The organism is Nocardiopsis algeriensis (assembly GCF_014203695.1).
In the GTDB taxonomy this organism is placed as follows: Bacteria; Actinomycetota; Actinomycetes; order Streptosporangiales; family Streptosporangiaceae; genus Nocardiopsis; species Nocardiopsis algeriensis.
In genome coordinates this window covers 1-57671 of the sequence record NZ_JACHJO010000006.1, presented here as the reverse complement: position 1 = coordinate 57671, position 57671 = coordinate 1, and the positions used below count along the sequence as shown (strand labels likewise).

Annotated in this window: 44 protein-coding genes and 1 tRNA gene (1 of these 45 running past the window's edge); 18 read left to right on the top strand and 27 right to left on the bottom strand. The window is 72.2% G+C overall.

The window, feature by feature from the left end:
• Both FHS13_RS10765 and FHS13_RS10760 read left to right on the top strand, forming a co-directional pair.
• A protein-coding gene (locus FHS13_RS10765) for a class II fumarate hydratase (protein ID WP_184291106.1) crosses the window boundary here: on the top strand, nt 1-1341 show its 3' portion. Its footprint begins 48 nt before the window's first position; the window shows 1341 of its 1389 coding nt (coding positions 49-1389); its start codon lies beyond the left edge, outside the window; it ends in the stop codon at nt 1339-1341.
• Between the two features lie 187 nt (nt 1342-1528).
• Nucleotides 1529-3499: a serine/threonine-protein kinase gene (locus FHS13_RS10760; RefSeq protein ID WP_184291104.1), complete on the top strand. Its 1971-nt coding sequence runs from the start codon at nt 1529-1531 to the stop codon at nt 3497-3499.
• Nucleotides 3500-3576: 77 nt separating this feature from the next.
• Here FHS13_RS10760 and FHS13_RS10755 read toward each other — a convergent pair whose 3' ends face one another.
• Nucleotides 3577-4224, bottom strand: a complete 648-nt coding sequence (locus FHS13_RS10755; protein WP_184291597.1) for an aggregation-promoting factor C-terminal-like domain-containing protein — start codon at nt 4222-4224, stop codon at nt 3577-3579.
• A 343-nt stretch (nt 4225-4567) separates the two neighbouring features.
• Here FHS13_RS10755 and FHS13_RS10750 point away from each other — a divergent pair, with 343 nt between their 5' ends.
• The gene (locus FHS13_RS10750; RefSeq protein ID WP_184291102.1) at nt 4568-8629 is read left to right on the top strand and encodes an SCO7613 C-terminal domain-containing membrane protein; all 4062 of its coding nucleotides are present in this window, start codon (nt 4568-4570) and stop codon (nt 8627-8629) included.
• A gap of 45 nt (nt 8630-8674) precedes the next feature.
• Here the strand turns inward: FHS13_RS10750 and phoH2 are convergent, their stop codons facing one another.
• The 3 genes from phoH2 to FHS13_RS10735 form a co-directional block, all read right to left on the bottom strand.
• The gene (gene phoH2 / locus FHS13_RS10745; RefSeq protein WP_184291100.1) at nt 8675-10054 is read right to left on the bottom strand and encodes an RNA 5'-3' helicase PhoH2; all 1380 of its coding nucleotides are present in this window, start codon (nt 10052-10054) and stop codon (nt 8675-8677) included.
• Between the two features lie 267 nt (nt 10055-10321).
• Complete coding sequence (locus FHS13_RS10740) at nt 10322-11083, bottom strand: isoprenyl transferase (RefSeq protein WP_184291098.1); 762 nt, start codon at nt 11081-11083, stop codon at nt 10322-10324.
• Nucleotides 11084-11174: 91 nt separating this feature from the next.
• A complete protein-coding gene (locus FHS13_RS10735) occupies nt 11175-11771 on the bottom strand; it encodes an RNA polymerase sigma factor (protein WP_221442727.1) in 597 nt (198 codons plus the stop codon).
• 357 nt (nt 11772-12128) lie between these two features.
• Here FHS13_RS10735 and FHS13_RS10730 point away from each other — a divergent pair, with 357 nt between their 5' ends.
• Complete coding sequence (locus tag FHS13_RS10730; protein ID WP_184291096.1) at nt 12129-13496, top strand: serine/threonine-protein kinase; 1368 nt, start codon at nt 12129-12131, stop codon at nt 13494-13496.
• A 319-nt stretch (nt 13497-13815) separates the two neighbouring features.
• Here the strand turns inward: FHS13_RS10730 and FHS13_RS10725 are convergent, their stop codons facing one another.
• The 3 genes from FHS13_RS10725 to mca all read right to left on the bottom strand — a co-directional run bounded on the left by FHS13_RS10725 (nt 13816) and on the right by mca (nt 17056).
• Nucleotides 13816-15846, bottom strand: coding sequence for a thioredoxin domain-containing protein (locus tag FHS13_RS10725; protein WP_184291094.1), 2031 nt, complete (start codon nt 15844-15846; stop codon nt 13816-13818).
• 75 nt (nt 15847-15921) lie between these two features.
• On the bottom strand, nt 15922-16173 hold the full coding sequence (locus FHS13_RS10720; RefSeq protein ID WP_184291660.1) for a hypothetical protein: 252 nt from the start codon (nt 16171-16173) through the stop codon (nt 15922-15924).
• Nucleotides 16174-16177: 4 nt separating this feature from the next.
• Complete coding sequence (mca, locus tag FHS13_RS10715; RefSeq protein ID WP_184291092.1) at nt 16178-17056, bottom strand: mycothiol conjugate amidase Mca; 879 nt, start codon at nt 17054-17056, stop codon at nt 16178-16180.
• Between the two features lie 151 nt (nt 17057-17207).
• Here mca and FHS13_RS10710 point away from each other — a divergent pair, with 151 nt between their 5' ends.
• The 3 genes from FHS13_RS10710 to FHS13_RS10700 all read left to right on the top strand — a co-directional run bounded on the left by FHS13_RS10710 (nt 17208) and on the right by FHS13_RS10700 (nt 19050).
• On the top strand, nt 17208-17675 hold the full coding sequence (locus FHS13_RS10710) for a DUF4307 domain-containing protein (RefSeq protein WP_184291090.1): 468 nt from the start codon (nt 17208-17210) through the stop codon (nt 17673-17675).
• 144 nt (nt 17676-17819) lie between these two features.
• The gene (gene greA, locus FHS13_RS10705; protein ID WP_184291088.1) at nt 17820-18320 is read left to right on the top strand and encodes a transcription elongation factor GreA; all 501 of its coding nucleotides are present in this window, start codon (nt 17820-17822) and stop codon (nt 18318-18320) included.
• 151 nt (nt 18321-18471) lie between these two features.
• Complete coding sequence (locus tag FHS13_RS10700; protein WP_184291086.1) at nt 18472-19050, top strand: RDD family protein; 579 nt, start codon at nt 18472-18474, stop codon at nt 19048-19050.
• A 116-nt stretch (nt 19051-19166) separates the two neighbouring features.
• Here FHS13_RS10700 and FHS13_RS10695 read toward each other — a convergent pair whose 3' ends face one another.
• The gene (locus FHS13_RS10695; protein WP_246405155.1) at nt 19167-20459 is read right to left on the bottom strand and encodes a hypothetical protein; all 1293 of its coding nucleotides are present in this window, start codon (nt 20457-20459) and stop codon (nt 19167-19169) included.
• An 86-nt stretch (nt 20460-20545) separates the two neighbouring features.
• Nucleotides 20546-21700 carry an FIST signal transduction protein gene (locus FHS13_RS10690; RefSeq protein WP_184291085.1) on the bottom strand — a complete coding sequence of 385 codons (1155 nt, stop codon included), beginning with the start codon at nt 21698-21700 and terminating at the stop codon, nt 20546-20548.
• Nucleotides 21701-21800: 100 nt separating this feature from the next.
• Between FHS13_RS10690 and FHS13_RS10685 the strand changes: the two genes are divergently transcribed.
• Both FHS13_RS10685 and FHS13_RS10680 read left to right on the top strand, forming a co-directional pair.
• Complete coding sequence (locus tag FHS13_RS10685; protein ID WP_184291083.1) at nt 21801-23216, top strand: sigma 54-interacting transcriptional regulator; 1416 nt, start codon at nt 21801-21803, stop codon at nt 23214-23216.
• 67 nt (nt 23217-23283) lie between these two features.
• Entirely contained in the window at nt 23284-24327 is a 1044-nt protein-coding gene (locus tag FHS13_RS10680; protein ID WP_184291591.1) for a VWA domain-containing protein, read from the top strand.
• A gap of 449 nt (nt 24328-24776) precedes the next feature.
• Here FHS13_RS10680 and FHS13_RS10675 read toward each other — a convergent pair whose 3' ends face one another.
• From FHS13_RS10675 to FHS13_RS10665, 3 genes are all read right to left on the bottom strand, one after another.
• Nucleotides 24777-25922 carry a cystathionine gamma-synthase gene (locus tag FHS13_RS10675; RefSeq protein WP_184291081.1) on the bottom strand — a complete coding sequence of 382 codons (1146 nt, stop codon included), beginning with the start codon at nt 25920-25922 and terminating at the stop codon, nt 24777-24779.
• A 78-nt stretch (nt 25923-26000) separates the two neighbouring features.
• Nucleotides 26001-26741, bottom strand: a complete 741-nt coding sequence (locus tag FHS13_RS10670; protein ID WP_184291079.1) for an acyltransferase — start codon at nt 26739-26741, stop codon at nt 26001-26003.
• A gap of 155 nt (nt 26742-26896) precedes the next feature.
• Nucleotides 26897-28273, bottom strand: coding sequence for a cystathionine beta-synthase (locus FHS13_RS10665; RefSeq protein WP_184291077.1), 1377 nt, complete (start codon nt 28271-28273; stop codon nt 26897-26899).
• A 315-nt stretch (nt 28274-28588) separates the two neighbouring features.
• Between FHS13_RS10665 and FHS13_RS10660 the strand changes: the two genes are divergently transcribed.
• The 3 genes from FHS13_RS10660 (at nt 28589) to FHS13_RS10650 (ending at nt 31552) form a co-directional block, all read left to right on the top strand.
• On the top strand, nt 28589-29587 hold the full coding sequence (locus tag FHS13_RS10660; protein WP_184291075.1) for a GDSL-type esterase/lipase family protein: 999 nt from the start codon (nt 28589-28591) through the stop codon (nt 29585-29587).
• Nucleotides 29588-29737: 150 nt separating this feature from the next.
• Nucleotides 29738-30958 (top strand): acetyl-CoA C-acetyltransferase, encoded by a 1221-nt coding sequence (locus tag FHS13_RS10655; RefSeq protein WP_184291073.1) that lies wholly within the window; start codon nt 29738-29740, stop codon nt 30956-30958.
• A gap of 339 nt (nt 30959-31297) precedes the next feature.
• Entirely contained in the window at nt 31298-31552 is a 255-nt protein-coding gene (locus FHS13_RS10650) for a DUF4287 domain-containing protein (protein ID WP_184291069.1), read from the top strand.
• 76 nt (nt 31553-31628) lie between these two features.
• Here FHS13_RS10650 and FHS13_RS10645 read toward each other — a convergent pair whose 3' ends face one another.
• The 3 genes from FHS13_RS10645 to pruA all read right to left on the bottom strand — a co-directional run bounded on the left by FHS13_RS10645 (nt 31629) and on the right by pruA (nt 35492).
• Nucleotides 31629-32576 carry a Bax inhibitor-1/YccA family membrane protein gene (locus tag FHS13_RS10645; RefSeq protein ID WP_184291067.1) on the bottom strand — a complete coding sequence of 316 codons (948 nt, stop codon included), beginning with the start codon at nt 32574-32576 and terminating at the stop codon, nt 31629-31631.
• Between the two features lie 218 nt (nt 32577-32794).
• Nucleotides 32795-33721, bottom strand: a complete 927-nt coding sequence (locus FHS13_RS10640; protein ID WP_184291065.1) for a proline dehydrogenase family protein — start codon at nt 33719-33721, stop codon at nt 32795-32797.
• Nucleotides 33722-33860: 139 nt separating this feature from the next.
• Entirely contained in the window at nt 33861-35492 is a 1632-nt protein-coding gene (gene pruA / locus FHS13_RS10635; protein WP_184291063.1) for an L-glutamate gamma-semialdehyde dehydrogenase, read from the bottom strand.
• A gap of 211 nt (nt 35493-35703) precedes the next feature.
• Between pruA and FHS13_RS10630 the strand changes: the two genes are divergently transcribed.
• Complete coding sequence (locus tag FHS13_RS10630) at nt 35704-37452, top strand: PucR family transcriptional regulator (RefSeq protein WP_184291061.1); 1749 nt, start codon at nt 35704-35706, stop codon at nt 37450-37452.
• Nucleotides 37453-37469: 17 nt separating this feature from the next.
• Here the strand turns inward: FHS13_RS10630 and FHS13_RS10625 are convergent.
• The 8 genes from FHS13_RS10625 to cysC form a co-directional block, all read right to left on the bottom strand.
• A tRNA-Leu gene (locus tag FHS13_RS10625) sits at nt 37470-37546 on the bottom strand.
• Between the two features lie 141 nt (nt 37547-37687).
• Nucleotides 37688-39067: an NAD(P)/FAD-dependent oxidoreductase gene (locus FHS13_RS10620; protein ID WP_184291059.1), complete on the bottom strand. Its 1380-nt coding sequence runs from the start codon at nt 39065-39067 to the stop codon at nt 37688-37690.
• A 794-nt stretch (nt 39068-39861) separates the two neighbouring features.
• On the bottom strand, nt 39862-40833 hold the full coding sequence (locus FHS13_RS10615) for a Ppx/GppA phosphatase family protein (RefSeq protein ID WP_184291057.1): 972 nt from the start codon (nt 40831-40833) through the stop codon (nt 39862-39864).
• Entirely contained in the window at nt 40830-41408 is a 579-nt protein-coding gene (locus tag FHS13_RS10610; protein ID WP_184291055.1) for a DUF501 domain-containing protein, read from the bottom strand. Before FHS13_RS10610 ends, FHS13_RS10615 begins: the two co-directional genes overlap by 4 nt.
• 49 nt (nt 41409-41457) lie before the next feature.
• Nucleotides 41458-41790: an FtsB family cell division protein gene (locus FHS13_RS21155; RefSeq protein ID WP_343064997.1), complete on the bottom strand. Its 333-nt coding sequence runs from the start codon at nt 41788-41790 to the stop codon at nt 41458-41460.
• Between the two features lie 195 nt (nt 41791-41985).
• On the bottom strand, nt 41986-43269 hold the full coding sequence (gene eno, locus FHS13_RS10600) for a phosphopyruvate hydratase (RefSeq protein WP_184291051.1): 1284 nt from the start codon (nt 43267-43269) through the stop codon (nt 41986-41988).
• A 106-nt stretch (nt 43270-43375) separates the two neighbouring features.
• Entirely contained in the window at nt 43376-44194 is an 819-nt protein-coding gene (locus FHS13_RS10595) for a nucleoside triphosphate pyrophosphohydrolase (RefSeq protein ID WP_184291049.1), read from the bottom strand.
• Between the two features lie 27 nt (nt 44195-44221).
• A complete protein-coding gene (gene cysC, locus FHS13_RS10590; RefSeq protein ID WP_184291047.1) occupies nt 44222-45799 on the bottom strand; it encodes an adenylyl-sulfate kinase in 1578 nt (525 codons plus the stop codon).
• 305 nt (nt 45800-46104) lie between these two features.
• Here cysC and mfd point away from each other — a divergent pair, with 305 nt between their 5' ends.
• The gene (gene mfd, locus FHS13_RS10585; protein ID WP_184291045.1) at nt 46105-49692 is read left to right on the top strand and encodes a transcription-repair coupling factor; all 3588 of its coding nucleotides are present in this window, start codon (nt 46105-46107) and stop codon (nt 49690-49692) included.
• 85 nt (nt 49693-49777) lie between these two features.
• Here mfd and FHS13_RS10580 read toward each other — a convergent pair whose 3' ends face one another.
• A complete protein-coding gene (locus FHS13_RS10580) occupies nt 49778-51424 on the bottom strand; it encodes a cell division protein PerM (protein WP_184291043.1) in 1647 nt (548 codons plus the stop codon).
• 132 nt (nt 51425-51556) lie between these two features.
• On the opposite strand from FHS13_RS10580, the gene FHS13_RS10575 reads away from it, so the two are divergent.
• A complete protein-coding gene (locus FHS13_RS10575; protein WP_184291041.1) occupies nt 51557-52039 on the top strand; it encodes a DUF1707 SHOCT-like domain-containing protein in 483 nt (160 codons plus the stop codon).
• Between the two features lie 75 nt (nt 52040-52114).
• Here FHS13_RS10575 and sucD read toward each other — a convergent pair whose 3' ends face one another.
• The 3 genes from sucD to icmB form a co-directional block, all read right to left on the bottom strand.
• Nucleotides 52115-52993: a succinate--CoA ligase subunit alpha gene (gene sucD / locus FHS13_RS10570; RefSeq protein ID WP_184291038.1), complete on the bottom strand. Its 879-nt coding sequence runs from the start codon at nt 52991-52993 to the stop codon at nt 52115-52117.
• Nucleotides 52994-53007: 14 nt separating this feature from the next.
• Nucleotides 53008-54189 carry an ADP-forming succinate--CoA ligase subunit beta gene (gene sucC, locus FHS13_RS10565; RefSeq protein ID WP_184291036.1) on the bottom strand — a complete coding sequence of 394 codons (1182 nt, stop codon included), beginning with the start codon at nt 54187-54189 and terminating at the stop codon, nt 53008-53010.
• Between the two features lie 362 nt (nt 54190-54551).
• Nucleotides 54552-54959 (bottom strand): coenzyme B12-dependent isobutyryl CoA mutase small subunit, encoded by a 408-nt coding sequence (gene icmB / locus FHS13_RS10560; protein ID WP_184291034.1) that lies wholly within the window; start codon nt 54957-54959, stop codon nt 54552-54554.
• Between the two features lie 138 nt (nt 54960-55097).
• Between icmB and FHS13_RS10555 the strand changes: the two genes are divergently transcribed.
• From FHS13_RS10555 to FHS13_RS10545, 3 genes are all read left to right on the top strand, one after another.
• Entirely contained in the window at nt 55098-55373 is a 276-nt protein-coding gene (locus FHS13_RS10555) for a hypothetical protein (protein ID WP_184291032.1), read from the top strand.
• Nucleotides 55374-55474: 101 nt separating this feature from the next.
• Nucleotides 55475-56920 carry a DNA-3-methyladenine glycosylase 2 family protein gene (locus FHS13_RS10550; RefSeq protein ID WP_221442723.1) on the top strand — a complete coding sequence of 482 codons (1446 nt, stop codon included), beginning with the start codon at nt 55475-55477 and terminating at the stop codon, nt 56918-56920.
• A complete protein-coding gene (locus tag FHS13_RS10545; RefSeq protein ID WP_184291028.1) occupies nt 56917-57495 on the top strand; it encodes a methylated-DNA--[protein]-cysteine S-methyltransferase in 579 nt (192 codons plus the stop codon). Before FHS13_RS10550 ends, FHS13_RS10545 begins: the two co-directional genes overlap by 4 nt.
• Nucleotides 57496-57671 lie beyond the last annotated feature (176 nt).

Below are 57671 nucleotides of genomic sequence, written 5' to 3'. Positions count from 1 at the left end.
CCGGCCAGGGCCAAGTGGCGGGCCCAGACGCAGCGTGCCGTCGAGAACTTCCCGATCTCCGGCCAGGGCCTCGAAGGCGCCCACATCGCCGCCCTCGGCCAGATCAAGGCCGCCGCGGCCAAGGTGAACGCCGAACTGGGCGTGATCAGCGACGAGTTCGGCAAGGCGATCCGCGAGGCCGCGCTGGAGGTCGCCGAGGGCAAGTGGAACGACGAGTTCCCCATCGACGTCTTCCAGACCGGTTCGGGCACGTCGAGCAACATGAACACCAACGAGGTCGTGGCCACCCTGGCCAAGGAGCGCACCGGCCTGGAGGTGCACCCCAACGACCACGTCAACGCCTCGCAGTCCTCCAACGACGTGTTCCCGTCCTCCATCCACATCGCCGCCACCGCCGCCGTGGTCAACGAGCTGATTCCGGCCCTGCGGCACTTCGAGGGCGCCCTGGCCGCCAAGGCCGAGGAGTTCGCCACCGTCGTCAAGAGCGGTCGCACCCACCTCATGGACGCCACCCCGGTGACGCTCGGCCAGGAGTTCGCCGGCTACGCCGCGCAGGTGCGCTACGGCGTGGAGCGCCTGGAGGCCGTGCTGCCGCGCGTGGGCGAGCTGCCGCTGGGCGGCACGGCCGTGGGCACCGGCATCAACACCCCGGAGGGCTTCTCGGCCAAGGTCATCGCCGAGATCGCCGCCCACACCGGCCTGCCGCTGACCGAGGCCCGCGACCACTTCGAGGCGCAGGGCGCCCGTGACGGCCTGGTCGAGCTCTCGGGCCAGCTGCGGACGATCGCGGTGGGCTTCGCCAAGATCGCCAACGACATCCGCTGGATGGGCTCGGGCCCGACCACCGGCCTGTCCGAGATCTTCCTGCCCGACCTCCAGCCGGGCTCCTCGATCATGCCGGGCAAGGTCAACCCGGTCCTGTGCGAGGCCATGCTCCAGGTGTCGTCGCAGGTCGTCGGCAACGACGCCGCCGTGGCCTTCGGCGGCGCCAGCGGCAACTTCGAGCTCAACGTGCAGCTGCCGCTGATCGCCCGCAACGTCCTGGAGTCGATCCGCCTGCTGGCCAACGTGTCGCGCGTGTTCGCCGACCGCTGCGTCGCCGGCATCGAGGCCAACGTCGAGCAGTGCCGCACCTACGCCGAGTCCTCCCCCTCGATCGTCACCCCGCTCAACCGCTACATCGGCTACGAGGAGGCCGCCAAGGTCGCCAAGCAGTCGCTGAAGGAGAAGAAGACCATCCGCCAGGTGGTCGTCGAGCGCGGCTACATCGAGGACGGCAAGCTCACCGAGGAGCAGCTGGACGCCGCCCTCGACGTCCTGGGGATGACCAACTCCCAGTGACGCCCTCCGAGGTCCGCGGCCTCTGAGGGAGACGGACGGCGACGGCGGGGCGCTCCGTGCGACGGGGTGCCCCGCCACGATCGCGCTTCGATTGCGATGTCCGGTGTCCAGGAACCTTCCAGAACCGGGAGGCGTCGGACATTCTTGACAGAGCAGCGTACAGCGTCGGCGTCCGAGAGGGCAGTACATGTCGAGCAACAGCGACGAGCAGACCGTCGCGAACCGTTACGTCCTGCGCCGTGAACTCGGCCGCGGTGGCATGGGCGTGGTCTGGGAGGCCTTCGACCCGTCGCTGGACCGCGTCGTCGCGATCAAACAGGTGCTTCTCCCCGACCACTTCACCGACTCCGAGCGCGCGGACGCCCACGCCCGCGTGCGGCGCGAGGCCCAGTCGGCCGCCCGCATCTCCCATCCCGCGGTCATCACCATCCACGACGTGTTCGAGTTCGAGGGCGACCCCTGGGTCGTCATGGAACTCGTCGAGGGCGGCTCCCTCCAGGACATGCTCAGCCGGCGCGGCGCCCTGGACCCCGACACGGTGGCCGACATCGCGGAGTCGCTGCTCCAGGCCGTGAAGGCGGCCGACGAGGCGGGGGTCCTGCACCGGGACATCAAGCCGGGCAACATCATGATGTCCACCGACGGCCGCGTCATCCTCACCGACTTCGGCATCGCCACGATGGAGGGCGGGCCGAGCATCACCCGTACCGGCGCGCTGATCGGCTCGCCCGAGTACATGCCTCCCGAACGTCTGGAGGGCGGCCCGGCCGAGCACCGGGGCGACTTGTGGAGCATCGGCGTCACCCTGTTCTCGGCCGTCGAGGGCCTGTCCCCGTTCCGCAGGGAGAGCATCACGGCCGCGATCGCGGCGGTGCTGTCGTCCCCGCTGCCGCCCATGCGGCGGGCCGGATGGCTGGCGCCGGTGATCACCGGGCTGCTGGAGCGCGACCCGGACCGCCGCCTCACCGTGGACCAGGCCCTGACGCTGCTGAGCGAGCTGCGCCCGGGCACGGGAACCGGTCCGCACGCGGCCGGAGCCGTCGGTGCCGGAGCCGGTGGTCCCCAGCCGCCCTCGGGGGCACCGAGCGGCGGATATCCGGCCCCCGGTCCCGGCGCGACCAGCGGGCCTCTCGGACACACGGGCCAGTTCGGCGGTCCCGGCGCCACCAGCGGACCCCTCGGACACACCGGCCAGTTCGGCGGTCCCGGCCCCACCAGCGGACCCCTCGGCGGCCACAGGGCGCCGAGCGGCGGACATCCGGTTCCGGGCCCCACCGGCGGACCCGTCCCCGTGCACGGGGGGCCGAGCGGGCCGACCACTCCCCCGCGTCCCTTCCCACCCGGTTCCGGTCCGAGCCCCTACGCGATGCACAGCGGAGCGGGCCCGGCGGCCCTCCCCTCCCCTGTCCCTCCGCCGGGCAGGAGCGGCGGCGCGGGGGCCAACCGGGTCCTGCTCGGTGTGGGCGGCGCGGCCCTGGCGGTGCTGGTCATCGCCGTGGCCGCGGTCGGCGGCGTGCTGTGGTCCCGGAGCCCCGAGACCGAGGACCTGGGAACGGACCGCCCGGCGGCCGCCCTGCCCGAGTCCGGCGCCCCGGCGGAGCCGGCACCGTCGCACGTCCCCTCCTCCGACGATGACGACGACGATGACGATGACGACGGGGGCCCTCCCTCCTACGACTCCCTGACGACCTACGAGTCGCAGTGGTTCGACGTGGACCACCCCGAGGGGTGGGAGGTCGACGAGAGCCAGATCGACAGCGGCCTGGCGGTGTTCGTCGCGCCCGGCGGCGACCACCAGGTGTGGGTGGCGGGGTGGACCGAGGAGGAGTTCACGGGCACCAGCTACGAGTACCTGGAGGAGACCAAGGGCGGCACCGACGTCGAGGGCGACGTCACCAGCAGCTACTTCCAGCTCGATCTGACGGAGTTCACCGAGGGCTTCTACGAGGACGGCTGGGACGTCGCCCTGGTGGAGGCCAAGCTCACCAACGACACGTGGCCCACCCCCGAGCGCCGCTTCTGGGCGTACGCGATCAACATGGACTACGAGGGCGACCGCGTCTTCTACATGGTGTCGGTGAACGTGCCGCGCGGAGACGCCACCTACTACGACGACCTCCCCGCGGAGGTCATGGACTCCTTCGACCCCCACCTCTGACCACGACGACGGGCGGCCCCCGGCGAGATCTCCTCGCCGGGGGCCGCCCGTCTTCCGCCTGTCGGTACCCGCGCTTGTCAGTACCAGCCGACCGACTGGGAGTGGGCCCAGGCACCGCAGGGGGTGCCGTAGCGGCCCTTGATGTAGTCGATGCCCCACGCGATCTGCGTGGCAGGGTTGGTCTGCCAGTCGCTGCCGTGGGTGGCCATCTTGTCGCCGGGGAGGGACTGGGGAATGCCGTACGCGCCCGAACTGGGGTTCTGGGCGGTGTGGTTCCAGTTGCTCTCCTTCTCCCACAGGGGCTCGAGGCAGTCGTGGAACTCTCCTGCCGACCAGCCCTGCGCAAGGACCATCTCCAGGGCGAGGCCCCGGGGGTCACCCGTGTAGGTGGGGAGCTCCTCCTCTTCCTCCTCCTTCTCCTCCTCGATGTCGCTGCCCGCGGCTTCGGACGTCTGCGTCCTGTTGCCGAGGGCCGCGTCGCGCTCCAGGCGCGCCTGCTCGCGCAGGGTGGTGAGCTCGTCCTCTCCGATCTCCTGCGAGGCTGCGAAGAACTCCTCCTCGGAGGTCTCCACGACCTCCTCGGGGGCGGACTCCTCCGTCTCCGGAACGGCGGCGTTGGCCGCCACGTTCGGGTCGACGCTGTCGTCGGCGAACGCGGACACGGCGAACGTCGCGCCTGCGACGAGGGTGGCCGCGCCGACCGTCGCCGTACTTCGCAGCGACATTCGGTTGAGTAGCACGGTTGCCTTTCAGCGTGGGGGTGATCGTGACGCACTGCCGCCGACCGCACGGCCCGGGCACGTGCGCGGAGGGGACGGTCTCTCGTCACCGGACGTCCGCGGCGGGGCCGCACGGGGGTGGGGGATGCTCTGGGCAGTGATTTTCAGACTGCATCATTGTCATGGAATGTGACGCCAAAACACATGTGTTCTGGATCACACTACAGACGGTGCCGACTCCGCCTCCCTGCGACCTGTACACCGGTACGGAGAGTCAGACGAGGCTTCCGCCACTTTCTGAGTATCCGTACCGATGTACTCAGGGGCGCCCGCAGGCCACCATGGCGCCATGAACGTCCCAGATTCCCCGCCGGCCGCCTCCCCCGGGTGTCCGGACTGCGGCGCTCCCGTCGGACCGCACCCGCGCTCGTGCATGCGGTGCGGGCTCGCCCTCGTGGGCGCGACCGCCCAGCGGCTGTGGCACATCGACTCCGAGATCGCCCGCCTCGACCACCACAGGCTGCGGCTCCTGTCCGAGCGCACCGCCGTCCTGGCCGCCCTCCGCCGCGAGAGCGCGGCCGCCGCCGCACACGCCGTCGCCGCGGCCGCCCCCCTTCCCCCACCCTCCGCTCCTCGCCTCCCCGCCCCCGGCCCCGCCCGGGGAGAGGTGAGCAGGTACTCCGCCCAGAACGTCATCCTCGGCCTGGGCGGCCTGCTCGTCGGGATCTCGGCGCTGGTGTTCGCCATCTGGACCTGGAGCGACATGGGCACCGGAGCCCGCGCCTCGGTCCTCGCCCTGACCACCCTCGCCTTCGCGGCCGCCGCCCTGCCGACGCACCGACGCGGCCTGCGGGCGACCGCCGAGACGTTCGGCAGCCTGTTCGCGGCCCTGCTGTGCATCGACGCCCTGGCGCTGTGGCTGCTCATGTCCGACCGCCTCTCCAGCGGTCCCGGGTACGCGGCGGCCGCGCTGTCGGTCGTCGGCGCGCTGCTGGTGCTCTACCCGCTGGCGGTCCCCCTGGGGTCCCCCCGTGTCCTCGCGGCCCTGCTCGTGCAGCCCGTACCCCTGCTCCTGCTGCTCTCCCTGCCCCTGCCCGACCGGGCCGCCTGGGTTCCGGCGGTGCTCGCCGCGACCGCCCTGGCCGGCGCCGCCGCCGTCCGGCTGCTGGGCCCGCCCCGCCGGGGAGTTCCGCTGCGGACCCTGTACACCGCCGCGGTGACCCTGTGGCTGGTGTCCACCGGGACGGCGATGCTCCTGGTCCTCGCCGTCCAGGACCCCGTGGAACCGCAGCGCTGGTGGGCCCTGGCCTCCGCGCTGCTCGTGTCGGGGGCGACCGGCCTGCTGCTGTCCCGGACCCCTGTGCCCTTCGGCGGCGGCACGGGCCCGGCGGGCGCGCCCGCGGTTCTGGGCCTGCTGTCCTTGGGCGCCGTCGCCCTGGCCGCGGGCCCGGCCCGCCTGCCGGTGCTGCCCCGCCTGCCCACCGCCCTCTGGAGCGGCGACCCCGCCACGACGGCCCTCCCCGCGGTCCAGGTCCTGGGGTTCGGGGACATGCCCCAGATGCTGCTCCACCTGGGCGCGGTCCTGACCGGGGCCGCACTGGCGACCGGGGTGACGGTACTCCTGCGCCGCGACCTGCTGCTGCCCCTGCTCGCCCTGATCCTGCCCCCGGTGCTGCTCGCCCTCCCCCTGCTGCTGGGACTGGCCCACGTGGGAGCCGTCGTGTGGGCGCTGGCGGTGGGCGCCGCGATGCTGTCGGCCTCCGCCCTGACCGGCACGCGCCCGCACGCATGGGTGTGGACCGTGACGGGAACGCTGACGGTCGTCACCGGGCTGATCTGGGCCTTCCCGGTGCGCGTCGTCGGGCTCTCGGCCCTGATCGCGGTGGGCGCGACCACCCTGGGCGTCCTGCTGCTGTACCGACGGGCCGTCCTCCGGGCGCCGCTTTCTCCCGCCCCGGCCCGCCTGCACCCCACGCCTCAGGCACCCCACATGCACCCCGCACCCCCGGCGCGGGAAAAGCTCTCGATGCCCGGCGCACCGCCGCGGCCGGCTCCGATACCCGGGGGCGCCCTGTACTGGGCCGGGCTGGTCCTGTTGTCGGTGTCCCTGTCGTCCGGCTTGCTCCTCCTCCCCACCCTGGTCGCGCTCGGCCCCGACGCCCGGGCACCCTGGTGGCTCCTGGCCGCGTCGGCGCTGCTGGCGGGGGCGAACTGCCTCCTGCTCGGCCGCCTGTCCTCCCCCTCCCCCGCCGCGAGAGGCGCGGACTCCGGATCCCGGGGCACCTTCACCGCGGTCGGCCTGCTCCTGCTCGCCACCGCTCCGCTGCTGATCGGCGGCGGAGGCCTGCCCCCGGCATGGCCCCACGCGCCGTGGCAGGCCCCGCCCTCGGCGATGGCCGACCCCGCGCCCCGTGTCCTGGGCACGGCCGCCCTCGGTGGCGCCGAGGCCCTGGTCACCGCGCTGGGCCTGGTGGCGGCCGGCGTCCTGGCCGTCGTCCTGGCGGCCCTGCTGGACCGGAGCCGGACCCGGATCGCCGCCGTGGTCACCGCTCCGCCGGCCCTGGTCCCGCTGCCCCTCGTCCTCGGCCTGCCCTACGCAGCGGCCGCGGGCTGGACGATGCTGGTCGGCGCCGGCCTGCTGCTGGGGGTGTCGGCCGCGCGCGGCCGAGCCGCCTGGGTCCAGACCGTCGCGGGTCTGCTGACGCTGGGTCTGGGCCTGCTGTGGTCGACGGCCGAACAGCACACCACCCTCTCCGCGCTGGCGCTGACCGCGCTGGCCTCCCTCACCGGGGCGCTCGTGCTGCGCCGCAGCGCGCCGGTCGGTCGCGCGGGCGGGTCGGAGAACCCCCGGGCGGCGGCCCTCACCGCGGTCCTCGTCCCCCTGGGCGCGGTCGCGGTGTCCGCGGTGGTCGCTTGGGGAGCCTCCCTCGTCTCGGGACAGTCGGGGCAGACGGTGTGGTGGCTGCTGGCCCTGGCCGTCCTGCTCGCGGGGGCGACCGGGCCGGTGCTCGGCGACCGCAGGGTGCTCGGCACACCGGTGGCCGCGGTGCTCGGACTGCTCGCACTCGGCTCCGCGCCGCTGATCGCCTCGCTCCCGTCCCTGCCCGCTCTGGCGGCGTTCTCGATGTCCTACCCCGTCGCGGGTGCGGAGCCCGGGGACCTGCTGGAGCCCGCGCACGCCTTCCTCGGTGTGGCCGCCGCCCCGAACGGGGCCGCGGCCGCGGCCCTGGCCGCCGGGATCCTGCTCGCCGGGCTCGGCGCCGTCGCGGCCGTGGCCGCGACAGCGCGGGAGCACACCGCCCGCGCCGCGGCCCTGACCGCACCGCCCACGCTGGTGGCGCTGCCGGTCGTGGCGGGGGCTCCGTTCCTGGCCGCCCTGGTGTGGGCGCTCGCCGTCGGCACCGCTCTGGTGCTGTGGTCGGCGCTGCTGCACGAGAGGCGGGCCGCGTGGCTGCCCGGGCTGACCGGTCTGCTCACCCTCGCGCAGGGGCTGGGGTGGTCGCTGGCCGAGCAGAACGCCACGGTGGGCGCGCTGATGCTGACCGCCGTCGTGGGCGCGGTGGCGGCCGCCCTGGCCCGCACACCGATGGCGGCCGTGGCCGCGACGGCGGTGGCCACGGCGGCGACGGGCGGGTTCGCACTCGCCCTGCCGCTCGCACTCGGCGTGCCGGGGGAGTACGCGGCCCTGATGCCGATCGCCCTGGCCGCCGGGACGGCCGCGGTGGCACCCCGCCTGCGCAGTCCGCTGCTGGAGGCCGCGGAGGTGCCCGCGACGCTGTGGGCGGTCGCCGCCCTGGTCACGGCCGTCCTGGTCGGGACCCGGGCGGAGGTGGTCGCGCTCGCCCTGGCGGCCACCGGGGTGATCGCGCTGGCGACCGCGACCCGGCCCGGGCGCCGCTGGAGCGCCGCGGTCGGCGGGGTGCTGATGCTCGGCGCCCTGTGGACCGCGCTGGCCGCGTGGAACGTGAGGGTTCCCGAGGCCTACACGGTGGTGCCCGCGCTCGCCGCACTGGCGGTGGGGTGGGAGTGGAGCCGCAAGGCGGAGCGGCCCCCGTCGAGCTGGGCGGCATATGCCGGCGGCCTGGCCCTGCTGCTCGTGCCGAGCACGGTGCTGCTGCTGGGAGGCGAGGACATGGCCTGGCGGGCGCCCCTGCTGCTCGCGGCCGCGGCGGGCACCGCGGTGTGGGGCCTGCGCTCCCGGCTCCAGGCGGTGCTGGTGCTCAGCGGGGCGGTGCTGGTCCTGGCGTCGGTGCGCGCCTTCGGCCCGCCGCTGTGGGACCTCACCCGGCTCCTGCCCAACTGGGTGCCGTTCGCGGTCACCGGGGCGCTGCTGCTGCTCGTGGGCGCCCGCTACGAGGCGAATCTGGCCCGGCTGCGCCGCCTGGGCCACCTGCTGGGGCAGATGCGCTGACACGGGGTGTCCGGCGGCTCCCGCGCGGGAGCCGCCGGACACCGGTCAGTTCTCCAGCATCTCCGTGACCAGGGCGGCGATCGGGGACCGCTCGGACCGGCTGAGGGTGACGTGGGCGAACAGCGGGTGCCCCTTGAGCTTCTCGACCACCGCGACGACCCCGTCGTGGCGGCCCACGCGGAGGTTGTCGCGCTGGGCGATGTCGTGCGTGAGCACCACGCGGGAGTTCTCCCCCAGGCGCGACAGCACGGTGAGGAGCACGCCGCGTTCCAGGGACTGGGCCTCGTCCACGATGACGAACGCGTCGTGCAGCGAGCGCCCGCGGATGTGGGTGAGGGGCAGGACCTCCAGCATCCCGCGGTCCAGGACCTCGTCGACGACCGCCTCGGTGGTCACCGCGGACAGGGTGTCGTGCACCGCCTGCCCCCAGGGGGACATCTTCTCGTGCTCGGTACCCGGGAGGTAGCCGAGTTCCTGGCCGCCCACGGCGTAGAGGGGGCGGAACACCATCACCTTGCGGTACCGGCGCTGCTCCAGGACGGCGTCGAGGCCGGCGCACAGTGCCAGGGCCGACTTTCCGGTTCCCGCGCGCCCGCCCAGGGAGACGATGCCGACCTCGGGATCGGTGAGCAGGTCCAGGGCGATCCTCTGCTCGGCGCTGCGCCCGTGCAGGCCGAACACGTCCCGGTCCCCGCGCACCAGCCGGACCGACTTGTCCGGCTGGACCCGGCCCAGGGCCTTGCCCGACTCGGAGACCAGCACCAGTCCCGTGTGGCAGGGGAGGCCGCGAGCCTCCTCGATGTCTGCCGTGCCCCGCTCGAACAGCTCCGAGACCTGGTGGGCGGGCACGTCCAGTTCGGCCATGCCCGTCCAGCCGTGCTCGATCGCCAGCTCGGCCCGGTACTCGTCGGCGGCCAGGCCGATCGAGGAGGCCTTGATCCGCATCGGCAGGTCCTTGCTCACCAGCACGACCTCGGCCTCCTCGGGGAGGCCGTCGCCGCTCGGGTGGGGGAAGGCCTGCAGGTTGCGGGCGACCGTCAGGATCCGGGTGTCGTTGTCACCGAGCCGGAAACCCGCCGGCAGGATCGACGGGTCGCTGTGGTTGAGCTCCACACGCAGCGTTCCGCCCTCGTCGTTGACCGGCACGGGGACGTCCAGGCGGCCGTGGGAGACGCGCAGGTCGTCGAGGAAGCGCAGAGCGTTGCGGGCGAAGTACCCCAGCTCCGGGTGGTGCCGCTTGCTCTCCAGTTCGGTGATCACCACCACGGGGATGACGACCTCGTGCTCGGCGAACCGAGTCATGGCCAGCGGGTCGGCCAGCAGGACGCTGGTGTCGAGCACATAGACGCGCCGTCCCTCTCCCGCACGGGGGTGGGGGGTGTCGGGGGACTGGATGTCACGGCGATCGGTCGAGGAACTAGCCACTCGTTCTCCCCTTGGGCGCCGCGCGGACGCCCTTGTGTCACGGGATCATGGAGGACCGGGACCTGACCCCGCAGGGCCGGGTCCGGCCCTCCTCGTTGAAGTTCCTCTGTGACGGAGGGATTCAAAGAGCCGGGGCCTCCCGAGCGGATGGGCGAGCGCCATCCGCTTCTTCCGAAGCTACGCGTCCCCGGACCCGATTTCCAGATCGTTTTCCCGCCACCCTGTGAACAACCCGTGAAGGAACAGGTCGGAGGGGGTCTCCGGGGGTCAGGAGCCGTAGCGACGGTTGCGCGCGCCGTAGGAGCGCAGTGCGCGCAGGAAGTCCACCCTGCGGAAGGCAGGCCAGAAGACCTCGCAGAAGTAGAACTCCGAATGCACGCTCTGCCACAGCATGAAACCGGACAGACGCTGCTCCCCCGACGTGCGGATGAGCAGGTCGGGGTCGGGCTGGCCGCGCGTGTAGAGATGCCGGGCGATGTCCTCGATGTCCAGGCGCTCGGCAAGCTCCCGGATATCGGTGCCCTTGGCCGCCTCCTCGTGCAGGAGGGACCGAACCGCGTCAGCGATCTCACGTCTTCCTCCATACCCGACCGCGACGTTGACAACCAGGCCGGGGTTCCCGGATGTGGCCGTCTCCGCCTCTTTCAGGGCACGGGCAGTGGAATCGGGCAGTATGTCGAGGGCCCCGACCGGCCGCGTGTTCCACCCCTCCTCGCGGAGGCGGCCGATCGTGTCCTCGATGATGCGCAGCAGGGGGCCCAGTTCGGACTCGTCGCGGGTCATGTTGTCGGTGGACAGCATCCATATGGTGACCACCTGGACGCCGATTTCGTCGCACCAGCGCAGCAGTTCGAAGATCTTGTCCGCACCGGCGCGGTGGCCCTCCTCGGCCGCCTGCTTGCCGCTGTTCTTCGCCCACCGCCGGTTCCCGTCCAGCACGACACCGACGTGGCGGGGGATCTCCTGGCTGCCGAGACGACGCTCCAGGCGCCGCTCGTACAGCCAGTAGAGGGGGTCACGAAGCCCCATGGGCGAAACCTCTCAGAGCTGGGAAAGGACGGCACGCTCCTGACAGGGGTGCCGGCGGGAATGCACTCAAGGGTAGTTCGCCCGAGGGGGGCTAGGAAACGGCCAGGGACTTGCGCACGTGCTTGCGCCCCTGGTGAATACGGGACTTGACGGTGCCGAGGGCGAGGTTGAGCTCGGAGGCGATCTCGTTGTAGTCCATCTGGCAGAGGTCCCGCAGGACCAGGGGCGCCACCAGGTTGGGGCGGTCCTTCTCCAGCTGGTCGAGGGCCTCCAGCAGGTCGATGCGCGAGCCGGCGATGACGCTGGTGGTGCGGGGGTCGCTCTGGTGGGGCATGCGCTCGGCCTCGGTGGGGAACTCCGCGGCGCGGCGCTTCATCGAACGGTAGGTCTGGCGGGCGGAGTTGGACACCACGGTGTACAGCCACGTGGTGAAGAGGGAGTCGCCCTTGAAGCTGTCGATCTTGCGTGCCACGCGCAGCAGCGCGTCCTGGCACGCCTCCTCGGCGTCCTGGCGGTAGGGCAGGAAGCGGGCGCACCGGCGCAGCACCTCGGGCTGGATGCGCCGGAGCAGTCCGTCCAGAGCCACGGCGTCGCCGTCCCTGGCCTTGCGGGCGAGCTCCTCGAGCTCCTCGTCGACGTTGCCTGCCACGCGCCGCCGGGGCGCGGGGGCCTCTACGTTGTCACTCATGACTTGCCTCTCCCTGACTGGCGGCAGACGTCCGGCCGTCCGCCTCGGGCGCTGACGCGCCCACGACTACGAGGATCACATGTCGGTCGGACGCACACGGACCCGTCGCGGCTCCGGTCGACCGCCTCCTCACGGGACCGACCGGCGCCGGTGTCCCCCGAGTTCGTGAAAGTCCGGATTTCGCGCGACCATTCGTGCGGTGCCGGGAAGGTACGGGGGGCTCCACCAAGTTTCTCCTCCCGAGGGCTCTTGCGCCACCCGGAGAGGGGATCATATCCGCCAGAGCCAACATGAAGGTATAGATGGTGTATTAGTGATCAACGACCCCGTATTCACCCCTGACACTCTGAGGCGGAAATGAGCCAACCGGAGGCCTTCGGCCGTTACCGCGTCATCCGGCGCCTGGGTTCCGGCTCCTTCGCCACCGTATGGCTCGCACAGGACGACCTGCTGAACTACCCGGTGGCCATCAAGGTCCTCGCCGAGAACTGGGCCCACCAGATGGACATCCAGCACCGCTTCCTGGAGGAGGCGCGCATCCTGCGCCAGACCGACTCCACGTGGCTGGTCGCGGTGCACGACGTGGACGTCCTGCCCGACGGGCGCCCGTACATGGTGATGACCTACGCCGACCAGGGAAGCGTATCCGACCTGATCAGACGGGGTCCCCTGCCCCTGGAGGAAGCACTGCGGCTCCTGACCGAGATCGGCCAGGGCATCACGGTGCTGCACAACCACGGAACCATCCACCGGGACATCAAGCCCTCCAACGTACTGCTCCAGTCCTCCCCCGTGGGGCAGCGGGTGCTGGTGGCCGACCTGGGGTTCGCCAAGGCCATCGACGAGGCCTCGGGGTTCACCGCCGCCGCGGGGACACCGGGATACATGTCCCCGGAACAGAGCATTCCGGGCGGTGATCTGGATGTTCGCTCCGATGTTTACTCACTGGGAGCAGTCGCTTACGAACTGATTACGGGAAAACCGCCGTCGCGTCCGCCGGTGCGTATCCCGCCTGGCCGAATCCGGCCAGGTTTGCCCAAGGAACTGGACGACCTCATTCTGTCCGCACTTTCGGTGGACCGGGAAAGCCGTCCGGCGGACGCCAAAACCTTCACCGACCGGGTCAGGGCGATCCGTATGGCGCCCAATCTGCCCCAGGCCGAGCCGTGGTGGCAGCGCTACCGCATGCCGTGGCAGCGGGTCGTGTCCGTCATGGCCTCGACCGCCGTGGTGCTGGCCACGCTGACCGCCTCCCTCGGCGCCCCCGGGCTGACCCTGACCACCGTGGGGTACACCGCGCACGGCCTCCACCTGGACGTGCCCTCGATGTGGGCCCGCGAGTTCCACACCGGCCAGGAGGCCCGCCCGGCCGCCGCCGACGCGGGCGCCGGCCCCGGCCTGCTGGTGGCCACGGACGCGGAGGAGTGGGACTCCGCCGTGGACCCGGCCTACGGCGTGTACGCCACCGTGGTGCCCGGCTCCCACGACCTGCCGGCGGCCTCCGGGGGCGATCCCTGCCACGAGCGCCCCGAGCAGCGGGAACTCGACACCGGAGACTGGGAGGGCACCGTCTGGGACTGGCCCGAGTGCAACGGTGACAGCTCCTTCAGCAGCGCCGCCGTCCACAGGCCGGGCGACCTCGCGACGGTGTACCTGGAGGTCCGCCAACCGGACTACCGCCCCGACCTGGTCGACGAGATCATCGACACGGCCTCGCTCGGCTGATGTGCTCAGTGCTTGCCTTGGGGCCTCCGCTTCGCTTTGGCCCCTGCTCGGGCGCCTTTGGGGCGGAGTTCTTCGTCGCTGCGCTCACACGCTCGTACCTCGGATGTTCGCTCCACTCCTGCAGAACCCCGCCGGCGCCCTCACGGCACACCCCCTGGGGCGCGGGTGGGCTTGCACGGCCTACGGCCGCAGCCTCCCTGCCTGTCGCCCACCACCGCACTCCGGGCGCAGTACCCCGGTTCGGGTGCCCCTCAGGGCACAACCACCTTCGGTTCCGGGGTGCCCGGCTCGGGCACCCTGGGGGCTCGTGGGGGCGGGGTCAGTGGAGTTGGCGGGCCAGCTCTTCGGGAGAGGTGGTCGGGAGTTTGCAGACGAAGCCCTCGCACACGTAGGCGGTGGGGCGGCCGTCGAGCAGGGGCCGGTCACGCAGGAGCGGCACACCGCCGTCGTCGCGGCCGTCACCGCGGACCAGGGCGGTGCCCAGCGGCGCCTCCACCAGGGCGGTGCGCAGCAGTACCGCGGTGGCGGGATCGTCCGGGTCGCCGACCACGGCCACGGCGCGCGGACCGCTGAGGAGGGCCTCCGCGGCGGCCAGGCCCCAGCCCGCGAAGCGGGGCGCCTTCTCCGCCAGCAGCGTCACCGGGGACAGTGCCGACTCCGCGGCGGCGCGGTGGCGCTCCGAACCGGTGATCGCCGCGTAGGTCAGCAGCGCCGCGGCGGCCGCCGAGCGGCCTGAGGGAGCGGCGTTGTCGGTGGGGTCCTGGGGCCGGTTGAACAGCTTCTCCGCGTCGTCGGCGGTGTCGTAGAACCCGCCCTCTCCGTCGGCGAAGTGCTCCAGGACACTGTCCAGCAGCTGCCCCGCCGCATGCACGTAGCGCGCCTCGCCGGTGGCACCGTGCAGGGCCAGCAGACCCTCGGCGACGTCGGCGTAGTCCTCCAGCACCCCCGCGCTGGTTCCCGGGCGCCCGTCGCGGGAGGTGCGCACCAGCCGGCCGTCGCGCATGTGCACCGAGAGCAGCAGGTCGGCGGCCTCCTTCGCGGCAACCACCAGGTCGGGTCGCTCCAGGACGATCCCCGCCTCGGCCAGGCCCGCGACCGCGAGCCCGTTCCAGGCGGCCACCACCTTGTCGTCGCGCGCCGGCGGAACCCGGTCGGCGCGAGCCGCCAGCAGCGCCTCCCGGACGCGTTCGAGGCGCCGGGCATCGGCGGGCGGCGAGGCCGACCGGAGCACGGAGGTGCCGTGCTCGAACGTGCCCTCCTCGGTGACCCCGAAGGTCTCGGCGGCGAAGGCCGCGTCCTCCTCGCCCAGGACCTCCCGCAGCTGGGCGGGCGTCCACACGTAGTAGGTGCCCTCCTCGCCCTCGCTGTCGGCGTCCAGGGCCGAGGCGAAGCCGCCCTCGGGGGTGCGCAGGTCGCGCAGCATCCAGTCCGCGGTCTCCTCGGCCACGCGGAGCAGCAGCGCGGCGGTTCCGGCCTCGTCCCGGCCCGTTCCCACCGGGCGCCGCCCCATACGGGTGTAGGCGCGCAGCAGCAGGGCGTTGTCGTAGAGCATCTTCTCGAAGTGCGGCACGGTCCAGTGCCGGTCCACCGAGTAGCGGGCGAACCCGCCGCCGAGCTGGTCGTAGATGCCGCCCCCGGCCATGGCCAGGGCGGTGCCGACGGCCATCTGCCAGGCGGGGGCGGGCTCGTCGGCGCTCCGGAGGGAGCTTGTCCGCTCGTGCTGGGCGGTGAGGAAGGAAAGGATCATCGAGGGCGGGAACTTGGGTGCTCCCCCGAAGCCGCCGTCGGCCTCGTCGTACTCGCGCGCGAGCGTGCGCACGGCCAGGTCGAGCTGGGCGGCCGTGGGCGGCGGCGCCTCGGGCAGCGAGCGCGGGGCGCCGAGCGCGTCGACCACCCGCGCCCCCTGGTCGAGGAGTTCGCCGCGCTTGTCCCGCCAGGCTGCCGCGACCCCCTGGAGGAGGTTCCGGAATCCCTCGCGCGGGAAGTAGGTCCCGCAGTAGAAGGGGGCCCCGTGCGGGGTGGTGAACACCGTCATCGGCCAGCCGCCCTGGCCCGTCATCGCCTGGGTGGCCTCCATGTAGACGGCGTCGACGTCGGGGCGCTCCTCGCGGTCGACCTTGACGTTGACGAACAGGGAGTTCATCAGGGCGGCGGTCGCCTCGTCCTCGAAGGACTCGTGCGCCATGACGTGGCACCAGTGGCAGGCGGCGTATCCGACGGAGACGAGGACGGGCACGTCGCGGCGGCGCGCCTCGGCGAAGGCCTCCTCACCCCACGGCCACCACTCCACGGGGTTGTCGGCGTGCTGGAGAAGGTACGGGCTGGTCGCGTCGCTCAGGCGGTTGGGCATGCCCCCACTCTGCCATCCGGGGGCGCGGCGGCGCTCCTCCCGCGCGGTGTCAGGGCGGGGAGGAGGCGGCCGTGCTCACTTCTGCTCGTCCGAGGCCCCGCCCTCGGCGGCGGGTTCCTTCTCGTCGTCCCGGATCCGGGCGTGCGCCGGCTCGTTCACATCCTTGCGCACGACGTCGAGCTTGCTCGTCATGCTGCGCATGAGCAGGTACAGGCAGACTCCGATCGCGAAGATGACGAGGAAGCCCAGGACTCCCGGCGTCACGGTGTCCCTGTCGAGGGTGAAGGTTTCCGCGACCACCGTCGCGGACGCGAGCACGCTGTTCATGAACTCATACTCTCACTGTGTCTCGGATGCCCGCGAAGAGGTCGTCCTCGGGGATCTCGGTGTCCACGAGGGAGCGCACCAGGTGGTAGTCCTCGGTGGGCCAGGCCTGCGCGGTGAGCTCCGTGGGCACCGCGAACCAGAACCCGTTGGGGTCGACCTGGGTGGCGTGCGCCCGCAGCGCGTCGGCCGCGACGTCGAAGTACTTGCTGCACTCCACCCGGGTGGTGATCTCCCAGCGCGGGGCGCCGCGCTCCTCGATCCGCTGCATCCAGTCCGCGAAGGGGTTCTCCAGGCCGCGCGCGGCCAGCAGCTCCGCGAGCGCCGCGAACCGCTCGGGCGGGAAGGACACGAAGTAGTACATCTTGAGGGGCTGCCACGGCTCGCCCGTACCCGGGTAGGCATCGGGGTCACCCGCGGTGTCGAAGGCGTGCACCGACACCTTGTGGGTCATGATGTGGTCGGGGTGCGGGTAGCCGCCGTTCTCGTCGTAGGTGAGGATCACGTGCGGGCGGAAGCGGCGGATGGACTCCACGAGCGGGGCCGCGCCGTCCTCCACCGTCTGCAGGGCGAAGCAGCCCTCGGGCAGGGGAGGAAGCGGGTCGCCCTCGGGAAGGCCGGAGTCGACGAACCCCGCGAACTCCTGGCGGATGCCGAGGATCTCGCGGGCACGGTCCATCTCCGCCTTCCGGACCTCGGCGATGTTCTCGCGGATCTCGGGGCGCTCCATGGCGGGGTTGAGGATGTCGCCGCGTTCGCCACCGGTCATGGTGACGACGAGCACGTCGGCGCCCTCGTCCGCGTAGCGGGCCATGGTGGCCGCGCCCTTGCTGGACTCGTCATCGGGATGGGCGTGCACGGCCATGAGCCGCAGGCGCTCGGGCAAGGGTTCTCCTTGGCTGGATGGACTGGCACGGTGCCGGGCCGCCCGGCGCCCCTGCGCCACTGGTTCGTACGACTCATGCGCGGGCCGCGTAGGGGGGCTGCCGGGTCGGGGATATCTTAGACAACACCGTCCTCTTGTTCGGAGATTCCCGATGCCCACCAACCCGGAGGAAGACGCCGTGAGCAGCGCCGACACACCGGCCGCGGACGCGTCCGAGGCCACGGAGCAGAACACCGAGGGCCCCACGGCTCCCGCGCTGCGCAGGAAGCACGGAAACGGTCCGGTCTTCTTCGTCATCGCCTCCCTCTTCGCCGGGGTGTGCGCGGTCGGGTGGGGAGCCGCGGTCATGAACTACAGCGGGTTCGGCAGCAGCGTGCACCACCAGCTGCTCACCTCGTCGGTCACGTCCGACACCGAGGCCTCCCTGACCTTCGAGGTCAACAGCAGGGGTGACGCCGTGTGCCTGGTCCGTGCGTCGGACAGCCAGTTCGTCGAGGTCGGCCAGGCCGACGTCGCGATCGAGCCCGGCAACCACGTGTACTCGACGACATTCGAGACAACTCGTCGCGCCGCCACGGTAGAAGTGGTCTCCTGCCGGGAACAAGACCCGCAGGACTGACCCGTAGAACCTCCCTCTGACAGGTCCGAGGCCCCCGGCGGCCGGACTTCGGGAAGCCGTGCTCCATGACGCACGGTGATATTCTCGTAAGTTCAGCTTTGGCCGCCTGGTGGCCTCTGCTGCTACTAGTACCAAGGAGTTCCCGTGACCCAGACCCGCGATGACAACGTCACCTGGCTCACCCAGGAGGCGTACGACCGGCTCAAGGCAGAGTTGGATCACCTGTCCGGGCCCGGGCGCATCGAGATCGCGGAGAAGATCGAGGCGGCCCGTGAGGAGGGTGACCTCAAGGAGAACGGCGGCTACCACGCCGCCAAGGAGGAGCAGGGCAAGATGGAGGCCCGCATCCTCCAGCTCACCGGGATCCTGCGCACCGCGAAGGTCGGCGCGGCGCCCCGCACCGAGGGTGTGGTCGGCCCCGGCATGACCGTCACCGTCAAGTTCGACGGGGACGAGGAGGAGGTCACCTTCCTGCTCGCCTCCCGAGAGGAGAGCGGCGCCCCGATCGACGTGTACTCGCCCAAGTCTCCGCTGGGGTCCGCCATCAACGGCAAGCGCGTGGGAGAACAGGTCTCCTACACCTTGCCCAACGGCAAGAGCCTGGGGGTCGAGATCATCGACGCGGTCCCGTACAGCGGCGCATAGCTCCCGAGGAGAACACAGCGGCGAGGGGCGGCGGAAGCCGCCCCTCGCCGCATGTACAGGAAAATATGCATCCTGACCGGCGTCTTCCGCGTCATAGTGCTGGAGGGCGCACCCCGCGCTCGCAGACCGACCGACAAGGATTCTCCGGCCGATGTCCTCTCCCTACTGGAACCCCCAGGACCCCGCTCGCGGCGTGCACCCCTCCGCCGGGGGCTGGGGACCCGTCCAGCCGCCTGTCCCGGCTCACCTTCCCCCGTATCCGGGAGGTGCTCCCCAGCAGGTGCCGGCCTCGTTCGGCCTCCGCTTCTCGGCCAGGCTCATCGACTACCTGCTGACAGGTGTGGCCGCGGTGGCCTTCTTCTTCCTCATGGTCATGGTGACGATGGTGCTCACCGGGAGCGAGGAGACGTCCGACGCCGAGGGCACCGTGTGGGCCATGCTGTTCCTCTTCGGCTGGGGACCGCTGCTGTTCTTCTACGACTGGCTGTACCTGGTCACCTGGGGGCGCACGCTCGGCAAGATGATGCTGGGCATCAAGGTCGTGCGGGCCGACGGCGGCCGCCTCACCCAGGGCCAGGCGATGGGACGCGCCGCGGTGTTCGGACTGCCCCAGTCGCTGCTGTGCGTCGGCCACATCTTCTCCGCCGCCGAGAGCATGGCCGCGCTGGGCGACGCACGGGGCCGGGCTCTGCACGACCGCATGGCCGGGACCGTGGTCATCCGCTCCTGAGGCCGCGGGAACCGCTGCCGGGCTCCGCGCGGAAGCCGGCCGGGAAGGCCGCCGGCCCGGCGGGCGGGGCCCGGCCCGCGGCGGCGTGCAGCCCGAGATGATCCGAAAAGCAGGGGCTAGGTGCAGGTCGGGGCGCTCTCCCCGCCCACTGCGGAATCCGCGGGGAGGTGGTGGCCGTCGCCGATGCGGTACCACTCCCGCTCCCGGGCCGGTGCACTGCTCCCGTGTCCGTAGACCTCGGGCGCATGGGCCTCGGGGGCGGGGTCCTCGGGGAGGCGGCAGAGAACATCGACGTTCGCCCCGGAGGCGGCCAGACCGGTCACCTCGTGCTCCGGTCCGGGACCGGCGTGCAGGGTGACCGGGGCCCCGCTTCCGGAGACGGCCTCGGCACGGTGGAGGTAGCCGCCCGTCCACAGGTGGTCGACGTCCACCCAGCCGTTGGTGGGCAGCCCCAGGGCCGCGAAGGCACCGTCCGCGAGGTCGATCCCGGCGGGGTTGCGCACCCGGCGGCCGAAGCCGTCCAGCCCTCCGTTGTGGCCGTCGGCGTAGGCGGCCTGGGCCTGCGGCAGGCCGCGTTCGAGCTCGGGCCAGGTCTCCCGCTCGGCGTTCCAGTGGTCGTCGGCGATGTTCCAGGGGCCCACGTCCCAGACGGGCAGGTAGGCGCAGAGCGGCTCGTGGCCCTGCGTGTCACCCTCGGCCCCGGGTCCGAGCAGACCGGTCGTGCAGACCCGGACGGTGTACTCGCCACCGCCCCTGACCGCCAGGGCGCGGCGGGAGGGCAGAGCGGCGAAGTGGTCGTCGGGGCGGATCGTGTGGCCGTTGGCGGTGAGGTCGCCGACCAGGCCGATACGGGTGGCGAAGAGACGGGAGGAGAACGGCTCCCGGGGCACCTCGGCGAAGGGGTCCCCGGAGTCGTCCCTGGGTCGCACCCGGACGTCGGTGACCTCGGTACCGGCCTCGGTGATCCCCACCCGCAGCTGCACCCGCCGGACGTCCCCGGGCAGCACGATCCGGCCGTCGGTGCCCGGGACCGGATGCCACTCGGTCCACATGCCGTCGGGGCGCACACCGCGCACCTCGGCCCGGACACCCTCCTCGCCCCCGCCCTCGACGCGCAGGCGCACGTCGACCGTGTCGGTGGGCCGGTCCAGGTCCTGACCGGGGAAGGTCGCCAGCCCGGGAGCCTGTGCCCTGCCCGCGACGCGCGAAGACGTTCCGACACGGCCGCGCGCGGCGTCCACCCGCAGGGCGTCGGGGTCGGCCGCCAGTCCGACCCGGTCCGCCGACCCGGGGTCGAACCGGATCCATGCGTCCTCCGCCTGTGCCGGACCGGCCGGGACCAGCAGGGAAAGGGCGGCCAGGACCGCCAGGCCCCGAGAAGCACTTCCGGGCATATCCACCAACTCCATCACTGGGAGTGAAAAGTCACAGACCCCCAGTAAGCACGTGGAAACATGCACGCGGCAAGGAACCCGCTCAGGGTGTCGCCGAACCGTCAGCGGGTGAAGGCCAGCAGGCAGGCCGTGAACCCGTGCAGGTGGTTGACCCCGCCGACGGGGCCGATCTCACCCGCGGCGAAGAAACCCGCGACCGCCTCCGCACCCAGGACGCGGCGGACCGCCAGGACGTCGTGGTCGGGATGCGGGAACAGGTCGGCGCCCCGGCCGTTGCAGGAGAACAGCAACCCCGCTCCCACCGGGTGCTCGGCACCGAAGTCGGCGAGCCTGCGGGCCAGGTCCTCTTCCGCGGTGCCAGCGTCGCGGACCTGGAAGCGCACCGTCTGGCCGACGTCCACCACGTCGCCGACCGCGATCGCGCCCGTCTCGGGATCGGCCCCGGTGAGCGAGCGGACGAGGAAGTCGCCCTGTCCGTGCCGGTCGGCGTACTCGTTGATGGCCACCCCGATGTGCAGCCCCCGCGCGGCCAGTTCCCGGTCCTCCTCCGTCAGGTTCTCCAGCAGCTCCTCCAGCTTGGCGTAGGCGCTGCTTCCCGCCAGCTCCAGCAGGAGGCCGCCCTCGGCCGCGGTGACGGTCATGGCCGGACCGATCGGGCGGCAGCCCTGGCTGACCACCGTGCCGAGCACCCCGTCGCCGCCGACGAGTGCGCCGACGGCACCGTTCTCGGCCACCTCCCCGTCGCAGAACAACCGCACCGACTCCTCCCCGTGCAGGCCGTCGGCCATGCCGCCGACCAGGGGCAGCCCGCCCAGCGCCGCGGTGGACTCGCGCACGAACGCGTGGGTGGGGAACTCGTACGGATTGACCAGCAGGATCGCGGCGCGGTCGCGGGGACCCGGTTCGTTCATCCCGATGACCGCCAGGTGGTCGTCCTCCAGCACGGTGTCGAGGCGGAAGGGGGTGATCTCCACCCCGGGCAGCCGTGCGCACCAGACGCTCACCGCCCCCTGCCCCTCGACGGAGCGCCCGCCCCCGATGACCCCCGTGGCGCTGCACCCCAGGGTCCGGGCGATCCCCGCCAGGTCCATGACACGCTGCCCGGCGAGAGTGACCTCCTCGGTGTCCGACCCGCAGACGAAGAAGCACACCAGGTCGGCGGGACCGTCCAGCTGTTTCAGGGCGGTGAGGGCGGCGCGCTCGGCAGCGTTCACCAGATCGGCCCCCGTCGTCAGTGCATCGCCGAACTGTGCCAAGATCCGTGCCGCCTTCCGTTGCCGTCCGCTCCTCCATTCTTCCATTCCCGCTTTCGGTCGGGCTGCCCCTTCCCGGGCCGGTGGGGATAAGTTCGAGGGCGTGAGCCCCGTACCTCCCCCCGAACTCCCCCGGACCCTCGCCGGGCTACGCGCCTCCGGGCACGTCCACCGCACCGTCGCCGCCGAGGTCCGCGACAACCTCCTGCACCGGATGGGGTCGGGCGAGCCCCGCTTCCCCGGTGTGCGCGGCTTCGACGCCACCGTGCTCCCCCAGGTCGAACGCGCGCTCCTGGCCGGGCACGACATCGTCCTGCTCGGCGAACGCGGTCAGGGCAAGACCCGCCTGATCAGGGCCGTCGCGGGACTCCTGGACGAGTGGTCGCCCGCCGTGGCAGGGTGCCCGGTGAACGACCACCCCTACGCCCCGGTGTGCCCGCCCTGCCTGCGCCGCGCCGCCGAGGAGGGCGACGGGCTGCCCGTGGTGTGGCGCCACCGCGGTGAGCGCTACGGAGAGAAGCTCGGTACGCCCGACACCGGGGTGAGCGAGCTCCTCGGCGACATCGACCCCGCGCGGCTGGCCGAGGGGCGCTCACTGGGGGATCCCGAGACCGTCCACTACGGCCTCGTGCCGCGCGCCAACCGGGGCGTGTTCTGCGTCAACGAGCTGCCCGACCTGCCCGCACGCGCCCAGGTGGCGCTCTTCAACGTCCTGGAGGAGCGCGACCTGCAGGTGCGCGGGTACACGATGCGGCTGCCTCTGGACCTGCTGCTGCTGGCCAGCGCCAACCCCGAGGACTACACGAACCGGGGACGTATCGTCACCCCGCTCAAGGACCGCTTCGGCGCGCAGGTGCGCACCCACTACCCGCCCTCCCTGGCCGACGAACTGGCGCTGCTGCGGCAGGAGGCCGCGATTCCGGCGGGCACGGCCATGCCCGGGCACCTGCTGGAGGCCCTCGCCCGCTTCGCCCGGCTCGTGCGGGCCTCCAAGAAGGTCGACCGGCGCTCGGGGGTGTCGGTGCGCTTCCCGGTGGCAGCGGCCGAGACGGTGGCCGCCTCCGCGCTGCGTCGGGCCGCACTCACCCGTGAGGAGGTGCCGGTGGCCCGGGTGTGCGACCTGCCCGCGGCGGTCGAGCCGCTGCTCGGCAAGGTGGAGTTCGAGCCGGGCCACGAGGAGGCGGGGCCGGAGGTGCTGCACGTACTGCTGCGCCGGGCGGTCGCGGAGGTGTTCCGGGAACGGCTGGGCGGGGTGGACCTGGCACCGCTGGTCGACAAGTTCTCCGGAGGCGGAACGGTGGAGACCGGTGACCTGGTGGGCGCCGCCGAGCTGCTGCGGCGGATCGGGACCGTGCCGGGGCTGGCGGCGATGATCGCCGCCGCCGCGCCCGAGGAGGAGGACGGTCCGCCCTCGCCCGGGCTGGCGGCCGCGGCGGTGGAGTTCGCGCTCGAAGGGCTCCACCTGGAGCGCCGCCTGTCCAAGGACGCGCTTCCCGACGGGGGTGTCTACCGGTTCTGAGGGCGGGTACCACCCTCCTGCGCGTGTCCCCCGAGAATGCGTGTCTCCCCCGAGAAAGGGCGTGCTGGTGAGGTTCCGGTACCGGGCGTACATGGGCGGGCCCGACCCCTTGGCCGAACCCGACCCCCCGCCGGAGGAGGCCGTGGTGATCGCCCGTGAACTGCTCGGGTTCCTCCCCGAGGAGGAGGCGGGCGACCTGAGGAGGGCCCTGGTCCGCTATGCGGAGGGCGACCGCTCCGCCCTGGAGGGCATCGGTGCGGGCGGCGGGGTCGGCGGCCGCAGGCGTGAACTCCTGGACCGCCTGGACGAGGCCGACCACGGACTGAGCCCGCGCGAGCTGCGCCGGTTGGGCGAGGTCGCCCTGCGCGAGGCCCGAGGGCGCGGCGGAGGCGAGCCCTCGGGGCGCGTGCTCCCTCGCGGCGGCGACCGCGCGCTGGACGCGGTGGCGACCGTGCGCGAGGCGATGCTGCGCCGCGCCCGTGCCGGGGAGGAGGGTGTCGCGCTGCGCGCGGAGGATCTGCGCTTCACCGAGACCGAGCCCGAGGACGGCCGGTCGGTGTCCCTCCTGGTGGACCTGTCCCACTCGATGGCGGACCGGCGGTTGCACGAGGCCGCCGTGCGCACCGCGCTGGCCCTGGAGGCCCTGCTGCGGCGCCATCCGCAGGACCGGGTGCAGCTGGTGGGGTTCGGCGACACCGCCCGGAAGATGACCTCGGCCGAGCTCGTCGCCCACCCCTGGCACCGGGTTCCCGGCACCAATCTGCACCACGCGCTGCGCCTGGCCAGGGAGCACGGACGCCGCCATCCCGGCCTGCCCCACCAGGTGTTCGTGGTCACCGACGGAGAGCCGACCGCACACCTGGGCGAGGACGGCGACGTCCGTTTCTCCTGGCCGGCGAGCCCGCGCACCGCAGACCTGACCCTCGCCGAGCTGGACTCGGTGCTGCGGGACGGCGCCGAAGTGTGCCTGTTCCTGCTCTCCGACGACCCCCGGCTGCGGGCCTTCCGCGACCTGGCCAGCCGGCGCCGGGGCGTGCGGACCGTCGACGCGGACGCCGACGCCCTCGCACCGCTGCTCCTGTCCCGCTACCTGGACGGCCGTCCGTGGTAGCAGGGTTGTACCGCTGTGCTTGCTTTGGGGCCTCCGCTTCGCTTTGGCCCGCCCGTCGCCCGCCACCACCCTCAACGGACGGCCTACGGCCGCAGCCCCCTTGCTCGGGCGCCTTTCGGGCGCGGTTCTTCGTCGCTGCGCTCACACGCTCGTACCTCGCGTGTTCGCTCCACTCCTGCAGAACCCCGCCGGCTCTGTGCCTGCTTTGGGCCTCCGCTGCGCTTCGGCCCCGGCTCGGGCGCCTTTCGGGCGCGGTTCTTCGTCGCTGCGCTCACACGCTCGTACCTCGCGTGTTCGCTCCACTCCTGCAGAACCCCGCCGGCGCCCTCACGGCACACCCCCTGGGGTTGGGGTGGGCTTGCGGGTGACCGGTGCTCCGTTTCGGTCCACCTGTCACCCACCACTGTCCTCGGCGGACGGCCTACGGCCGCAGCTTCCCTGCTCGGGGGTCAGCTCTCCAGGGCCTGGAGGAGGTCTGCCACGAGGTCGTCACCGGACTCGATGCCCACCGAGATCCGGACCAGGTCGGCCGAGACCTCCAGCGGGGAGCCGGCGGTGGAGGCGTGCGTCATCCGCCCCGGGTGCTCGATGAGGGACTCCACGCCGCCCAGCGACTCACCCAGCGTGAACACCTGGGTCCGCTCGCACATCTTCAGCGCGGCCTTCTCGCCGTCACGCAGGGAGAAGGAGACCATGCCGCCGAAGGAGCGCATCTGCCGCTCCGCGACCTTGTGCCCCGGGTGGCTGTCCAGCCCCGGGTAGTAGACGTGGCTCACCGCCGGGTGCCCCTCCAGCGCGGCCACGACCTTCTCGGCGTTGGCGCTGTGCCGGTCCATCCGGACGCCCAGCGTCTTGGCCCCGCGCAGGGTCAGCCACGAGTCGAACGGCCCCGCGACGGCGCCCATCGTGTTCTGGTGGAAGGCCAGCCGCTCGCCCAGCTCGGCGTCGGAGGTCACCAGGGCACCGCCGACCACGTCCGAGTGGCCGCCCAGGTACTTGGTGGTCGAGTGCACGACCACGTCCGCGCCCAGGGTCAGCGGCCGCTGGAGGTAGGGCGAGGCGAACGTGTTGTCCACGACGTGGAGGGCGCCCGCGTCGTGCGCGATCTGGGCGACGGCCTCGATGTCGGTGATGTTGAGCAGCGGGTTGGTGGGGGTCTCGGTCCACACGACCTTCGTCTGCGGCCGGATAGCGGCGCGCACCGCGTCGTTGTCGCTCTGGTCCACCGCGTCCCAGCTCACGCCCCAGCGCTCGAACACCTTGGAGACCAGCCGGAACGTGCCTCCGTAGGCGTCACCCGGGATGACGATGTGGTCGCCCGGCGACAGGACGGTGCGCAGCAGCGTGTCCTCGGCCGCCATGCCGGAGGCGAAGGCGAGTCCTCGCACGCCGTCCTCCAAGGCGGCCAGGCACTCCTCCAGCGCCGCGCGCGTGGGGTTGCCCGTGCGCGAGTACTCGTATCCCTGGCGCAGACCCCCGACGCCGTCCTGGGCGTAGGTGCTGGTCTGGTAGATCGGCACGACCACGGCCCCGGTGCCCGCGTCCGGCTCCTGACCGGCGTGAATGGCAAGCGTCTCAAACCCGTCGAACTTCATGTGGCCACAATAGTCCCCGCACGCAACACGAGTCCCGTCTTTGACGTCGAGGACCTTCCGCCTGCGGCGGAATCCCCCTCAGGCCGGCGGGAAGCGCGTGGGTGAGCCAGGCTCCGGAGGTTCGGCGGGGGCCCCGGTCGGCGGTCCCGAGGCGAGGGTGGGCACCCGGGTCGGCGTGCCCATGTCACGCATCGGGGGCTGCCACCCGAGTTCGGGGTCGTAGGTGCGCACGACCTTTCCCGGGACGCCCGCGACGACCGCGTGGTCGGGGTAGGTACCGGGGCGCACCACGCTGCCCGCGGCGACGACGGAGTTGCGGCCCAGATGGACGCCGGGGAGGATCACGGCGTTCGCGCCGATCCAGGTTCCGGAGCCGATGCTGACCGGGTCGTCGACGGGCCACTGGAGACCGACGGGCATCTCGGTGTTGGCGTAGGAGTGGTTCTGGTCGGTGATGTACACGTAGGGCCCCGTGTACACGTGGTCGCCGATGTCCACCGACTTGTGGGCGACGATGTGGGAGCCGCGGCCGATCGCGCAGCCCGAGCCGATGCGCACGACGGTGCCCGGCCCCAGGTCGTAGTCGGGCCCCATGCCCGCGGCGAGGGTCATGTCCCCGCCGAGAATCGTGAAGTCGCCGATCTCGATCCACGGCTCCCCGTACACCGTCGCGGTGGGGAAGGCGATCGCCGAGCCGGCCCCGAAGCGGGCGAACCTGCGCGCGGCCCTGGAACCGGACCGGATCTCCGCATGCCCTCGGGCATACGACCAGGCAGAACGAATGATCCAGGACAACAGCCGCGCCACGCGAGCTCCCATGTATTACCTGCCAGTAATTTTGCCGGGAACATTAGCAGTGTTCGAGTATGCGCCCTTGTGTCCGGTCCTCGTAACGGAGGCCCGGACCGCGCGTGTCCTTCCACGCGCGTCCGGGCCCCGAACGCCTGCCACCCGGCGGATGCCGGGCCGGAGGATCAGCTCGACAGGAGTGCCAGCAGGTCCTGGCGGGTGAGAATGCCCACGGGCTTGCCGTCACGCAGCACCACCAGCGCCCCCGAGGAGCGCAGCAGGCGCACGCAGTCGTTCACCGAGGTGCCCGTGCCGACCGTGGGCAGCGGCTTGGCCATGTGCGCCTCCACCGGGTCGTCCAGCTGGGCGCGGCCGTCGAAGAGGGCGTCCAGGACGTCGCGCTCGGCGATGGAGCCCACGACCTCCGCGGCCATCACCGGCGGCTCCTCCTTCATGACCGGCAGCTGGGAGACGCCGTACTCGCGCATGATCGCCACAGCGGTGCCGAGGGTCTCGTGCGGGTGGGTGTGGACGAAGTCGGGCAGGTCGCCGCCCTTGGCCGCCAGCACCTCGCCCGCCACGGGCTCCTCGGTCTGAGCGGACAGGAAACCGTAGTCCGACATCCACTCGTCGTTGAAGATCTTGGCCAGGTAGCCCCGGCCGCCGTCGGGCAGCAGCACCACGATGACGTCGTCGGGCCCGGCCTCCGCGGCCACGCGCAGCGCCGCCTCCACCGCCATACCGCAGGAGCCCCCCACCAGCAGGGCCTCCTCGCGGGCCAGGCGGCGGGTCATGAGGAACGAGTCCTTGTCGCTGACCGCGATGATGTCGTCGCAGATGGTGGTGTCGTAGGTGCCGGGCCAGATGTCCTCGCCCACGCCCTCGACCAGGTAGGGGCGGCCCGTACCGCCGGAGTACACCGACCCCTCGGGGTCGGCACCGATGACGCGCACCGCACCGTCGGAGACCTCCTTGAGGTAGCGGCCGGTACCGCTGATGGTGCCGCCGGTACCGATGCCCGCCACGAAGTGCGTGATGCGGCCCTCGGTCTGCTTCCAGATCTCCGGGCCGGTGGAGTGGTAGTGCGACTCGGGGTTGTTCCGGTTCTCGTACTGGTTGGGCTTCCAGGCGCCGGGGATCTCGGCGGCCAACCGGTCCGAGACCGAGTAGTAGGACTCGGGATGGTCGGGGGCCACGGTGGTGGGGCAGACCACGACCTCGGCCCCGTAGGCCCGCAGCACGGCGATCTTGTCGTAGGCGACCTTGTCGGGGCACACGAAGACGCAGCGGTAGCCCTTCTCCTGTGCCACGATCGCCAGGCCGATGCCCGTGTTTCCCGAGGTCGGCTCGACGATGGTGCCACCGGGCTTGAGCGCGCCGCTCTTCTCGGCGTCCTCGACCATGCGCAGGGCGATGCGGTCCTTCACCGAACCGCCGGGGTTGAAGTACTCGACCTTGGCCAGGACCGTCGGCGCGTTCGGGCCCAGCGCCTCGGTGACCTTCCTCAACCGGACAAGGGGGGTGTCCCCCACCAGGTCGATCAGTGAGTCGTGTACCCGCACTTGTTGCTCCCTCGGATCGTGGCGGCCGGATCTTCGGACGCCGCGTCTGCCGGCGCCCGTACACCCGGGGCCGCGGGGCCGGTCCGGCCCGTTTTCCCCGACTCTAACGCCCCCGATCAGCCGGTTCGCCGGTCCCCGGCGCGGCAGGGTCCGGCGCGGCCCCTCCCCGGGGGGTGCGGTTCACGTTGCCGGGAGGTGCGCATGCTGTCCCGCTCCGGTACGTGACCGATCGGTGGGCGCTCGGTAACCTCGAATTCCGGCCGGTCCGCCGCACAGGGAGCGGGTCCCGCGCCGCGCAAGGGGGAGGTCGTCCCGGTGCTGCGAGCCGCGCGCGCACGGCGGATAGCCGCGGCCACCGCCTTCGGCGGCGGCGGTGTGACACTCGTGGGCGGCGGCGCCGTCGCCCTCCTCTACTTGCAGGCCAGGCTGGCCAAGCGCGCCGTGGGCGTCGCCGGCTGGACCAGCCCCCCGGTCGACGGGGTCTACGGCGACGGCTCGGGGCCGCCGATACGGATGCTCATGATGGGCGACTCCACCGCCGCGGGCCAGGCCGTGGAGTCGGCCGCGCAGACGCCGGGGGTCCTGCTGGCCGTCGGCATCGCCAACGCCGCGGACCGCCCGGTCCGGTTGCGCTGCGTCGCCGTCCCGGGCGCCGTCTCCGGTGACCTGGCCGAGCAGCTGGCACGGTCGCACGCCCTGGAGGAGGACGTGCGTCCCGACCTGGCGGTGATCTTCATCGGTGCCAACGACGTCATCCGGAGGGTGAGGCCGGGGGAGGCCGTGGCCCGCCTGCGCGAGGCGGTCGGGGCTCTGGTGGAGCGCGGTACGGCGGTCGTGGTGGCCACCTGCCCCGACCTGGGCACGGTGCGGCCGATCGGCTGGCCGCTGCGCTCGGTGGCCCGACGCGCCTCCCGGCAGCTGGCGGCCGCCCAGACGATCGCGGTCACCGAGGCCGGCGGGCGCACGGTGTCCCTGACCGACCTGCTCGACGGCTTCCACACCGATCCCTCGGCCATGTTCGGCCCCGACCGCTTCCACCCGTCGGCGCTCGGGTACTCCCAGGCCGCCTTCGCGGTCCTGCCGTCAGCATGCGCGGCCCTCGGCCTGCTGCCCGAGCTGGAGGCCGAACGCTCCGCGGGTGTCCTGCCGGTGGACCGGGCGGCCGTGGTCGCCGCCGAGACGCCGGGAACGGAGGTCGCCCCGGCCGACGGCCGCCGCGGGCGCCGGGGCCGCTGGCCCGCGCTCGTCCGCCGGCCGCTCCAGCGCCGCCTCCGGGCCGAGCCCTCCGACGACGCCGCGGACGAACTCGCCTAGGGGCCCGGGAGGCATCCGGGAACCCACCTGCTTTGCGACCCCGGGTGGCACGCTGGGAGGGCTTCCAGGTTTACTGGTTGGTAACAAGTCATGCTGTGAACGCGCCCGTTCCGCACGGACGCGGCTCTTCCGACTCCGATGGGACCCACCATGCCCGAAGCAGTCATCGTCGCCACCGCCCGGTCCCCGATCGGCCGGGCCTTCAAGGGCTCGCTCAAGGACATCCGTCCCGACGACCTGGCCGCCCAGATCGTCGGCGCCGCCCTGGCCAAGGTTCCCCAGCTGGACCCCAAGGACATCGACGACCTGATGCTCGGCTGCGGCCTTCCCGGCGGCGAGCAGGGCTTCAACATGGCGCGTGTCGTGGCGGTCCAGCTCGGCCTGGACACCGTTCCCGGCACCACCGTCACCCGCTACTGCTCGTCCTCGCTGCAGACCACCCGTATGGCCTTCCACGCCATCAAGGCCGGCGAGGGCGACGTGTTCGTCTCCGCCGGCGTGGAGACCGTCAGCCGCTTCGCCCACGGCACCAGCGACAACCCCCAGAACCAGAACCCGCTGTTCAACGACGCCGTCGCACGTACCGAGAAGCGCCAGGAGGCCAACACCCCGGCCTGGACCGACCCGCGCGAGGACGGCGCCCTGCCCGACGTCTACATCGCGATGGGCCAGACCGCCGAGAACGTCGCCCAGCTCACCGGGGTCTCCCGCGAGCGCCAGGACGAGTTCGCGGTCCGCTCGCAGAACCTCGCCGAGAAGTCCCTGGACAACGGCTTCTGGGAGCGTGAGATCACGCCGGTGACCCTGCCCGACGGCACCGTGGTCAGCACCGACGACGGCATCCGCCGCGGCACCACCTACGAGAAGGTCTCCCAGCTCCAGCCGGTGTTCCGCCCCGACGGCACCGTCACCGCCGGCAACGCCTGCCCGCTCAACGACGGCGCCTCCGCGCTCGTCATCATGAGCGACACCAAGGCGGCCCAGCTCGGCCTCACCCCGCTGGCCCGCGTCGTCTCCACCGGCGTGACCGGCCTGAGCCCCGAGATCATGGGCCTCGGCCCGGTCGAGGCCTCCAAGCAGGCGCTGGCCCGCGCCAACATGTCCATCGGCGACATCGACCTGGTCGAGATCAACGAGGCCTTCGCCGCCCAGGTGCTGCCCTCCGCCGACCAGCTGGGCATCGACATCGACGCCCAGCTCAACGTCAACGGCGGCGCCATCGCGGTGGGCCACCCGTTCGGCAGCACCGGCGCCCGCATCACCGGCACGCTGATCAACGGCCTGCAGTTCCACGACAAGACCTTCGGTCTGGAGACCATGTGCGTCGGCGGCGGCCAGGGCATGGCGGCCGTCTTCGAGCGCCTGAGCTAGGCCCTTTCCTGGATCATCCCGGGCCGCACCCGAGACGATCCTCTCGGCGCCCGGCGGGAGCCGTCCCCGCGTCAAGGGCCCGGAGTGCGCGCCGCTCCGGGCCCTTCGCCGTGCCCGGGCCCGGTCGGGACATTCCCACCGAGAACACCCTTCCCGGGTGTCCGTGCCAGAACGATCGCTCTTCCGGCCGTGCCGAACGGGGAACGGCTGCGGAAACCCGCTGCGCAGACGTTCCCGCTTCGGCAAGGTAAAAGCCGTCCATCGGGCCTTGTCCATTTCGTGATCCTGATGCAAGGTCGCTGGTAAGCGCCGTACGTCAACGCACTGCCGGAGGTGCCCATGCCGGTTACCCGCTCGCCGGAGATCCACGCCAAGCTCATCGAACGCATCCCGACCGTCACCGGCCGGGGGCTCCACGAATGGTTCGACGCTCTCGACGAGGGGCCCGGTCTGATCCGCCGCTCGGACCGCGCCGGCTGGCTCGCCGACGAGTACGACCTGCCCCACTGGTACGCCAACGCCCTGGTGATCGAGTACGACCGCCGCCGCAGGAACCGCTCCATCCCGGCACCCCGCCGCGGGGGCGCACTCTAGACACGGAGAAGGGGCCGCCCCCGGCTGCTGCCGGGGACGGCCCCTTCTCCCTGTACCGGTCTCCCTGTGTCCAGGGCTACTCGGAGAAGATCGACTTGAGGATCCACAGCAGGCGCAGGATCTCGATGTACAGCCAGACCAGGGAAACGGTCAGGCCGAAGGCGAACATCCAGGAGAACTTGTTGGGGATGCCCTGCTGGATGCCCTCCTCGATCCCGCGGAACTCGACGGCCAGGGTGCAGGCCGCGATGACCACGAAGACGAGGCCGACGAGGAGACCCAGCGGGCTGGCCGAGCGCAGGCCCGGGTCACCGGTGAAGAGGACGAACACGAAGTTCAGCAGCATCAGGGCCGCGGCGCCGAGGGTGGCGTAGAAGACGGTCTTCACGAAGCCGTCGGTGACCTTGATGATGCGGAACTTGTACAGCGCGAGCATCACCGCGAACACGGCGACGGTGCCGATCACGGCCTGGGTCACCAGGAGGGTGCCCGCGGCGGGGTCGCCCAGGGACATCGACAGGGTGGCGCCGAGGAGGGCCGAGAGACCGCCGACGAACAGGCCCTCCAGGGCCGCGTAGACCAGGATCGCGGCCGGGTTGGTGCTCTGCTTGAAGGCGAGCACGAGACCCATGACGAAGGCACCGAGGGCACCGACGACGGTCAGGATCAGACCCAGGCCGGGGTTGGCCACGTAAAGGAAGTAGTTGACGACGCCGAGGAGTGCGACGGTACCGAGCGTCATGCCGGTGCGCACGACCACGTCGTCGATGGTCATCGGACGTGCGTCCGCGCTCTGCGCGGGGACGCCCGGGTAGCCAGCCTGCGGGTAACCCTGCTGGGGGTACCCCGCCTGCGGGTAGCCCTGCTGGGGGTAGGGCTGACCGTATCCCGGCTGGGGGTAGCCCTGCTGCGGGTACGGCTGACCGTACCCCTGGTGCTGGCCGTACCCCTGCTGGTGGTGACCAGCGGGACCGGCCTGCTGGAGTGCCCGCTTGAGTACGGGGTTGGAACTCCGCATCCGCATGTCTAGTAATGGCCTTTCACGCGTGGATTGCTGCCCACAAGGTAACGCACGGGCCCTCTTCCGGGTTCCCCCGGCCGATCACCGTTGGGATACGGACTTCCGCTCTCGCCCGCGGCGATCCTGCGGGGCGGCGGCACCGGCCGCGAGAGGGGCGGGCCGCCGCCCACCAAGTGGACGGCGGCCCGCGGACCAGGGCCCCGACCGCGGGGAGCGGGTGCTCAGCCGCGGGTCAGCAGCGAGCGGGCGAAGAAGAGCATGTTCGCCGGACGCTCCGCCAGGCGCCGCATGTAATACCCGTACCATTCGGTGCCGTAGGGAATGTAGACGCGCATCCGCTTTCCCTCGGCGGCCAGGCGCTTCTGCTCCTCGTCGCGAATTCCGTAGAGCATCTGGTATTCGTGGTCGTCGGCCGAACGGCCGTTGTCGGCGGCGAGCCGGCCGGCGATCGCGATCATGCGCGGATCGTGCGAGGCCACCATCGGATAGCCGTCGCCCTCCATGAGGATCCGCAGCGCCCGCACATAGGCCCTGTCCACCTCGTGCTTGTCGCGGTAGGCCACCGACTCGGGTTCGTCGTAGGCGCCCTTGCACAGGCGCACACGCGACCCCGCCCCGCTCAGGTCGCGGCAGTCGGCCTCCGTACGGCGCAGGTAGGCCTGGAGCACGGCACCCACGAAGGGGAAGTCCTGGCGCAGCTCGCGCAGGATGCCCAGTGTGGAGTCCGTGGTGGTGTGGTCCTCCATGTCGAGGGTGACGGTGGTTCCCACGGCCTTGGCCGCCTCGGCGATCCGGCGCGCGTTGTCCAGGGCGATCCTCTCCCCGTCGCTGCCCAGGAACTGGCCCACCGCGGACAGCTTGACCGAGACCTCGGCGCGGTCGGCCAGGCCGGCCTCCCCCAGCGCGGCCAGCAGGTCCTCGTAGGCGGTGACGGTCGCCTCGGCCTGGGCCAGGTCGCTGGTGTCCTCACCCAGGAAGTCCAGCGTGACGAGGCGGTCGCGCGTGACCTCCTCGACGGCCGCCAGCGCGTCGGGGAGTGCCTCTCCGGCGACGAACCGGTCGACCATGGCGCGGGTCAACGGTGTGCGCTCGACGACGGTGCGGCAGGCCCGGGACCTGGCGGCGAGCAGCAGGGGCTTGCGAAGCATGGCGACCTCGTGGGGACGGGCGCGGACGAGCGGTCCGTGCGGGCGGGGCGCGGTGCGGACGCGTCCGCACCGGCGGTTTCCTCGGGGGGTCGGCGGTCTCCCGCGCCCCCTCAGGACGGGAGGGGGCGCGGGAAGGGGATCAGCCCTGTTCCTGGTGGGGGTAGGAGGAGGTCGTCGGCGCGACGAACGTCTCCTTGATCGCGCGGGGGCTGCTCCAGCGCGCGAGGTTCTGGGCGGACCCCGCCTTGTCGTTGGTGCCCGAGGCACGCGCGCCGCCGAAGGGCTGCTGCCCGACGATGGACCCGGTCGGCCGGTCGTTGATGTAGAAGTTGCCCGCGGTGAAGCGCAGGGCCTCCTCCGCCTTGGCGACGGCAGCGCGGTCGCGGGCGATGACGGCGCCCGTGAGGGCGTAGGCCGAGCCCTCGTCGACCGTGGTGAGGATCTCCTCGTACCTGTCGTCCTCGTAGACGTGGACGGCGACGACCGGGCCGAAGTACTCGGTGCGGAACACGTCGCTGGCGGGGTTGGTGCCCTCGATGATGGTGGGCCGCACGAAGTAGCCGACCGAGTCGTCGGCGGTGCCCCCGGCGATGATCTTCAGCTCGGGGTCGGACTCGGCCGACTCCAGCACCTTGGCGAGCTTGTCGAAGGAGCGGCGGTCGATGACGGCACCCATGAAGTTGGTCAGGTCGGTGACGTCGCCCATGGTGAGGGCCTCGGTCTCGGCGACGAGGTCGTCGCGCATGCGCTCCCACACGGAGCGGGCGACGAAGACACGCGAGGCGGCCGAGCACTTCTGGCCCTGGTACTCGAAGGCGCCCCGGACGATGGCGGTGCGCAGGACGTCGGGGTCGGCGCTGGAGTGGGCGACGATGAAGTCCTTGCCGCCGGTCTCGCCGACGATGCGCGGGTAGCCGCGGTAGCCCTCGATGTTCTCGCCGACGGTCCGCCACAGGTGCTGGAAGGTCCGGGTGGAGCCGGTGAAGTGCACGCCGGCCAGGTCCGGGTCGGTCAGGGCCACGTCGGAGACGGCCAGGCCGTCACCGGTGACCATGTTGATGACGCCGGGGGGCATCCCGGCCTCCTCCAGCAGGCGCATGAGCATCTCGGCGGCGAACTGCTGGGTCGGGGACGGCTTCCACACGACCACGTTGCCCATCAGCGCGGGCGCGGTGGGGAGGTTGCCGGCGATGGCGGTGAAGTTGAAGGGCGTGATCGCGTAGACGAAGCCCTCCAGCGGCCGCTGCTCCATGCGGTTCCACACGCCCTTGACGCTCAGCGGCTGCTGGGCCAGCAGCTCGCGGGCGTAGGCGACGTTGAAGCGCCAGAAGTCGATGAGCTCGCAGGCCGAGTCGATCTCCGCCTGCTGGACGGTCTTGGACTGGCCCAGCATGGTGGCGGCGTTGAGGGTGGCGCGCCAGGGGCCGGAGAGCAGTTCGGCCGCGCGCAGCAGGATGGCGGCGCGGTCGTCGAAGGACATGGCGCGCCAGGCGGGGGCGGCGGCCTTGGCGGCGGCGATCGCGTCGCGGGCGTCCTGGTGGGTGGCGTTGCGCATGGTGCCGAGCACGGCGGAGTGGCGGTGCGGCTGAACGGCGTCGATCGGATCGCCGCCCCCCATGCGGCGCTCACCGCCGATGCGCATCGGCAGGTCGATGCTCTCCCGGCCGAGCTCCTCCAGCTTCGCGACGAGTTCGGCGCGCTCCGCGCTGCCGGGTGCGTAGGACAGAACCGGCTCGTTCTGCGGCAGCGGCACGTTGGTCACGGCGTCCATGGGCATCTCCCCGAAAAGAATGTCCCTGAACCACGCAGGGAAGGTCTGGTTCCCACTCTTCCCGGGAAGGGCCCTCCGGACGTTGTGGGCCAGGCCATTGTTCGGCCGGTCCGTTTGTCCTCCGGGACAAAGGTCGGCGCATGCGAGTACAGTCTCCCCATTGCCCTCCCCCACCCCCGAAAAACGCACGCATTTCTGGGAGCTCGCCGTGATGTCAGACGTAACCGCTGGTCGGAACGGTGGAGAGGCGGAAGCGGTCGCCGGGGTCCCGTTGCGCGAGCTGCTGCTGGCGCTGGGTGAACCGGTGCTGGACGTGGCCGCCGCCCCGGAGGGTCTCGATGTCCAGGTGGACAACGTGGTCATCCTCGATCCCGAGGACCGCACGGAGGTGGGGCCGGGGGACCTCGTCCTGCTGGTGGGCGTGCGCGGCGCGGCGGCCCGGCGCCTGGTGCGGACGGTCGCGCGGCAGCGGGCGGCGGCGGTCGCGGTCAAGGCGGGCACCTCCGCGGACGAGGACCTGCCGCCGTCCCCGGGAAGGCCCCGCCCCCGCCCGGGGGACGACCTCCTGCTGCCGCTGCGCACCGAGGCGCGCGAGTCGGGGATCGCCCTGCTGGCGGTACGCCCGCAGGTGCGCTGGGAGAAGCTCCAGGCGCTGTGCCAGGGCATCGTCGACAACGCCCGGCTGATCGCCGGGGAGGATCTGGACGAGGCCGACAGCGACCTCTTCTCGATGGCGCAGACCATCGCCCGGCTCACGGGCGGCCTGGTGAGCATCGAGGACTCGGCCAGCCGCGTCCTGGCCTACTCCAGCAGCGCCGAGGTCGACGAGCTGCGCCGCCTGTCGGTTCTCGGCCGGCGGGGACCGGAGTCGTACCTGGCGCTGCTGCGCGAGTGGGGCGTGTTCACCAGGCTGCGCTCGGGCGAGGAGGTGGTGCGTATCGACGAGCACCCCGAGCTGGGCATCCGCCGCCGCCTGGCGGTGGGCATCCACGCCGGCAGCCGCCCCCTCGGATCGATCTGGGTGCAGGAGGGGTCTCGGCCGCTGGCCGAGCACGCCGAGGAGGCACTGCTCGGCGCGGCACGGGCGACCGCGCTGCACATGATCCGCCGGCGCGCCCAGACCAGTGCCGGGCTGCGGCTGCGCGAGGACCTGCTGTCGAGCCTGCTCGAGGGCCGCATCGACGCCGACGCCCTGGCGGGGACCGTGGAGGTGCGCCCCGAACGGGCGGCACTGGTCGTGGCCTTCGCCCGCGCCGGGAAGGAGGATACGCAGAAGGCCGACCGCTCCGAGCGGGAGCTGAGTCGCCGCCGGCTCGTCGACCTCGTGTCGGTGCACGCCGCCGCCTACCGGCGCGGGTCCCTGGTCACCGAGCTCGGCGGGCGGGTGTACGCACTGCTGCCGGACCTGGCCCGGGGCAGGCGGGGGTGGGCGGGCACGGAGCAGGGGGTGGTCTCGCTCGCCGGCAGGACGGTGGCCGCCGCCCGGGACGCCCTCGGTCTCGCGGTGCGGGCCGCGGTGGGGTCCCCGGCGGAGCGGCTGGGGGACGTACCCGACTCGCGCGCGGAGGCGGACCGGGTGCTGGACGCGATGGAGCGCGAACCGGAGGAGGGCGGCAGGGAGGTGGCGACCATCTCCGACGTGCGCTCGCAGGTGCTGGTGGGCGAAACCCTGGCGCACCTGAGGGCGGACCCGTCGCTGCGCGACCCGCGGGTCACCCGGCTGGTCGAGTACGACCGCACGGGGAACTCCGAGCTGGTGCGGTCGCTGCTGGCCTATCTGGAGGCGTTCGGGGACGCGCGCGCCGCCGCCGAGCGGTTGCACGTGCACCCCAACACGCTGCGCTACCGGGTACGGCGGGCCGCTTCGGTCAGCGGCATCGACCTGGGCGATCCCGGGGAGCGGCTGTTCACACAGCTCCAGCTGCTCCTGGAGCAGAGGGAGCGGGACCGGCCGGGATGACCTCCCGGGCGGGAAGGTGGTACCCCCGGTCGGACTCGAACCGACACTTGTGACCCTTTTAGGGGGCCTGCCTCTTCCATTGGGCTACGAGGGCGATCCCATCATACCGACCGGATCGGACCTTCTCCCTGTTTCCCGTTGGCCACATGGGGACACGAAGCGGCCGGCCTCCCGCAGGAGACCGGCCGCCCGGGTCCGGTGCGGCGCGCCGGTGGGTGTCGCGCGCCGGAGCCGGTCAGCTCACGCGGCGGAGCTGACCGTCCTCGACGATCCGGGGCTCGCTGGCCTCCTCGAAGGCCTGGCGCGGCGCGGCCATCTCCGGCAGCGCGGCGAAGTCGCGGCGCAGGAAGAGGGAGAGCGTCCAGTCCGAGAGGACGCGCAGCTTGCGGTTGAAGGTCGGGACCGCCATCAGGTGGTACGAGCGGTGCGCGTACCAGGCCAGGCGGCCGTTGAGCTTGATCTTGCCGAAGAGCTGCGCGGCACCCTTGTGCATGCCCAGCCCGGCGACGGCGCCCAGGTTCTTGTGGCGGTAGGCCGTGGGCTCGCCACCGCGCAGCGCGGCGATGACGTTGTCGGCGAGCACGGGCGCCTGGCGGACCGCGTTCTGGGCGTTGGGCGGGTAGTAGCCGCCGTTGCCGTCGGGCACCTGGGCGTTGTCGCCGCCCGCGAAGGCGTTCTCCACACCGTTGACCTTGAGGTACTCGTTGGTGTCGACGTGCCCCTTGGGGCCCACCGGCAGGTCGCTGGCGGCCACGACCGGGCTGGGCTTGACGCCCGCGGTCCACACCAGGGTGCCGGCCTCGAACTCGGTGCCGTCGCTGAGCTTGATCCGCTGGTCGACCGCCGACTCCAGGAAGGTCTTGAGGCGGACGTCGATGCCGCGGCGGCGGAGCTGGTTGAGGGACTTGGCGCCGACCTCGGGCCCGACCTCGGGCAGGATCTTGTCGGCTGCCTCGATGAGGTAGAACTTCACGTCGGACTGGTCGATCGACGGGTGCACGCGGATCGCGTCGCGGACCATGTCCTCCAGCTCGGCGATGGCCTCGGCCCCGGCGAAGCCGCCGCCGACGAAGACGAAGTTCAGCGCCTTGCGGCGGACGTCCTCGTCGTCGGTGGAGTCTGCCACGGCCAGCTGGTTGAGGACGTGGTTACGGAGGTAGGCCGCCTCCTCCACGGTCTTGATACCGATGCCCCACTCGGCGAGGCCGGGGATGGGCAGGGTGCGCGAGACGGCGCCGGCGGCCATCACCAGGTAGTCGTAGGCGATCGTCTCGGGTTCGCCCACGTTGGGCTCGTAGCGGACGGTGCGGTCGGCGTGGTCGATGCGCACGACCCGCCCGCCGAGCACGCGCACGCGCTTGAAGACCTTACGCAGCGGCACGACGACGTGGCGGGGCGAGATGCTGCCGGCCGCGGTCTCGGGCAGGAAGGGCTGGTAGGTCATGTACGAGTTCGGGTCGATGACGGTGATCCGTGCCTCGCCCGCCCCGAGCTTCTTCTCCAGCCGCCTCGCGGTGTACATCCCGAGGTAACCGCCACCGACGACGAGGACGTGCGGGATCTCCGCGTCGTTCCCTCCGCCGTGCACCAGCCGGTAGTTCCTGCTCTCGGTCATCGCATATCCGCCCTAACGGTTCTTCTCTGTGGGGCCTTTCGCCCGGGGCCGCGGAGTTCCCACGGCACCCGGTCGGGATCTCGGGTCTCGGTCCCGTGCCGCCCGGGTCTGGGCCGACCGCCCAGAATGTCTGCTGCTTGTGCATTCTTTCACAAGCTTCCGCCGACAGAGAAGGCTCACATCTGCTCACCTTCTCACCACTTGTTTACCTGACCGAATCATGTTCTTGCAGGTCACATGGGTTGTGAAAGCCTTCACAAGAGTCTTTCGGGGTGACACGTCTCACCCGAAGGGCTCTGTTGCTTTGGGGCCTCCGCTTCGCTTCGGCCCCGGTTCGGGCGCCTTTCGGGCGCGGTTCTTCGTCGCTGCGCTCACATCCTCGTTCCTCGGATGTTCGCTCCACTCCTGCAGAACCCCGCCGGCGCCCTCACGGCACACCCCCTGGGGTGCGGGTGGGCTTGCGGGTAACCGGTGCTTTGCCTCGGCCTGCTCGTTATCCACCCTCGCCCTCCTGCGCTTGCTTTGGGGCCTCCGCTTCGCTTTGGCCCCTGCTCAGGCGCCTTCACGGCACACCCCCTGGGGCGCGGGCGGGTTTGAGGGTGGCCGGCATTTCGGCCCGCCCGTCGCCCCTGTGTTTGCTTTGGGGCCTCCGCTGCGCTTCGGCCCGCACGTCACCCGCCACCACCCTCAATGGGCGGCCTACGGCCGCAGCCCCCTTGTTCGGGCGCCCTCACGGCACATCCCCTGGGGTGCGGGTGGGCTTGTGGGGAACCGGGGCTTCGCTTGGGGCCGGTTCAGGGGATGATGCTCCAGGCGACGCCGTCCAGGATGTCGTGCTCGCTGGCGGTGAAGGCGTCCGCCCCCGTGCGGGCGAGGACGCGGGAGAGCACCAGCGCGCCCGCGCCGATGACGTCGACACGGCCCGGGTGCATGACACCGATCGCCGCGCGTTCGACGGCGGTGGAGCCCAGCAGCTCCTCGGCGATGCGGTCCAGGTCGTCCTTGGTCACACGCGCGCGGTGGATCCTCTCGGAGTCGTACTCGGGCAGGTCCAGCGCGATTCCGGCCACCGTCGTCGCGGTGCCCGCCACGCACACGACCGAGGCGGCCTCGCGCAGCGGCACGACCCGCTCGACCTCGTCCAGCGCGGCGTCGATGTCGGCCGTGGCCGCGGCGATCTCCTCCGCCGTGGCCGGGTCGCTGCGCAGGTGGCGCTCGGCCATGCGCACGCAGCCGATGTCGATCGACAAGGACGCCCGCACCAGGTCATCGTCCCCGTCACCGCCGAGGACGAACTCGGTGGAGCCCCCGCCGATGTCGACCACCAGGAACGGCGGCTCGAGGCCGCCCTCCCCCTCCTCGGCCTCGAACTCGGCGGTGGCACCGACGAACGACAGCTCCGCCTCGTCCAGGCCGGTGACCACCTCGGGCTCCACACCCAGGATCTCGCGGACCCCGTCGACGAACACCTGCCGGTTGCTCGCGTCCCGGGTGGCGCTGGTGGCGACCATGCGGACCGACTCCGGCCCCGGCTCGATGCCGTGCGCCCGGATCGCCTCCGCGTAGCCGCGCAGCGCCTCGAAGGTGCGCTCCAGCGCCTCGGGTGAGAAGGCCCCCGTCCTGTCGACGCCCTCGCCCAGGCGCACGATCTCCATGCGCCGGTCGACGTCGACCACCTGCACCTCGTCACCGTCGATGTGGACGACCTCGGCGATCAGAAGCCTGACCGAGTTGGTTCCGCAGTCGATCGCCGCGACACCGCTCATGACCCGTTCCCTTCGCCGCCCTCGGGGAGGCTCTCGTCGACACACACGCACGGACCCTTGTCCCACCAGGCCGGAAGCTCCTCCAGCGCCTCGGCGCCGAAGGGGTTGGTCCCCGGCTCGGCGAGCTCGTGGGCGACCAGGGCGTGCAGGCACTTGACCCGGGTGGGCATGCCCCCGGTGCTCTGCATCCCCTCGGGCAGGGGCTCGACGCCGTCGCGGCGCGCCTGCTCGGCGCGCTCGGCGAGGTAGGCCTCGTGCGCCCTGGTGTAGGCGGCCTGCAATTCGGGGTCGGTGCCCAGCCGCTCCTGCATCTCGCGCATGCGGCCCTCGTTCTCCATGCGTCCGATGGCGGAGGCGGCACGCGGGCACGTCAGGTAGTACAGGGTCGGGAACGGCTCACCGCTCTCCAGGCGCGGAGCGGTGCGCACCACGTCGGGGAGGCCGCACGGGCAGCGGTGCGCGATCGCGCGCACGCCGCGCGGGGTGCGGCCCAGCTGGAGCTCCACCGCGGCGACGTCGCGCTCGGCGACCTGGGGTCGGGCGTGCCCCTGAGGGGGCTGATCTGGGGAAGTCATGACCGGTCCAGGATAGGCCCACGGGGCCCGGCCGGGTTCCGGGACCCGGTCACCGGCCGTCGGCCTCCTCGACCGAGCGCCACAGGACCTCGAACCAGGGATCCCGGGGCCCGGAGACGTCCTCGTCCCCGTCCTCGTCCTCGGGCCGGATGACGATGTAGGCGGTCTCGCCCGGGTACTGGTAGTGCAACCGGGCGCGGGCCTCGCTCTCGATGTACTCCTCGCGGCCCAGCGCCTGCTCGCGCAGGCTCAGCTCCTCGACGCTCTCCCGCATCCGCGCCTGCTCCTCCCGGAGCTGGGCGATCTCGGCGCGCTGGGCGGCGTACTCGCGCAGCGGATAGGCCAGGCTGAGCGCGATCACGCACACGACCAGGACGAGGATCGCCGCGCGGCTGGTGAACGCGGGGCGGGGCCGCCGGGGAGCGGCCGCCGGGGAGGGGGAGCCGGCGGTGCGGCTCCCCCTCGTCCTGCCTGCGGATCCCGCGCCGCGGGCAGCCCTCCGGTCCCTCTCGTCTGCTCTGGACGTCTTGCGGGCCTTGGGGGTCTGCTGTCTGGATTCGCGGGACACCGGTGCAGACTAGCCGCGCCGGGCGAAGCGCGGGAAGGCCGACACGCCCGCGTACACGGCAGCGGTGTCGAGCTCCTCCTCGATGCGCAGCAGCTGGTTGTACTTGGCGACCCGCTCGCTGCGCGCCGGGGCACCGGTCTTGATCTGGCCGGCGTTGGTGGCCACCGCGATGTCGGCGATGGTCGTGTCCTCGGTCTCGCCGGAGCGGTGGCTGATCATCGCCGTGTAGCCGCTGCGCTGGGCGAGGGAGACCGCGTCCAGGGTCTCGGTGAGGGTGCCGATCTGGTTGACCTTCACCAGCAGCGAGTTGGCGGTGCCCGTGTCGACACCGCGGCGGAGCCGCTCGGGGTTGGTGACGAACAGGTCGTCACCGACCAGCTGGACCCTGTCGCCCAGGTCGTCGGTGAGCTTCTTCCAGCCCTCCCAGTCCTCCTCGTCGAGGGGGTCCTCGATGGAGACCAGCGGGTAGGCGGCGGCCAGCTCGGCGTAGTAGGCGGACATCTCGTCGGAGGTGCGCGCCCGCCCCTCGAACGTGTACACGCCCTCGTTGAAGAACTCACTGGCGGCGACGTCCAGGGCCAGCGCGATGTCGGTCCCCGGGGTGTAGCCGGCCTTCTCGATGGCCTCGACGATGAGGTCGAGGGCGGCGCGGTTGCTCTCCAGGTTCGGGGCGAAGCCGCCCTCGTCGCCGACCCCGGTGCCCAGGCCGTGGGCCTTGAGGACCGCCTTCAGGGCGTGGTAGACCTCGGTGCCCCAGCGGACCGCCTCGGAGAACGTGGGCGCCCCGACGGGGGCGATCATGAACTCCTGGATGTCGACGTTGCTGTCGGCGTGCGCGCCGCCGTTGAGGATGTTCATCATCGGCACGGGCAGCACGTGCGCGTTGGGGCCGCCGATGTAGCGGAACAGGGGCAGTCCGGCCTCGGCCGCCGCGGCCCGGGCCACGGCCAGCGAGGCGCCCAGGATCGCGTTGGCGCCGATACGGGACTTGTCGGGGGTGCCGTCGAGCTCGATGAGCGTGCTGTCGATGATGCGCTGCTCGTCGGCGGCGTGTCCCGCCAGCTCGTCGGCGATCTCGCCGTTGACCGCCGCGACGGCCTTGGACACGCCCTTTCCGCCGTAGCGGTCGCCGCCGTCGCGCAGCTCGACCGCTTCGAACTGTCCGGTGGAGGCGCCGCTGGGAACGCCGGCGCGCGCGATGGTTCCGTCGTCGAGCAGGACCTCGACCTCGACGGTCGGGTTGCCTCGGGAGTCAAGGATCTCCCGTGCCTGCACTGCCTCGATGGACGCCACGGTCTCTCTCCGTCTCTTGGGGTTGGTCGGACCAGTTGTGTCAGGACCCGACACGAGACTAGCGACATCCCCCGTCGAAGAGCGCGCCCGCCCGGCGGAAATTGGTCTAGTCCATACCGGGCCGTCCTGCCTCCGGTGCGGGCTCCGGGGACGGGTCGGAGGGCCCTGCCGCGTCCCAGTAGGCACGCCACTCCCCCTCGGAGAGCTCGCGCGGTTCACGGCCGTCCGCGCGGGCCGCCGCCTCGGCGGCGCGCACCCGCGCGTCGAAGCGCCGGGAGGCCGCACGCAGGTCGCCCTCGGCGTCGCGGCCGCGCCCGCGCTCGTCGGACACCGCCGCGAACAGCCCGCCGCCCGGACCGCCGTCGTTCCCGATCAGGTCGGGCGGAAAGCCGTTGCGCACCGCGCGCTTCTGCAGCTCGTGGGCGAGCATCGCGGCCGGCTGGCCGAAGGGCACCCCCTCCAGGACGGACGAGTGCCCCTCCCCGCCCGCGGCCCGCGACCTCTCGGCCCGCTCCGCGGCCTTGATCGCCTCCCAGTTCGACCGCACCTCGTCGGCGCCCGACACCTCGACCCCGCCGAACACGTGCGGGTGGCGGCGGGTCATCTTGTCGATGATCGCGTCGGCGACGTCGTCGACGGTGAAGTGCGCCGGGTCGTCCTCGGGCCGCTCGGCCGCGATCGCCGCGTGGAACACCACCTGGAGCAGCACGTCTCCCAGCTCCTCGCGCAGCAGCGCGACGTCACCGCTCTCGATGGTCTCCAGGGTCTCGTAGGCCTCCTGGACGAGGTACTTGGCCAGGGACTCGTGGGTCTGCCCCCGGTCCCAGGGGCACTCCCTGCGCAGGGTGCCCATCACCTCCACGAAGCGCAGGAACCGGTGTCCGGGAGGCGGTTCCTCCTCCGGCCGGGCAGGGGGTCGGTCCATCGTCGTCCCTCTCACTGGTGTCGGGGTTCAGCCGTCGTGTTCGGGGAGCCATCCGCCCTCGCGCAGGGCGGCCACCACCGCGGCCACCGACTCCGCGGGGTCGGCGCCCGCGGTGTCCAGCACCAGGTCGGCGTCCTCGGGGACCTCGTAGGGCGCGGAGATCCCGGTGAAGTCGGGGATCTCCCCCGCCCTCGCCCTCGCGTACAGGCCCTTGCGGTCGCGGCTCTCGCACTCCTCCAGCGAGGTGGCCACGTACACGAGGAAGAAGTCGCCGCCGGCCTCCTCCACCATGGCACGGACCTCCTCGCGCCCGTCGGCGTAGGGGGCGATGGGCGCACACACCGCCACGCCGCCGTGGCGGCCGATCTCCGCGGCCACGTACCCGATCCGCCGGATGTTGAGCGCGCGGTCCTCCGGCGAGAACGTCAGCCCCTGGGAGAGCATGCGCCGCACCACGTCGCCGTCCAGCAGCGTCACCGAGCGTCCCGACCGGCGTATCCGGTCGCTCACACCGCGCGCGATCGTGGACTTGCCCGAGCCCGACAGACCGGTGAGGAAGAGGGTGAGGCCGCGCCGCGTACGGGCCGGCCGCAGCCGCGCCAGCTCGGCGGCCACGCGGGCGGGGGTGAACCAGGCGGGGAGCTCGCGCCCGAGCGCCAGCTCCCGCTCCACCTCCTCCTCGGTGAGCTCCCGGCGGGCCTGCCCCGGGTCGACCCGGGTGATCGGCTCCCACAGGCCCGCGTCGGTACCGAACCGCCACGGTTCGGGGTCGAGCACCGTCAGCGGCGGGCGCCGGGCCATCACCCGGTCCACGTCCGGTCCGGAGCCGCCCGTCTCCACGATCATGTGGGTGGCGCCGTAGGCCGCCGCCACGTGCGCGGCCAGCCGCACGTCGGAGTCGCTCCAGGGGCCTCCGAAAGGCCCGGCGGCCCGGGCCCGCGAGCGGGGCAGCGTGCACACCACGAGCGACGAGCGCGGCGGCAGGAGCGGCTCGGCCGCCAGCACGGCCGCGGCCATCCCCTCGTCCTCCAGCGGGGCGTCCACGATCACCAGGACCTCGATCCGCTCGCCGTCCCCGCCCAGGGCCTCGGCCTCGGCCCGGATCTGGTGCAGGGCGCGGTGGTGCAGCGGCCGGTCCGTGACGACCGCCAGCACCGGACGGTCCGCCGGGGCCCCCAGCCCGCTCTGGGCCCGCACCTCGGCCGGTGCCGCGCGCAGCTCGCGCAGCACGCCGTAGGTGGGCGGGCGCAGCAGGGACACGTCACCGGCCAGGTGGTGGCGGCCCCGGTCGTCCTTCCACCTCTCGCTCACCGCCAGCTCTGCCAGCGGTGCGCCCTCGGGGTCGGTCAGCACCACCAGGTCGCCGGAGAGGTCCTCGGGCGCTTCGAGGATGACCGGAACCGGCCACGGCCGGCCGTCGGGCAGGCACCCCGACGCCGCCACCGACTCCGCCTGCTCCCGTGTCATGAAGCCGGGCAGCGGGTAGGCACCGCTGAGGACCAGTTCCAGGTGGGCGAGGGCGTCGGGCCCCGGGGTGAAGACCGGGGCGCCCGACCGCCCGGCGTCCCCCTCCGAAGCGCTCCCGCGTCTGCCGGCACTCACCACGCGTTTCCCCTCCCACAGGAGTTGCAAGACCGGACCCAGCGTATGCCTCCGGTCGGCAGCAGCCGGGAACGAACTCCGCCCAACGGAATAGAACCAGGTCACAGGGGGTTGCCATGAGAACACCTCCCCGCGTCTCCGAGACGACGCGGGCGGATCCCCGGCTCCGCGCCGTCCACACCCTGCCCGCGCGAAACCGCTGGACTCGCTAGGCTGAGAGGTGCCGGCGGCACACATCGCCCAGCCGCCCTCCCACCGTGCAGGACGCGACCACCCGCCTGAACGGACCCACTTCCTTCTTTGGTGCTATGAGCCTTATCGGACTTCTCGCCGACGTCTCCCGAGACCCGGCACTGCACAGCGCGATCGAGTCCGCCCGCAGCGGCCGCGATCCCCACCTCGACCTCGTCGCACCGGCGGCGCTGCGCCCCTTCATGGTGGGTGCGCTGGCCGCCGACGCGCCCCTCGGCGCGCAGCGGCCCGTGCTCGCGATCACCGCGACCGAACGGGAGGCGGCCGACCTCACCGACGCCCTCGGATCGCTGCTGCCCGACAACTCCGTCGCGCTGTTCCCCGCGTGGGAGACCCTGCCGCACGAGCGCCTCTCCCCGCGTTCCGACACCGTCGGCCGGCGTCTGGCCGTGCTGCGCCGCCTGGCCCACCCCGACCCCGCCGACCCCCTGACCTCGCCGCTGCGCGTGGTCGTCGCGCCCGTGCGCAGCGTCCTGCAGCCGCTCGTGGCCGGGCTCGGCGACCTGGAGCCGGTCCGCGTCCGCCCCGGTGACGAGATCTCCCTGGAGGAGGTCGTGGGCGCCCTGGCCGACACCGGCTACTCGCGCGTCGACCTGGTGGAGAAGCGCGGCGACATGGCCGTGCGCGGCGGCATCCTCGACGTCTTCCCGCCCACCGAGGAGCACCCGCTGCGGCTGGAGTTCTGGGGTGACTCCGTCGAGGACATCCGCTACTTCCAGGTCGCCGACCAGCGTTCCCTCACCCCCGGAGAGGGCGGCGGCCGCGACGCCGCCTCGGGCCTGTTCGCGCCTCCCTGCCGGGAGCTGCTGCTCACCGAGACCGTGCGCGGGCGCGCCCGCGCACTGGCCGGCGAGCACCCGGCCCTGGCCGAGATCCTCACCAAGCTGGCCGACGGCGTGGCGGTCGAGGGCATGGAGGCCTTCGCCCCCGTGCTCGCCGACCGGATGGAGCCCTTCCTGTCCCTCCTGCCCGAGGGCGCCATGGTGGTGGGCTGCGACCCCGAGCGCATCCGCACCCGCGCCCTGGAGCTGGAGGCCACCAGCGCCGAGTTCCTCGACGCCTCCTGGATCAACGCCGCCGCCGGCGGAGAAGCCCCCATCGACCTGGGCGCCTCCGCGTACATGTCCATCACCGACCTGCGCGCCACCGCCTCGGACCTGGACATGCCCTGGTGGGGGCTGACGCCGTTCGCCGCAGACGAGCAGGCCGGCGAGGAGGACGACGCCGTCGTGGTGGGCGCCGTGCCCGCCGACTCCTACCGGGGCGACACCGAGCGCGCGCTCGCCGACATCAAGGGCTGGCTGCACGACAACTGGAGCGTCGTGCTGGTCACCCAGGGGCAGGGCCCGGCCGAGAGGTTCGTGTCCATGCTGCGGGAGTCGGGGCTGGGCGCCCACCTGGTCGACGACCTGGCGGAACCGCCCCGGCCGGCCGTGGCCACCGTGACCACGGGCCTGGTCGACCACGGCTTCCTGCTGCGCTCGGTGCACACCGTCGTGCTCACCGAGACCGACCTGGCCGGTCAGAGGTCCTCCACCCGCGACATGCGCCGCATGCCCAGCAGGCGGCGCGGCACCGTCGACCCGCTCCAGCTCAAGCCCGGTGACCACGTCGTGCACGAGCAGCACGGCGTGGGCCGCTACCTGGAGATGGTCAGCCGCCAGGTGCAGGGGGCCACCCGCGAGTACCTGGTCATCGAGTACGCGCCCTCCAAGCGCGGCCAGCCCGGCGACCGCCTCTTCGTGCCCACCGATCAGCTGGGCGAGGTCACCCGCTACGTGGGCGGCGAGGCGCCGACCCTGTCCAAGATGGGCGGCGCCGAGTGGAGCAAGGCCAAGAGCCGCGCCCGCAAGGTGGTCCGAGAGATCGCCGGAGACCTCATCCGGCTGTACTCGGCCCGCCAGGCCTCGCCCGGGCACGCGTTCGGCCCCGACACCCCGTGGCAGCGCGAGCTCGAGGACGCCTTCCCCTACGCGGAGACGCCCGACCAGCTCGCCGCCATCGAGGAGGTCAAGAAGGACATGGCCAAGCCGGTCCCCATGGACCGGCTGATCTGCGGCGACGTCGGCTACGGCAAGACCGAGGTGGCCGTGCGCGCCGCGTTCAAGGCCGTGCAGGACGGCAAGCAGGTCGCCCTGCTGGTGCCCACCACGCTGCTGGTGCAGCAGCACCTGTCCACGTTCACCGAGCGGTACGCCTCGTTCCCGGTCACGGTCAAGCCGATGTCGCGCTTCCAGACCGACAGCGAGGTCGAGGCCACCCGCGAGGGGCTGCGCACCGGCGAGGTCGACGTGGTCATCGGCACCCACCGGCTGCTGTCGTCCGAGACCCGCTTCAAGGACCTCGGCCTGGTCATCATCGACGAGGAGCAGCGCTTCGGCGTCGAGCACAAGGAGGCCCTCAAGCGGCTGCGCACCCAGGTGGACGTGCTGGCGATGTCGGCGACGCCCATTCCGCGCACCCTGGAGATGGGCCTGACCGGCATCCGGGAGATGACCACGATCCTCACCCCGCCGGAGGAGCGCCACCCGGTGCTGACCTTCGTGGGGCCCTACGAGGACAAGCAGATCACCGCGGCCATCCGCCGGGAACTGATGCGCGAGGGCCAGGTGTTCTTCGTGCACAACCGGGTGGCGTCCATCGACAAGGCCGCCGCCCACATCCAGCGCCTGGTCCCCGAGGCGCGCGTCGCCTACGCCCACGGGCAGATGAACGAGCAGCAGCTCGAACGCGTGATGGTGGACTTCTGGGAGAAGAACTTCGACGTACTGGTCTCCACGACCATCGTCGAGTCCGGCCTGGACGTGCCCAACGCCAACACGCTCATCATCGACCGCGCCGACACCTACGGCCTCTCCCAGCTCCACCAGCTGCGCGGCCGGGTGGGCCGGGGGCGCGAGCGCGCCTACGCGTACTTCCTCTACCCGCCGGAGCGGCCTCTGTCCGAGACCGCCTACGAGCGCCTGGCCACCGTGGCCCAGCACACCGAGACGGGCGCGGGCATGTACGTGGCGATGAAGGACCTGGAGATCCGCGGCTCGGGCAACATCCTGGGCTCGGAGCAGTCGGGAACCATCGCGGGCGTGGGCTTCGACCTGTACGTGCGCATGGTCGGGGAGGCCGTCGCCGAGCTGCGGGGCGACCAGAGCGCGGCCGAGGAGGTCGAGACCAAGGTCGAGCTGCCGATCAACGCGCACATCCCGCACGACTACGTGCCGGGCGAGCGGCTGCGCCTCCAGGCCTACAAGCGCATCGCCGGTGTCACCAGCGAGGAGGACATCACCGCCGCCTACGAGGAGCTCAGCGACCGCTACGGCACCCCGCCCCAGCCGGTGGACAACCTCATGGCGGTGGCCCGGTTCCGGGTCCTGGCCAAGTCCGCGGGGCTCCAGGACGTGGTGCAGCAGGGCACCCAGATCCGCTTCTCCCCGGTGGAGCTGCGCGAGTCCCAGGAGCTGCGGCTGCGGCGGATGTACCCCAAGTCCCTCCACAAGGAGGCCACCAAGACACTGCTGGTCCCGGTGCCCAAGGCCGGCGGCCTGGGCGGCAAGCCGCTGCGCGACCTGGACCTGCTCAAGTGGTGCACCGAGCTGGTCGAGGCCATCTTCGAACCGGCTCGGCGGGCGGCCCGCAAGGAGGGCTGACCGCGCAGGGGAAGGCGGCCGCGGTGCCTCGGGCACCGCGGCCGCCTTCCGTTTCCGGGGCCCGTCCCACGGGACCGGGCACGGGTCAGTTCCTGGGGGCGTCGGCCTCCTCGGGTTCGGCCTCGTAGGTGATGCCGTACAGCTCGTCGGAGTCCTCGGCGTCCCGCCGCCGCCACCGGCGCGGACGGTCGGCGCGAAGGGCCTTCCTCTCCGCGCGGCGCCGGGCGCGCTCCTCGCGTGCGGCCTGCCTGCGGGCGGCCCTCTCCTCCCGGGCCTTCGGCACGGCCTGCCCGCGGGCCTCCTTCTCCGCTCCGCCGCCGAGGGCGGGCCCTCCGGGCCGGAACCCGCCCCGGTCCTCCGGTCCCGGCGCTTCCTCCTTCTCCCCGTGGGGGCGCAGCGGGGTGACCGTGGCCAGCCCCTCGCCCACCGGGACGTCCACGGGCAGTTCCGCTGCGGGGCGCGCCTCTGCCTCGGGCGCCGCGTCGGGCTCCGCGCCGCCGCTCCTGCGCCTGGTGTAGTACCAGTTGGCACCCCAGGCCGCGATCGCAGCGGCCGCACCGACCTCCAGAGCCGCCACCAGCCCCACCTGCCACGCGGACGGGCCGATGTCGCTCAGGCGCTCCATCCCGAGGGAGCCGCCCGCCAGCTCGCCCAGGGCGGCGCAGAGGGCCCCCGTGGTCACACCGCACACGAACCCCCACAGCGGTGCCGCCTCGCTCACCAGATCGGGCGCGCTGCGCTGGGTGAGCACCCCGCCCACCGCGCCCGCGACGAACGGCACCGCCAGCGCGGCCAGCGACGCCACCGGCGCCGCCCCGTCCTCCGGCAGGGCCGCCAGCAGCGGCAGCAGCGGCAGCGGACCCGTGGAGATACCCGTGGGCGCCACCGCCGTCGCCTCTCCCAGCGCGAACCCCGGCCCCAGGCCGTAGCACACGGCGAACAGCACGGCGTTGGGCAGGTAGGCCAGCTGGATGACGATCAGCAGTGCGCCGCCCACCAGCCCGGGGGCCAGCAGCCGCGTGGTCTCCACCGCTTCGGGAAATCCCACCGCGAACGCGACCGCGAACAGCACCAGCCCGCCCAGCAGCAGCGTTCCCGTGGAGACGAGCATCCCCACCAGCAGCGAGCGCGACCGGGCCGGCATCAGCCCCAGCAGGGCCCGGGGGGCGACACCCTTGTCCGCCATCAGCTGGCGCAGCGCCCCCAGCCCTCCGGCCAGGAACGCGATGACGAAGCCCATGAACAGGGCGCGCGGCATGCTGGGCTCGACGGTCTCGCCGCGCGCCACCAGCGCCAGCGTTCCCGCGATCGCCGCGTAGGGGCCGGCGATGGCCAGTGCCGCGCGGTGGACGTACCGGAGCCGGGGGATCTCGCAACTGCGGGCCAGCCACCGGCCCGACCGGTACAGCACCAGGCCCGGCAGCAGCATCAGCCCGATGGGGAGCATGCTGATCTGGGCGTCGGCGACGGTGAACGACACGTGGTGGCTCACCAGCCACGCCACCACCGCTCCCCGCAGTACCCCGCCGATCTCCTCGCCGAGGCCCGCATGGGGGGCCGCGACCCACGCGGTGACGGTCAGGGTGACGGCCACCGCCAGTCCTATGGCGGCCGCGGTTGCGGCCGCGAGCCCTCCGGTCGCGTAGAGGGGACGGGCGTCGACGGCCGCGGAGGCCGAGGGCCGCTTCGCGGGGCGTTCGGGGCCGGAGGGCGGAGATCCTGGCGTACTCACCCGACTTATGCTGCCAGGGACCGGAATGCTCCGCCCTATCCCCGGGCACGCGTGTCGTGCCCTCCGAGTGGAACCTCCCGGCGGGAAGAGCCGTCGTACCTGTCAGCCCCACCCCGCTCGAACGGATATCTCATGGCAGACCAGGAGCCCCTCCCCTACCGGCTCTCCGACGGAGAACGCGACGAGGCACTGACACAGCTGCGGACCGCTTTCCAGGAGGGCCGCCTGACCACGGACGAGCACGAGGAGCGCTCTTCCGCGGCGCTGCGCGCCGTCACCGACCGGGACCTGGCTCCGCTCTTCACCGACCTGCCCGTCCATCTGCGCCCGGCCGCCCTCGGCCGGGCCGGAAGCGCCGCTTCCCCGGTGGTCCGCCGAGAAGGAAAGGCCGACAGGCGCCCGGCCGAGGAGGCCGAGAAGAAGGGCCCGAGCCTGGCGGGGCTGGCGGGCTTCGCCGGGTTCCTGCTCTTCGTGTGGGGCATACCCACGTTCGTGTCCGGCAACGTCGTGGCGATCAGCGTGTTCCTGGGCTTCTTCAGCCTGATGGTGGTGCCGGGGATCGTCAGCGCCCTCCGCGGCCGCCGCCGCGGAGGCGGCGAGATCACCAAGGGCTGACCCGCGGAGCTCCGGAGAACGCAGCGGCCCCGCTCCACCGTGAGGGGTGGAGCGGGGCCGCTGCGTTCATGCCTGTCAGAACAGCTCGCGCACCAGCTTGGCGGTCTCGCTGGGGGTCTTGCCGACCTTGACGCCGGCGGCCTCCAGGGCCTCCTGCTTGGCGGCCGCGGTGCCGGAGGAGCCCGAGACGATGGCGCCGGCGTGGCCCATGGTCTTGCCCTCCGGAGCGGTGAAGCCCGCGACGTAGCCGACGACCGGCTTGGTCACGTTCTCCTTGATGAAGGCGGCCGCGCGCTCCTCGGCGTCGCCGCCGATCTCACCGATCATCACGATGACGTCGGTGTCCGGGTCGGCCTCGAAGGCCGCCAGGGCGTCGATGTGCGTGGTCCCGATGATGGGGTCGCCACCGATGCCGACGGCGGAGGAGAAGCCGATGTCGCTCAGCTCGTACATCATCTGGTACGTGAGCGTGCCCGACTTCGACACGAGGCCGATGCGGCCCGGCTTGGTGATGCTGGCCGGGATGATGCCGGCGTTGGACTGGCCCGGGGTGATCAGACCGGGGCAGTTGGGGCCGATGATGCGGGTCTTGTTGCCCTTGGAGCAGGCGTAGGACCAGAACTCGGCGGTGTCGTGCACCGGGATGCCCTCGGTGATGACGACGGCCAGGCCGATCCCGGCGTCGATCGCCTCGATGACCGCGTCCTTGGCGAACTTCGGCGGAACGAAGATCACCGTGACGTCGGCCCCGGTGGCCTCCATGCCGTCGGCCACGGAACCGAAGACCGGTACCTCGGTGCCGTCGAAGTCGACGCTCTGGCCCGCCTTGCGCGGGTTCACGCCGCCGACGATGTTCGTACCGGAAGCCAGCATCCGGCGGGTGTGCTTGGTGCCCTCGGAGCCGGTCATGCCCTGGACGAGGACCTTGCTGTCCTTGGTGAGGAAGATAGCCATGGTGTGTCAGTCCCCTACTTAGCCGCGAGCTCGGCGGCCTGAGCGGCGGCGCCGTCCATCGTGTCGACCTGTCGCACGGCCGGGTGGGCGCGCTTGGTGAGGATCTCGCGGCCCAGCTCGGCGTTGTTGCCGTCCAGACGGACGACGAGCGGCTTGCTGACGTCCTCGCCGCGGCCCTCGAGCAGCTCCAGCGCCTGGACGATGCCGTTGGCAACGGCGTCGCAGGCGGTGATGCCGCCGAAGACGTTGACGAACACGCTCTTGACGGCCGGGTCGCCGAGGATGATCTCGAGACCGTTGGCCATCACCTCGGCGGAGGCGCCGCCACCGATGTCGAGGAAGTTGGCGGGCTTGACGCCGTTGAACTTCTCACCGGCGTAGGCGACCACGTCCAGGGTGGACATGACCAGGCCCGCGCCGTTGCCGATGATGCCGACCTCACCGTCGAGCTTGACGTAGTTGAGGCCCTTCTCCTTGGCGGCGACCTCGAGCGGGTCACCCTCCTCGGGAACGGCGAGGCTCTCCAGGTCCTGGCGGAACTCGGCGTTCGCGTCCAGGGTCACCTTGCCGTCCAGGGCGACGACGCGGCCGTCCTTGGTGAGGATGAGCGGGTTGACCTCGACGAGCGTGGCGTCCTTGCCGACGAAGGCCTTCCACAGCTTGGTGATGACCTCGGCGGCACCCGCGGCGGCGGCCTCGGGCAGCTTGCCGGCCTTGACGATCTCCGCGGCGACGGCCTCGGGGGCGCCGGTCAGCGGGTCGATCGCGATCTTGGCGACGGCGTCGGGGTTGGTCTCGGCGACCTCCTCGATCTCCATGCCGCCCTCGGCGGAGCAGATGGAGAGGAAGTTGCGGTTGGCGCGGTCCAGCAGGAAGGAGAAGTAGTACTCCTCCGCGATGTCGGAGGCCTCCTCCACCAGGACACGGTGAACCGTGTGGCCCTTGATGTCCATGCCGAGGATCTGCTCGGCCTTGGCCTGGGCGTCCTCGGGGCCCTCGGCGACCTTCACACCGCCGGCCTTGCCGCGGCCACCGGTCTTGACCTGCGCCTTGACAACGACGCGGGGCTTGCCGGCGGCGGCGAACTCATCGGCGATCGCACGCGCCTCGGCGGCCGTGCTCGCCACCTTCCCCTGGGGCACGGGAACCCCGTACTCTGCGAAGAGTTGCTTCGCCTGGTATTCGAACAGGTCCACGAGGGTCCGTCCTTGTAACTCGCTGGCTCAGGATGTCTACCGGGGTGGCCTCGTCCGAATCCGGCTGTGACCCATGAACATGTGTCACACGACGCAGAGCCCTGGCGGGGCTGGGCCGTTCACAGAGATCGAGATCGCCGCAGCGTCAGCCACCCGCGACATGCGCAAAGCTTAGTCGCCCGAAATTCGGCCGCCGGACACCGGGGGCGCGTTGTCCCTGTGCACCTCGGTGCCCGGAGCCACACAAGTGGCTCCGGACCGCCCTCACATGAGAAAATATGTGACGAGCGCCACCGGAAGTAACACCTTCAGGGTGTGTTTCCCCGGCAGAACCACCTTTTCCCGCATGCGACGAACATCACTCATGCGGCGTGCGCCGGGCGCACGTTCTCCTTGACCCAGACGGCGATCTCCGACGTGGGAGCACCGGGGGTGAAGATCTTGGCGACGCCCATGCGCTCCAGCTCCTCGATGTCCGCGTCGGGGATGATCCCGCCGCCGAACACCCGGATGTCCTGTGCCCCGTTCTCCTCGAGCAGTTCGAGGACGCGGGCGAACATGGTCATGTGCGCACCGGAGAGGACGGACAGGCCGATCGCGTCGGCGTCCTCCTGGATCGCGGCCGAGACGATCATCTCGGGGGTCTGACGCAGGCCCGTGTAGATGACCTCGACCCCGGCGTCCCGCAGCACCCGGGCGACGATCTTCACCCCGCGGTCGTGTCCGTCCAGGCCCGGTTTCGCAACGACGATCCGTGCTGCCTCGGCCATGGCCCCTCCCCTCGGAGTTCCTTGTGGGAACCCTTGTGCGAGTACGTGATCCCTGAAGAGTAACGCAGCTCACCCCCCGGGGCCCCGCCGGGGGAAGCCGGCCGGGATGGAAGCGGGGCGCACGGGTACGTGGAGTCCATGGCAGAGGACTACGACCAGCTCAGCACCGAAGACCTTCGCGAACGCGCCACGGACCTGGCCCGGGAGCGCTGGGACCTGAAATTCTTCTGGAAGCTGCTCGGCCTGATCCCGGCCGCCACGGCGGCGGCCGGCGACCAGGAGGCCAGCGAGGCGAGCGTGGCCCAGCTGTCGGGGTTCGTCTACGAGGCGCTGGCTGCGGAGAGCGACCCGAGGGTGCAGGAGGCGCTGCGGCCGGTCTACATCGGTTACCTGCGGGAGCACGCCGAGACCTGATCCCGGGAAGCAGCGTCCCCGTCCTCCGGGTCTCCCCGGCGGCCGCCGTGTCCGAAAACCGCCAGCGCCGGGCACGGCCGTCGGCGACCATGGATGGCGTGATGGACGACGACCAGCGCTACCGCGCCGTGCAGAGCAGGGACGCCCGCTTCGACGGGGTGTTCTACACGGCCGTGCGCACCACCGGGATCTACTGCCGGCCCAGCTGCCCGGCACGCACCCCGCTGCGGGACAACGTCTCCTTCGTACCCACCGCCGCGGCGGCGCAGGAGGCGGGTTTCCGCGCCTGCAAGCGCTGCCGCCCGGACCTGACCCCCGGATCCCCCGAGTGGGACCTGCGTGCCGACGCGGTCGGCCGGGCCATGCGCCTCATCCGCGACGGCGCCGTCGACCGGGGCGGGGTCGGAGGGCTGGCGTCGGCAGTGGGGTACAGCGAGCGGCAGCTGGGCCGCCTGCTGACCGCGGAGCTCGGCGCCGGCCCCCTGGCCCTGGCCCGCACCGAGCGGGCGCAGACGGCACGCACGCTGATCGAGACCACGAACATGCCCATGAGCGACATCGCGTTCGCGTCGGGGTTCGCGAGTGTGCGCCAGTTCAACGAGACGGTGCGGGCGGTGTTCGGCCACTCCCCCACGGAGATGCGCGGACGGGTCCGGGTGCGGCCGGGCGGCACCGCGGGCGCGATCACACTGCGCCTGTCCTACCGCGAGCCCGCCGACCTGGCCCGGACCTTGGCCTTTCTCGGCGAGCGCGCCGTCCCCGGCATCGAGGAGTACGCGGACGGCGTCTACCGGCGCACCCTCACCCTTCCCCACGGCCGGGGCACGGCAGAGCTGTGGGAGGGGGAGAACCACGTGCTGTGCCGCCTGCGGCTCACGGACACCCGCGACCTGGCGAGCGCGGTGCGCCGGTGCCGTCGGCTGCTCGACCTGGACGCGGACCCCAGGGCGGTGTCGGACGTGCTCGGCGCGGACCCGGCCCTGGCCCCGGTCGTCCGCGCCCATCCGGGCATCCGCGCCCCGGGCCACAGCGACCCGGCGGAACTGGCGGTACGTGCGGTCCTGGGTCAGCAGGTCTCCGTGCGGGCGGCGCGCACCCTGGCAGGCCGGATCGTCGCCGATGTCGGCCGGCCCCTGGAGCCGGGGCTGCGCACGGGCGGCCTGACCCACACCTTCCCCGAGCCGAAGGTGCTGGCCGCCCTCTCCCCGGAGGACCTCCCCCTTCCGTCCGCCCGCGCCGGTACGGTGGTCCGACTGGCCGAGGCCGTCGCCTCCGGCCACGTGGACCTGGGCCCGGGCTGCGACCGCGACGAGACGGAGCGGCGGCTGGTGGCACTGCGGGGAATCGGGCCGTGGACGGCTGGTTACATCCGTATGCGGGGCCTGGGCGACCCGGACGTGTTCCTGGCGACGGACCTGGGGGTCCGCCAGGGACTGCGCAAGACCTTGGCCTCGGAAGAGGCACCGGCCACGGGGCACTGGAGCCCGTGGCGCTCGTACGCAACCCACCTGATGTGGGCCTGCCTCGGCGAGAGGAACGAGAGATGAGCAAGGGTACGCAGGAGGCACTCCCGATCGAGGTGGCGACGGCCGAGCCGAGGAGAACACCCGCGGTCGAGTTCCGCCCCCTTCTGGACGGACCGACGCGCTACACGCGGATGCCGTCACCTCTGGGAGAACTTCTCCTGACCGGCGACGGGGAGTCGCTGAGCAGCGTCCACACACAGGGGAAGGAGAACGTCCGGAGAGAGGTCCCGCCGGAGTGGCGGGAGGACCCGTCGGCCTTTCGCGACGCCGTCGCGCAGCTGGAGGCGTACTTCGCGGGAACTCTGCGGGAGTTCGACCTGGCCCTGGCGCCGGCGGGAACCGAGTGGCAGCTGCGGGTCTGGAAGGCCCTGACCACGATCCCGTACGGAGAGACCGCGAGCTACGGCGAACTGGCCGCGGAGCTGGGACGCCCCACGGCCTCTCGCGCGGTGGGGACGGCCAATGGGAGGAACCCGATCAGCATCATCGTGCCCTGCCACCGGGTGATCGGGGCCAACGGAACCCTGACGGGCTACGCGGGAGGACTGGAGCGGAAGCAGTACCTGCTGCACCTGGAGACGGGCCGGAGGCGCTAGAGAGCGCCCGGCCCGAACACCCCGGGCGGGGACCAGGCACACAACAAAAAAAGGGGGGCCCGCCAGGACCCCCCACACACAACACACAAAAAAAGAGGGGCCGCCCGCAAAGACGACCCCCCTCAAGAAAAACCGTGGCAGCAACCTACTCTCCCACCCCACCACAGGGCAGTACC

What these genes read in the sequence shown, in the direction of transcription:
- FHS13_RS10760 (WP_184291104.1), top strand. Translation starts at nt 1,529, where the DNA reads ATGTCGAGCAACAGCGACGAGCAGACCGTCGCGAACCGTTACGTCCTG.
- FHS13_RS10755 (WP_184291597.1), bottom strand. Translation starts at nt 4,224, where the DNA reads ATGTCGCTGCGAAGTACGGCGACGGTCGGCGCGGCCACCCTCGTCGCA.
- FHS13_RS10750 (WP_184291102.1), top strand. Translation starts at nt 4,568, where the DNA reads ATGAACGTCCCAGATTCCCCGCCGGCCGCCTCCCCCGGGTGTCCGGAC.
- FHS13_RS10740 (WP_184291098.1), bottom strand. Translation starts at nt 11,083, where the DNA reads ATGGGGCTTCGTGACCCCCTCTACTGGCTGTACGAGCGGCGCCTGGAG.
- FHS13_RS10735 (WP_221442727.1), bottom strand. Translation starts at nt 11,771, where the DNA reads ATGAGTGACAACGTAGAGGCCCCCGCGCCCCGGCGGCGCGTGGCAGGC.
- FHS13_RS10730 (WP_184291096.1), top strand. Translation starts at nt 12,129, where the DNA reads ATGAGCCAACCGGAGGCCTTCGGCCGTTACCGCGTCATCCGGCGCCTG.
- FHS13_RS10725 (WP_184291094.1), bottom strand. Translation starts at nt 15,846, where the DNA reads ATGCCCAACCGCCTGAGCGACGCGACCAGCCCGTACCTTCTCCAGCAC.
- FHS13_RS10720 (WP_184291660.1), bottom strand. Translation starts at nt 16,173, where the DNA reads ATGAACAGCGTGCTCGCGTCCGCGACGGTGGTCGCGGAAACCTTCACC.
- FHS13_RS10710 (WP_184291090.1), top strand. Translation starts at nt 17,208, where the DNA reads ATGCCCACCAACCCGGAGGAAGACGCCGTGAGCAGCGCCGACACACCG.
- FHS13_RS10700 (WP_184291086.1), top strand. Translation starts at nt 18,472, where the DNA reads ATGTCCTCTCCCTACTGGAACCCCCAGGACCCCGCTCGCGGCGTGCAC.
- FHS13_RS10695 (WP_246405155.1), bottom strand. Translation starts at nt 20,459, where the DNA reads ATGGAGTTGGTGGATATGCCCGGAAGTGCTTCTCGGGGCCTGGCGGTC.
- FHS13_RS10675 (WP_184291081.1), bottom strand. Translation starts at nt 25,922, where the DNA reads ATGAAGTTCGACGGGTTTGAGACGCTTGCCATTCACGCCGGTCAGGAG.
- FHS13_RS10670 (WP_184291079.1), bottom strand. Translation starts at nt 26,741, where the DNA reads ATGGGAGCTCGCGTGGCGCGGCTGTTGTCCTGGATCATTCGTTCTGCC.
- FHS13_RS10655 (WP_184291073.1), top strand. Translation starts at nt 29,738, where the DNA reads ATGCCCGAAGCAGTCATCGTCGCCACCGCCCGGTCCCCGATCGGCCGG.
- FHS13_RS10650 (WP_184291069.1), top strand. Translation starts at nt 31,298, where the DNA reads ATGCCGGTTACCCGCTCGCCGGAGATCCACGCCAAGCTCATCGAACGC.
- FHS13_RS10645 (WP_184291067.1), bottom strand. Translation starts at nt 32,576, where the DNA reads ATGCGGATGCGGAGTTCCAACCCCGTACTCAAGCGGGCACTCCAGCAG.
- FHS13_RS10640 (WP_184291065.1), bottom strand. Translation starts at nt 33,721, where the DNA reads ATGCTTCGCAAGCCCCTGCTGCTCGCCGCCAGGTCCCGGGCCTGCCGC.
- pruA (WP_184291063.1), bottom strand. Translation starts at nt 35,492, where the DNA reads ATGGACGCCGTGACCAACGTGCCGCTGCCGCAGAACGAGCCGGTTCTG.
- FHS13_RS10630 (WP_184291061.1), top strand. Translation starts at nt 35,704, where the DNA reads ATGTCAGACGTAACCGCTGGTCGGAACGGTGGAGAGGCGGAAGCGGTC.
- FHS13_RS10620 (WP_184291059.1), bottom strand. Translation starts at nt 39,067, where the DNA reads ATGACCGAGAGCAGGAACTACCGGCTGGTGCACGGCGGAGGGAACGAC.
- FHS13_RS10615 (WP_184291057.1), bottom strand. Translation starts at nt 40,833, where the DNA reads ATGAGCGGTGTCGCGGCGATCGACTGCGGAACCAACTCGGTCAGGCTT.
- FHS13_RS10610 (WP_184291055.1), bottom strand. Translation starts at nt 41,408, where the DNA reads ATGACTTCCCCAGATCAGCCCCCTCAGGGGCACGCCCGACCCCAGGTC.
- FHS13_RS10595 (WP_184291049.1), bottom strand. Translation starts at nt 44,194, where the DNA reads ATGGACCGACCCCCTGCCCGGCCGGAGGAGGAACCGCCTCCCGGACAC.
- mfd (WP_184291045.1), top strand. Translation starts at nt 46,105, where the DNA reads ATGAGCCTTATCGGACTTCTCGCCGACGTCTCCCGAGACCCGGCACTG.
- FHS13_RS10575 (WP_184291041.1), top strand. Translation starts at nt 51,557, where the DNA reads ATGGCAGACCAGGAGCCCCTCCCCTACCGGCTCTCCGACGGAGAACGC.
- sucD (WP_184291038.1), bottom strand. Translation starts at nt 52,993, where the DNA reads ATGGCTATCTTCCTCACCAAGGACAGCAAGGTCCTCGTCCAGGGCATG.
- icmB (WP_184291034.1), bottom strand. Translation starts at nt 54,959, where the DNA reads ATGGCCGAGGCAGCACGGATCGTCGTTGCGAAACCGGGCCTGGACGGA.
- FHS13_RS10555 (WP_184291032.1), top strand. Translation starts at nt 55,098, where the DNA reads ATGGCAGAGGACTACGACCAGCTCAGCACCGAAGACCTTCGCGAACGC.
- FHS13_RS10550 (WP_221442723.1), top strand. Translation starts at nt 55,475, where the DNA reads ATGGACGACGACCAGCGCTACCGCGCCGTGCAGAGCAGGGACGCCCGC.
- FHS13_RS10545 (WP_184291028.1), top strand. Translation starts at nt 56,917, where the DNA reads ATGAGCAAGGGTACGCAGGAGGCACTCCCGATCGAGGTGGCGACGGCC.